Annotated in this window: 63 protein-coding genes (2 of these 63 running past the window's edge); 9 read left to right on the top strand and 54 right to left on the bottom strand. The window is 49.6% G+C overall.

Going from position 1 to position 56,276, the window contains the following annotated elements:
- Positions 1-786 carry the 3' portion of an AMP-binding protein gene (locus tag NSQ73_RS11560; RefSeq protein WP_340986532.1) on the top strand. Its footprint begins 780 nt before the window's first position, so 786 of the gene's 1,566 nt are visible here — the last part of the coding sequence; the start codon falls outside the window, past its left edge; the stop codon is at positions 784-786.
- Positions 787-842: 56 nt separating this feature from the next.
- Here the strand turns inward: NSQ73_RS11560 and NSQ73_RS11555 are convergent, their stop codons facing one another.
- The 7 genes from NSQ73_RS11555 to NSQ73_RS11525 form a co-directional block, all read right to left on the bottom strand.
- Entirely contained in the window at positions 843-3,419 is a 2,577-nt protein-coding gene (locus NSQ73_RS11555; RefSeq protein WP_340986531.1) for a glycosyl hydrolase, read from the bottom strand.
- 197 nt (positions 3,420-3,616) lie between these two features.
- Positions 3,617-4,468, bottom strand: coding sequence for a MurR/RpiR family transcriptional regulator (locus NSQ73_RS11550; RefSeq protein WP_340986530.1), 852 nt, complete (start codon positions 4,466-4,468; stop codon positions 3,617-3,619).
- A 61-nt stretch (positions 4,469-4,529) separates the two neighbouring features.
- Positions 4,530-5,582, bottom strand: a complete 1,053-nt coding sequence (locus NSQ73_RS11545; RefSeq protein WP_340986529.1) for a DUF871 domain-containing protein — start codon at positions 5,580-5,582, stop codon at positions 4,530-4,532.
- Positions 5,583-5,610: 28 nt separating this feature from the next.
- Positions 5,611-7,029, bottom strand: a complete 1,419-nt coding sequence (locus tag NSQ73_RS11540) for a PTS transporter subunit EIIC (protein ID WP_340986528.1) — start codon at positions 7,027-7,029, stop codon at positions 5,611-5,613.
- Between the two features lie 26 nt (positions 7,030-7,055).
- Positions 7,056-7,943 carry an N-acetylmuramic acid 6-phosphate etherase gene (gene murQ / locus NSQ73_RS11535; protein ID WP_340986527.1) on the bottom strand — a complete coding sequence of 296 codons (888 nt, stop codon included), beginning with the start codon at positions 7,941-7,943 and terminating at the stop codon, positions 7,056-7,058.
- A 376-nt stretch (positions 7,944-8,319) separates the two neighbouring features.
- Positions 8,320-9,477, bottom strand: a complete 1,158-nt coding sequence (locus tag NSQ73_RS11530) for a copper amine oxidase N-terminal domain-containing protein (RefSeq protein WP_340986525.1) — start codon at positions 9,475-9,477, stop codon at positions 8,320-8,322.
- A 127-nt stretch (positions 9,478-9,604) separates the two neighbouring features.
- Positions 9,605-10,816, bottom strand: a complete 1,212-nt coding sequence (locus tag NSQ73_RS11525) for a Gfo/Idh/MocA family protein (protein WP_340989254.1) — start codon at positions 10,814-10,816, stop codon at positions 9,605-9,607.
- 28 nt (positions 10,817-10,844) lie between these two features.
- On the opposite strand from NSQ73_RS11525, the gene NSQ73_RS11520 reads away from it, so the two are divergent.
- Entirely contained in the window at positions 10,845-11,231 is a 387-nt protein-coding gene (locus tag NSQ73_RS11520) for a winged helix-turn-helix transcriptional regulator (RefSeq protein ID WP_340986524.1), read from the top strand.
- An 87-nt stretch (positions 11,232-11,318) separates the two neighbouring features.
- Here the strand turns inward: NSQ73_RS11520 and NSQ73_RS11515 are convergent, their stop codons facing one another.
- Positions 11,319-11,678: a hypothetical protein gene (locus NSQ73_RS11515; protein WP_042138272.1), complete on the bottom strand. Its 360-nt coding sequence runs from the start codon at positions 11,676-11,678 to the stop codon at positions 11,319-11,321.
- A 217-nt stretch (positions 11,679-11,895) separates the two neighbouring features.
- Positions 11,896-12,534 (bottom strand): NADPH-dependent F420 reductase, encoded by a 639-nt coding sequence (locus NSQ73_RS11510; protein ID WP_340986522.1) that lies wholly within the window; start codon positions 12,532-12,534, stop codon positions 11,896-11,898.
- A 133-nt stretch (positions 12,535-12,667) separates the two neighbouring features.
- Between NSQ73_RS11510 and NSQ73_RS11505 the strand changes: the two genes are divergently transcribed.
- On the top strand, positions 12,668-12,991 hold the full coding sequence (locus NSQ73_RS11505) for a winged helix-turn-helix transcriptional regulator (RefSeq protein ID WP_340986520.1): 324 nt from the start codon (positions 12,668-12,670) through the stop codon (positions 12,989-12,991).
- Here NSQ73_RS11505 and NSQ73_RS11500 read toward each other — a convergent pair.
- The 3 genes from NSQ73_RS11500 to NSQ73_RS11490 are packed head-to-tail and all read right to left on the bottom strand — an operon-like array spanning position 12,984 to position 15,367.
- Entirely contained in the window at positions 12,984-13,901 is a 918-nt protein-coding gene (locus NSQ73_RS11500) for a hypothetical protein (protein ID WP_340986519.1), read from the bottom strand. The two genes, NSQ73_RS11505 and NSQ73_RS11500, sit on opposite strands and share 8 nt — an antisense overlap.
- A 41-nt stretch (positions 13,902-13,942) precedes the next feature.
- Positions 13,943-14,956 (bottom strand): phosphotransferase enzyme family protein, encoded by a 1,014-nt coding sequence (locus NSQ73_RS11495; protein WP_340986517.1) that lies wholly within the window; start codon positions 14,954-14,956, stop codon positions 13,943-13,945.
- Between the two features lie 24 nt (positions 14,957-14,980).
- Complete coding sequence (locus tag NSQ73_RS11490) at positions 14,981-15,367, bottom strand: hypothetical protein (RefSeq protein WP_340986515.1); 387 nt, start codon at positions 15,365-15,367, stop codon at positions 14,981-14,983.
- A gap of 114 nt (positions 15,368-15,481) precedes the next feature.
- On the opposite strand from NSQ73_RS11490, the gene NSQ73_RS11485 reads away from it, so the two are divergent.
- Positions 15,482-16,006 carry a GNAT family N-acetyltransferase gene (locus NSQ73_RS11485; protein WP_340986514.1) on the top strand — a complete coding sequence of 175 codons (525 nt, stop codon included), beginning with the start codon at positions 15,482-15,484 and terminating at the stop codon, positions 16,004-16,006.
- A gap of 64 nt (positions 16,007-16,070) precedes the next feature.
- Here the strand turns inward: NSQ73_RS11485 and NSQ73_RS11480 are convergent, their stop codons facing one another.
- From NSQ73_RS11480 to NSQ73_RS11445, 8 genes are all read right to left on the bottom strand, one after another.
- The gene (locus NSQ73_RS11480) at positions 16,071-16,439 is read right to left on the bottom strand and encodes a MerR family transcriptional regulator (protein ID WP_171716163.1); all 369 of its coding nucleotides are present in this window, start codon (positions 16,437-16,439) and stop codon (positions 16,071-16,073) included.
- A 422-nt stretch (positions 16,440-16,861) separates the two neighbouring features.
- Positions 16,862-17,647, bottom strand: a complete 786-nt coding sequence (locus NSQ73_RS11475; RefSeq protein ID WP_256703792.1) for a hypothetical protein — start codon at positions 17,645-17,647, stop codon at positions 16,862-16,864.
- Positions 17,648-17,958: 311 nt separating this feature from the next.
- Positions 17,959-18,582, bottom strand: coding sequence for an HAD family hydrolase (locus NSQ73_RS11470; protein ID WP_340986513.1), 624 nt, complete (start codon positions 18,580-18,582; stop codon positions 17,959-17,961).
- Positions 18,583-18,592: 10 nt separating this feature from the next.
- Positions 18,593-19,216, bottom strand: coding sequence for a class I SAM-dependent methyltransferase (locus NSQ73_RS11465; protein ID WP_340986511.1), 624 nt, complete (start codon positions 19,214-19,216; stop codon positions 18,593-18,595).
- 21 nt (positions 19,217-19,237) lie between these two features.
- Complete coding sequence (locus tag NSQ73_RS11460) at positions 19,238-19,870, bottom strand: pyridoxamine 5'-phosphate oxidase family protein (RefSeq protein WP_340986510.1); 633 nt, start codon at positions 19,868-19,870, stop codon at positions 19,238-19,240.
- A gap of 66 nt (positions 19,871-19,936) precedes the next feature.
- Positions 19,937-20,329: a VOC family protein gene (locus NSQ73_RS11455; protein ID WP_340986509.1), complete on the bottom strand. Its 393-nt coding sequence runs from the start codon at positions 20,327-20,329 to the stop codon at positions 19,937-19,939.
- A gap of 46 nt (positions 20,330-20,375) precedes the next feature.
- Positions 20,376-20,840, bottom strand: a complete 465-nt coding sequence (locus NSQ73_RS11450; protein WP_340986508.1) for a GNAT family N-acetyltransferase — start codon at positions 20,838-20,840, stop codon at positions 20,376-20,378.
- Entirely contained in the window at positions 20,831-21,295 is a 465-nt protein-coding gene (locus tag NSQ73_RS11445) for a hypothetical protein (protein ID WP_340986507.1), read from the bottom strand. Before NSQ73_RS11445 ends, NSQ73_RS11450 begins: the two co-directional genes overlap by 10 nt.
- A 204-nt stretch (positions 21,296-21,499) precedes the next feature.
- Here NSQ73_RS11445 and NSQ73_RS11440 point away from each other — a divergent pair, with 204 nt between their 5' ends.
- On the top strand, positions 21,500-21,871 hold the full coding sequence (locus tag NSQ73_RS11440; protein WP_336101833.1) for an iron chaperone: 372 nt from the start codon (positions 21,500-21,502) through the stop codon (positions 21,869-21,871).
- 78 nt (positions 21,872-21,949) lie between these two features.
- On the opposite strand, the gene NSQ73_RS11435 is transcribed toward NSQ73_RS11440, so the two are convergent.
- The 14 genes from NSQ73_RS11435 to NSQ73_RS11370 all read right to left on the bottom strand — a co-directional run bounded on the left by NSQ73_RS11435 (position 21,950) and on the right by NSQ73_RS11370 (position 34,288).
- Positions 21,950-22,447, bottom strand: a complete 498-nt coding sequence (locus NSQ73_RS11435; RefSeq protein ID WP_340986506.1) for a YcxB family protein — start codon at positions 22,445-22,447, stop codon at positions 21,950-21,952.
- Between the two features lie 98 nt (positions 22,448-22,545).
- Positions 22,546-23,667: a PTS transporter subunit EIIC gene (locus tag NSQ73_RS11430; RefSeq protein ID WP_340986505.1), complete on the bottom strand. Its 1,122-nt coding sequence runs from the start codon at positions 23,665-23,667 to the stop codon at positions 22,546-22,548.
- Between the two features lie 115 nt (positions 23,668-23,782).
- Positions 23,783-25,339, bottom strand: coding sequence for an ABC-F family ATP-binding cassette domain-containing protein (locus tag NSQ73_RS11425; RefSeq protein WP_042138297.1), 1,557 nt, complete (start codon positions 25,337-25,339; stop codon positions 23,783-23,785).
- 161 nt (positions 25,340-25,500) lie between these two features.
- Positions 25,501-26,412 (bottom strand): aminoglycoside phosphotransferase family protein, encoded by a 912-nt coding sequence (locus tag NSQ73_RS11420; RefSeq protein ID WP_340986504.1) that lies wholly within the window; start codon positions 26,410-26,412, stop codon positions 25,501-25,503.
- Between the two features lie 16 nt (positions 26,413-26,428).
- Positions 26,429-26,968, bottom strand: a complete 540-nt coding sequence (locus NSQ73_RS11415) for a GNAT family N-acetyltransferase (RefSeq protein ID WP_340986503.1) — start codon at positions 26,966-26,968, stop codon at positions 26,429-26,431.
- A 143-nt stretch (positions 26,969-27,111) separates the two neighbouring features.
- Positions 27,112-27,900 (bottom strand): energy-coupling factor transporter transmembrane component T family protein, encoded by a 789-nt coding sequence (locus NSQ73_RS11410; RefSeq protein ID WP_340986502.1) that lies wholly within the window; start codon positions 27,898-27,900, stop codon positions 27,112-27,114.
- Positions 27,890-28,750: an ATP-binding cassette domain-containing protein gene (locus tag NSQ73_RS11405; RefSeq protein ID WP_340986501.1), complete on the bottom strand. Its 861-nt coding sequence runs from the start codon at positions 28,748-28,750 to the stop codon at positions 27,890-27,892. Before NSQ73_RS11405 ends, NSQ73_RS11410 begins: the two co-directional genes overlap by 11 nt.
- Positions 28,735-29,535: an ATP-binding cassette domain-containing protein gene (locus NSQ73_RS11400; RefSeq protein WP_340986500.1), complete on the bottom strand. Its 801-nt coding sequence runs from the start codon at positions 29,533-29,535 to the stop codon at positions 28,735-28,737. Before NSQ73_RS11400 ends, NSQ73_RS11405 begins: the two co-directional genes overlap by 16 nt.
- Positions 29,522-30,358 (bottom strand): SDR family NAD(P)-dependent oxidoreductase, encoded by an 837-nt coding sequence (locus NSQ73_RS11395; protein ID WP_340986499.1) that lies wholly within the window; start codon positions 30,356-30,358, stop codon positions 29,522-29,524. Before NSQ73_RS11395 ends, NSQ73_RS11400 begins: the two co-directional genes overlap by 14 nt.
- Positions 30,355-30,708: a MaoC family dehydratase gene (locus NSQ73_RS11390; protein ID WP_340986498.1), complete on the bottom strand. Its 354-nt coding sequence runs from the start codon at positions 30,706-30,708 to the stop codon at positions 30,355-30,357. Before NSQ73_RS11390 ends, NSQ73_RS11395 begins: the two co-directional genes overlap by 4 nt.
- A gap of 1 nt (position 30,709) precedes the next feature.
- A complete protein-coding gene (locus NSQ73_RS11385; protein ID WP_340986496.1) occupies positions 30,710-31,084 on the bottom strand; it encodes an FAS1-like dehydratase domain-containing protein in 375 nt (124 codons plus the stop codon).
- A complete protein-coding gene (locus tag NSQ73_RS11380; RefSeq protein WP_340989253.1) occupies positions 31,081-32,232 on the bottom strand; it encodes a thiolase family protein in 1,152 nt (383 codons plus the stop codon). Before NSQ73_RS11380 ends, NSQ73_RS11385 begins: the two co-directional genes overlap by 4 nt.
- A gap of 5 nt (positions 32,233-32,237) precedes the next feature.
- Positions 32,238-33,728 (bottom strand): class I adenylate-forming enzyme family protein, encoded by a 1,491-nt coding sequence (locus NSQ73_RS11375; RefSeq protein ID WP_340986494.1) that lies wholly within the window; start codon positions 33,726-33,728, stop codon positions 32,238-32,240.
- A gap of 8 nt (positions 33,729-33,736) precedes the next feature.
- Positions 33,737-34,288: a biotin transporter BioY gene (locus tag NSQ73_RS11370; protein ID WP_340986493.1), complete on the bottom strand. Its 552-nt coding sequence runs from the start codon at positions 34,286-34,288 to the stop codon at positions 33,737-33,739.
- Positions 34,289-34,509: 221 nt separating this feature from the next.
- Here NSQ73_RS11370 and NSQ73_RS11365 point away from each other — a divergent pair, with 221 nt between their 5' ends.
- Positions 34,510-35,487 carry a biotin--[acetyl-CoA-carboxylase] ligase gene (locus NSQ73_RS11365; protein ID WP_340986492.1) on the top strand — a complete coding sequence of 326 codons (978 nt, stop codon included), beginning with the start codon at positions 34,510-34,512 and terminating at the stop codon, positions 35,485-35,487.
- 12 nt (positions 35,488-35,499) lie between these two features.
- Here NSQ73_RS11365 and NSQ73_RS11360 read toward each other — a convergent pair whose 3' ends face one another.
- The 9 genes from NSQ73_RS11360 to NSQ73_RS11320 all read right to left on the bottom strand — a co-directional run bounded on the left by NSQ73_RS11360 (position 35,500) and on the right by NSQ73_RS11320 (position 42,921).
- The gene (locus NSQ73_RS11360) at positions 35,500-36,024 is read right to left on the bottom strand and encodes a hypothetical protein (protein WP_340986491.1); all 525 of its coding nucleotides are present in this window, start codon (positions 36,022-36,024) and stop codon (positions 35,500-35,502) included.
- 29 nt (positions 36,025-36,053) lie between these two features.
- A complete protein-coding gene (locus tag NSQ73_RS11355; protein WP_340986490.1) occupies positions 36,054-36,551 on the bottom strand; it encodes a hypothetical protein in 498 nt (165 codons plus the stop codon).
- Between the two features lie 504 nt (positions 36,552-37,055).
- Positions 37,056-37,868 (bottom strand): ABC transporter permease, encoded by an 813-nt coding sequence (locus NSQ73_RS11350; RefSeq protein ID WP_340986488.1) that lies wholly within the window; start codon positions 37,866-37,868, stop codon positions 37,056-37,058.
- Positions 37,865-38,896 (bottom strand): ATP-binding cassette domain-containing protein, encoded by a 1,032-nt coding sequence (locus NSQ73_RS11345; protein WP_340986487.1) that lies wholly within the window; start codon positions 38,894-38,896, stop codon positions 37,865-37,867. The genes NSQ73_RS11350 and NSQ73_RS11345 overlap by 4 nt, the downstream gene beginning before the upstream one ends.
- A 181-nt stretch (positions 38,897-39,077) precedes the next feature.
- Positions 39,078-39,602 (bottom strand): hypothetical protein, encoded by a 525-nt coding sequence (locus tag NSQ73_RS11340; protein ID WP_340986486.1) that lies wholly within the window; start codon positions 39,600-39,602, stop codon positions 39,078-39,080.
- Between the two features lie 22 nt (positions 39,603-39,624).
- On the bottom strand, positions 39,625-40,152 hold the full coding sequence (locus tag NSQ73_RS11335; protein WP_076243240.1) for a hypothetical protein: 528 nt from the start codon (positions 40,150-40,152) through the stop codon (positions 39,625-39,627).
- A gap of 42 nt (positions 40,153-40,194) precedes the next feature.
- Entirely contained in the window at positions 40,195-41,067 is an 873-nt protein-coding gene (locus NSQ73_RS11330) for a hypothetical protein (RefSeq protein WP_340986485.1), read from the bottom strand.
- A 242-nt stretch (positions 41,068-41,309) separates the two neighbouring features.
- A complete protein-coding gene (locus tag NSQ73_RS11325; RefSeq protein ID WP_340986484.1) occupies positions 41,310-41,930 on the bottom strand; it encodes a DUF2185 domain-containing protein in 621 nt (206 codons plus the stop codon).
- Positions 41,931-42,039: 109 nt separating this feature from the next.
- A complete protein-coding gene (locus tag NSQ73_RS11320) occupies positions 42,040-42,921 on the bottom strand; it encodes an AraC family transcriptional regulator (protein WP_340986483.1) in 882 nt (293 codons plus the stop codon).
- A gap of 217 nt (positions 42,922-43,138) precedes the next feature.
- Here NSQ73_RS11320 and NSQ73_RS11315 point away from each other — a divergent pair, with 217 nt between their 5' ends.
- On the top strand, positions 43,139-43,672 hold the full coding sequence (locus NSQ73_RS11315; RefSeq protein ID WP_340986482.1) for a CDP-alcohol phosphatidyltransferase family protein: 534 nt from the start codon (positions 43,139-43,141) through the stop codon (positions 43,670-43,672).
- Between the two features lie 95 nt (positions 43,673-43,767).
- Here NSQ73_RS11315 and NSQ73_RS11310 read toward each other — a convergent pair whose 3' ends face one another.
- The 7 genes from NSQ73_RS11310 to NSQ73_RS11280 all read right to left on the bottom strand — a co-directional run bounded on the left by NSQ73_RS11310 (position 43,768) and on the right by NSQ73_RS11280 (position 48,565).
- Positions 43,768-44,292 carry a DNA topology modulation protein gene (locus NSQ73_RS11310; RefSeq protein ID WP_340986481.1) on the bottom strand — a complete coding sequence of 175 codons (525 nt, stop codon included), beginning with the start codon at positions 44,290-44,292 and terminating at the stop codon, positions 43,768-43,770.
- 38 nt (positions 44,293-44,330) lie between these two features.
- A complete protein-coding gene (locus NSQ73_RS11305) occupies positions 44,331-45,074 on the bottom strand; it encodes an N-acetylmuramoyl-L-alanine amidase family protein (RefSeq protein ID WP_340986480.1) in 744 nt (247 codons plus the stop codon).
- Positions 45,075-45,253: 179 nt separating this feature from the next.
- A complete protein-coding gene (locus tag NSQ73_RS11300; RefSeq protein WP_042138345.1) occupies positions 45,254-45,607 on the bottom strand; it encodes a DMT family transporter in 354 nt (117 codons plus the stop codon).
- 3 nt (positions 45,608-45,610) lie between these two features.
- Positions 45,611-45,934, bottom strand: a complete 324-nt coding sequence (locus NSQ73_RS11295; protein WP_042138348.1) for a DMT family transporter — start codon at positions 45,932-45,934, stop codon at positions 45,611-45,613.
- 12 nt (positions 45,935-45,946) lie between these two features.
- Positions 45,947-46,480: a TetR/AcrR family transcriptional regulator gene (locus tag NSQ73_RS11290; protein ID WP_340986479.1), complete on the bottom strand. Its 534-nt coding sequence runs from the start codon at positions 46,478-46,480 to the stop codon at positions 45,947-45,949.
- Between the two features lie 703 nt (positions 46,481-47,183).
- On the bottom strand, positions 47,184-48,314 hold the full coding sequence (locus tag NSQ73_RS11285; RefSeq protein ID WP_340986477.1) for an SGNH/GDSL hydrolase family protein: 1,131 nt from the start codon (positions 48,312-48,314) through the stop codon (positions 47,184-47,186).
- Positions 48,311-48,565: a hypothetical protein gene (locus tag NSQ73_RS11280; RefSeq protein ID WP_039293813.1), complete on the bottom strand. Its 255-nt coding sequence runs from the start codon at positions 48,563-48,565 to the stop codon at positions 48,311-48,313. Before NSQ73_RS11280 ends, NSQ73_RS11285 begins: the two co-directional genes overlap by 4 nt.
- A gap of 180 nt (positions 48,566-48,745) precedes the next feature.
- Here NSQ73_RS11280 and NSQ73_RS11275 point away from each other — a divergent pair, with 180 nt between their 5' ends.
- Positions 48,746-50,626: an LTA synthase family protein gene (locus NSQ73_RS11275; RefSeq protein WP_340986476.1), complete on the top strand. Its 1,881-nt coding sequence runs from the start codon at positions 48,746-48,748 to the stop codon at positions 50,624-50,626.
- Between the two features lie 64 nt (positions 50,627-50,690).
- On the opposite strand, the gene NSQ73_RS11270 is transcribed toward NSQ73_RS11275, so the two are convergent.
- Positions 50,691-51,566: an alpha/beta hydrolase gene (locus NSQ73_RS11270; RefSeq protein ID WP_340986475.1), complete on the bottom strand. Its 876-nt coding sequence runs from the start codon at positions 51,564-51,566 to the stop codon at positions 50,691-50,693.
- Positions 51,567-51,694: 128 nt separating this feature from the next.
- Between NSQ73_RS11270 and NSQ73_RS11265 the strand changes: the two genes are divergently transcribed.
- Positions 51,695-52,492 (top strand): lipase family protein, encoded by a 798-nt coding sequence (locus tag NSQ73_RS11265; protein WP_340986474.1) that lies wholly within the window; start codon positions 51,695-51,697, stop codon positions 52,490-52,492.
- A gap of 29 nt (positions 52,493-52,521) precedes the next feature.
- On the opposite strand, the gene NSQ73_RS11260 is transcribed toward NSQ73_RS11265, so the two are convergent.
- The 3 genes from NSQ73_RS11260 to NSQ73_RS11250 form a co-directional block, all read right to left on the bottom strand.
- Positions 52,522-54,291, bottom strand: coding sequence for a glycoside hydrolase family 2 protein (locus NSQ73_RS11260; protein WP_340986473.1), 1,770 nt, complete (start codon positions 54,289-54,291; stop codon positions 52,522-52,524).
- A 213-nt stretch (positions 54,292-54,504) separates the two neighbouring features.
- Positions 54,505-55,422 (bottom strand): ArsR/SmtB family transcription factor, encoded by a 918-nt coding sequence (locus tag NSQ73_RS11255; protein WP_331281674.1) that lies wholly within the window; start codon positions 55,420-55,422, stop codon positions 54,505-54,507.
- A 261-nt stretch (positions 55,423-55,683) separates the two neighbouring features.
- On the bottom strand, positions 55,684-56,276 hold the 3' portion of the coding sequence (locus NSQ73_RS11250) for an MOSC domain-containing protein (RefSeq protein ID WP_340986472.1). The gene runs 148 nt beyond the window's last position; the window shows 593 of its 741 coding nt (coding positions 149-741); its start codon lies off the right edge, out of view; it ends in the stop codon at positions 55,684-55,686.

Here is a 56,276-nt window from a genome sequence, read left to right as displayed (position 1 = left end):
CGGCTGCCTCAGCTCCCTTCTCTGCGTCTTGCCGTCCTGGGGGGAGAAGCGCTCCGCGCTGGCGATTACAGCCTATGTTCAGGGAAGCTTCCCGGCACGAAGTTGTACAGTCTCTACGGACAGACCGAATCCTCTTATTCAGCCGGGCAATTCATATCCAGCACCGGGGATGCTTCAGCTGTTGGGTTGCCGCCCGCCGGAACGAAGCTGCTTATTGCTCACGGAGAAGGGAGATTTACCGTTATCTCTCCACGGGGGAGCTTAGCGCAAGAAAGCTGCGACCTCCTGCGGACTTATGAGATTGCGGCGGGTGAACTGCTTATCGCGTCTGCCTTTGTAGCTGAAGGATACTTTAATGCCGCAGATTCATCGGAGGAAGCATTTATTACCTCCCCTACATTCGGTACCATCTATCGGACCGGTGATATGGCCGAGATGGACGATACCGGCAGGATCATGTTCAGAGGAAGAAGAGACGCGCAGATCAAAATCCGGGGATACCGCATTGAGCCGGGAGAGATCGAGTCGCATATTTTAACCATGGCAGGAGTGAAGGAATGCGCGGTGCTCCCCATAGTGCGGGACGGGCAGACCACATTGACAGGATTCATTCAGGCCGACCGCGCCCTGTCACTTGCCGCGGTTAATCTTTGGTTGTCCCAACAGCTGCCTGATTATATGCTGCTCTCCGAAGTTATAATGAAAGAACAATTCCCTCATACCTTAACCGGCAAGATTAACCGGAGAGGTCTTGCAGATAAATGCGGCCAGATGATTATTAACTAGAACATAAAGGGCTGGACCAGGGTATCCCCCAATCCAGCCCTTTTGCCTAACCTGTGTTAAGGCTCAATCCCCCACACCAGCTGGCCATTCATATATCCGGTGACCTGCTCATTGTTAACAAATTGACTGGCGGAGGCTTTGAACGAGTAATCGTTAGCCTGGTTGTAATTGGACCAGTCGGTTTTGGAGAAGCGGGTCTGGATTTCTGCGCTCTGGCCGGGATTCAGTGTTCCAGCCGAACTTGTGAAGCCAATTTCCAGCGCATAATCGGCACCGGTAACCGGGGTTGCCAGCTTGATGAATTTGCTGGTGACATTCGCGCTTCCGGCACTGGACCAGTCGATCCAGAAGCTCTGGTCTTTCTCGCCGTCAATTGTATAGTAATACCGGAGCTTCACATTACTGAGCTGAACCGCCGAATTGCCGGTATTGACGACTTTGAACTTGGCAGAAATCCCGTTGGTGGAGGCACTCGTGTTGCCGTTAAAAGCCTGAATTGCCAAGCCGCCCGTTGGTAGCGGAACACTGCTATCTGCTACATTTACCGTAAGCACAGCGTTATTTCCTCCGTTAAAATGGAAGGTGATTACATTCTGGCCGAGCGGCAGCGTAGAGAGATAGGATTTCTTCAAGACAATCGTTGCGCCTGATGCCGTATAATCCTGGCCCGATACAAGCGTGTTGCTTCCATTCGTCAGGTTTGCAAGCTGATGTCCGTTTAAGGTAAGGGCTACGGAAATATCCTGCGCTTGGGCCGTTGCTTTATCAAAGGCCGCGCTCACAGGTGCAATAGATGCACTTGGCGTTGTATCGACAATTGTAACTTTCAATACGGGATCTTGTCCCTGATTGAAATCAAAGACAATCGAATGCTCGCCAACGGAGAGCGTTGCCAGGAATGACTTTTTCAGCAGCAGCGTATTTCCGCTTACAGTATAATCCTGCGTCGCGGTCAAGGCATTGCCCCCTGCCCGGAGGGCAGTTAACGTATTGCCGTTAGCATTCACGGTTATGGCTTTGTCGCTCTGAGCCGCTGCATACTTGTTAAATTCGATACTTGCAGGTGTAATGGATGCACTTGGGTTTGGATTATTGACACTCAAATCGGGCAGCTCATCCAGCGTAATGACATAATTGCTCTGATATAGCGTGGTCAGTGTAGCCGGATAATTAAAGGCAGAACTCATGAGATGCTCGCCATACCACGGCAGGAAATAGAGCCAGCCCGACTTCTCCTCGGTCAGATTCTGTACGCTTGGGACAGTATCGTTCTCGGTCATGGCTACCATTTTGGTGCCGCCGGTTAGATCCACCAGCTGATAGAATATCGAGGTAATGGCATCCTCATTGGGCACACCCGACAAACCGTCATAGCGGTTGTAGACGGTATTGTATTTATCGTACCCGACAATATCCACCTGATCGTCACCGGGATACCAGGCGGGAGAAGTGCTGTACACATAGCTGTTATACGTCCAGATCAGGTTGTGCAGGTCATAGGTTTCTGTAAGCTCGGTATAGAGCTGATCCCACAGCTGTTTATATACCTCTGCGCCTGCCGATGCCCACCAGAACCACGCGCCTTGCCCGTTCAACCCGCCGTTACCTTCGGCCTCGTGATAGGGTCTGAAAATAACCGGCACGTTGTTATCCTGCAGAATCTGCAGCTGCTCCGCCAAATCGGCTATGGCCAGCTGTACGTATTGGTACTCTTTCGTCCCGGGAATGACTGCATTGGCTGTATTAAAATTAGTTTCCGTCGGCTTATAGGTGGCTTCCTTCCAATCCACAAATTCCCCCAGCTGATAGGCGGTGAAATCCCGGGGAACAGTGAGATGCCAGCTGTTAGTCGCAATCCCGCCCCGGTTGTTCACCCAGTCGATCATCCGCGCGGTTGTACCGTCCTCCCAGCCGTATAGCGGATTATAGTTCATCAGATCGAACCCGCGGATGGCCGGATACTTGCCGGTTAAATTGTGAATCCAGTCGAACTCCAGCTCGGAATTCCCGTCATTGCCTCCCCCGTAAATCTCCTGCTGGCCGGAGATCATATGGTTGCCGTAGACCTCTGTCAGATAATTCATCAGCAGCTGAGTTTCCGGTGTAGCTTGAGCATCACTGAGAACAGGCTGCACATTCAGGGGGTCCAGATCGGCAACATCCACAGTGAAGCTGTCAAAGTAAGCGAAGCCCCAGCCCGCCTTCAGCTGGATGGTGTTACTGCCCTGATTCAGCTTGTGATAGCCAAAATCGAAATCCGACCAAGTGGTCGTGTAAGGCAGCATATACGAACCCTTCGTAACACCGTTAACGTTCAACGATTGAAGCCGGCCGTCTGCGCTAAGCTCCTGCATATAACGGGTAGAGATCGTGTACATGCCTGTTTCCGGGACCGTCACATTGAAGGTAATGGTGCCTGAATTCTGCATCCAGACAAAACCGCTCCCGGTGTAGCCGGGCTTAGGTTGTCCGTAAATTTGGGTCGTCACTTGAAGATCGGAGGTGAGCTGAGCATTTTCGCTTTCAATTGTGAAAAGTGCGTTGTCTGCATGAACGGGCGGCGCTGTCATCACTCCAAGCAGCAGAGTAAATGCCAGGATCATTGTGCTTGCCTTCTTGAGCAAATTTTTCATTTCCACCTTTCCTCCCCATAATAAAATGGTAAATACTTGATCAATCTATTAAGTCTTGGATACGCTTTCATAGCAAAGATAACATACATTCCATATTTTGTAAATCGTTGAATATTGAAAATAATGTACCCTGCTGCAGGCGCACTAAAAAACTCCCGCTAATAGATTAGCAGGAGTTTCTATAGAGAGGTCCAACATTAATCATATAAGACTTCAATCATTTGCCTTGTCTTCGCCAGCTGCTCCACAGTTAAATCATGCTGGGCAGAGGCATATACGCTAAAGACAATATCGAGCACAAATAACTGGGCAAATCTCGAGCTTGTTGCTGCACTGCGAAGCTTTGCTTCCGGCGCACGTGATGTAAATAAAGAAACATCCGCGAGCTGGGCAAGCTTGTTATTTCCGGGACGGGTAAGGCTGATCGTTTTGATTCCCTGCTCCTTAGCCCGTTTCGTTAATTGAATGACCTCTCTCGTCTCACCGCTATACGAAATCCCCCAGAAGACGGCGTTTTCTGATTTCGTAGCCATGGCTGCTGCCAATAAATGACGGTCTGAAATCGCATATACATTTTTGCCGAGCCTAAGCCATTTCTGTGCTGCATCCTCTGCAATGATGAAAGAGGCGCCAATCCCATACACATAAATAACCTCTGCCTGTTGTAACAGGCGCACGGCCTGCTCAATAGATTGCGCATCCAGCTGGCTGGCCGTATTCTGAAAGGTCAATATGGTATTCGACAGCATTTTATCAATGATAGAATGCACGGTTTCATTCGATTCAACATCAAAGTAGCCCACATAATTCGTGTTCTCTACTTCAGCGGATAAACGGATCTTCAGAGCGGGGAAACCCTCGATACCCACTGACCGGCAAAAACGGACAACCGCTGCACTGCTTGCCTCCGCTTTAGCCGCTAACTCATGTATGGTCATATGCATCACTTCTTTTGCATTGGCAAGGATATACTCAGCTACTTTTTTTTCTGATTCCGGCAGTTCATTTAATACCAGTTCAATTTGGGAAATCATGCTTCCTGCTGCCAAGTTCTAAGCTCCTCTCCTAAGGCTATTCTCCTTATTGTATCAAAATAGAGGGGAGTAATCATTAAGTAGCAGCTGTGAAGCTAAAGCGCCTTCCGCCTTGTCTGACGTAATCTAGTAGAGGAAGGTCCTCTTCTATCACATGACCAATCACATTCACAGCTTCATGTGCCGGCAGGTCCGTTAATGTGATCTGTAGCTCATGTTCATAGCGGCCATACAAATAATTATCGACGGTAACCGTTCCTCTAGGCCGCTTGTTCGTATGCATAGGCGCAATACTTCGGGTCATTACAAAACGTTCCTGATCTGTCCGGGCAGTTTCTGAGCGAATCACATCACGGGCAGCATCCAGGCGGTTCCGGTGAACCGTATCCCAAAGGGCATAAGGCAGTTCTTGGGTTACCCGCAAAGGAATAATCCCATCTTCATACCGCTGAAATTGAATCTGAGACCCTTCGGAAAGGGTTAAATCGCCAACGAAAATTTTGTCCACCGCACAATCCTTCTCTAATTCCAGATAAGCTAGAAAAGAAGATTGATTCCTGTGCTTCTCTAAGGTAGGCAAGCTATGAAATAACGGTTTTCTCTTTAGCCCGTCTCCCGGAATAAAGGCCATAGTCGTAATGCCTTCCGCTTGCAGCCATCTGTTCTTCGCTATAAATGCTTCTTTATCCAGACCTGTCTCAGGGCGGGGATAATAATTATGCCAGGCCTGGGTATTCTCAAGACAAATATGATGCTCTTGTAAGTCAGCCAAGAATTCTGGTGTTAAGGTGCTGGCGTTTAAGGCGATTTTCATTTGTTGTGAGTAGGCAGCGATTTCATCGGCGCTAAAACCAAAATCCATCCGCAAACCTGTAACACCAGCATCCAATAGAAAGGGAAATGAAAATTTCTCCAATGCTTTTCCGGAAATATCCGCCATCAGGTTCATTCCTAACCGCCGGGCAGCGTTGGCGATCTCCAGCAATTTCTCCTTCAATTGTCCGATATCATCCTCCGGCATATGAAGGGATGTGAATATCTCCGTACAGCCTGCAGCCTTCATTTGTTCCATATACTTGACGTTGTCTTCTAACGTGCGGTCCGCTACAAAAATTGAAATTCCGAGCACTGGAATCACCTCATTATTTCAGTTCAAGTTAATCCTGTTCTGCCATAGCCTCTTTGGGTGTGCCGAAGAGATAAGTGGCGATAAATCCGCCAGCGTAAGCCGCAATTAGCCCTATGACGTATTTCAGCCATAATCCATTGGCGATCAAGGGAATTAACGCAACCCCGGAAGGACCAATGGCAATCGCTCCAACGTTGCCGAATAAGCCAATGACCGCACCGCCAATCCCTCCGCCAATACAAGCTGTAATAAACGGCCGGCCCAGCGGTAAGGTAACCCCGTAAATCAATGGCTCGCCGATTCCCAGAATACCAACCGGAAGTGCGCCTTTAATCATGTTTGTTAATGATTTATTCTTCTTGCAGCGAATCCATAATGCAATGGAAGCCCCAACTTGACCCGCACCAGCCATAGCCAGCATCGGAAGCAACAGCGTCATCCCTGAATCATTGATCATCTCAATATGAATCGGCGTCAATACCTGATGCAGTCCTAACATAACAAGCGGAAGGAACGCTGCTCCTAATACGAAGCCTGAGAATGCACCGCCAACCTCTAGCGTCCAGTTGATAGCTCCGATTAAATTGGTGGAAATAAATCCGGCGAATGGCATAATGAAAAATATCGTAATCAGACCCACGACTAGTAAAGCTATTGTAGGCGTAACAATAATATCAACGGCATCTGGAATCACTTTACGCAAATATTTCTCGACGATGGATAGAATCCATACGGCGATTAGAACGCCGATAACTCCACCCTGCCCTGCCGTTAAGGGTGCACCCGTAAATATATTAAAAATGGGCAGGTCAGCTGTAACCCCTGTTAAGAGCGTCACCCCGCCGATCACGCCACCAAGCGCAGGAGTAGCTCCAAATTCTTTAGCTGCATTAATACCGACGTAAATCACCAGGTAACTGAAAATTGCGTTTTTGATTACATTTAAGATCGTTACATACTGCTGCCAGGTTGCAGTGTCTAAGTTGCCCGCTGTAATATTGTTAGCTAGAATTGAGCCAATACCCGCAATTAATCCGGCTCCAACGAACGCAGGGATAAGCGGAATGAAAATATTCCCGATCTTCCGTAAAAAGTTTTTGAACGGCGTATCATTCTTCTTTTTAAGCTGCGCTTTCATTTGTGCGCCTTTGGCCTGTAATTGTTCAGCCGAAATAGTACTTTCGCCCGCTGTAGCACTCTCTTCAAGCACGATACCGAACTCTTCAGCCACCTTGGTCACGACCCCGGGTCCGAGAATGACTTGATACGTATCATCATCCACCACACCCAGAACCCCGTCGATTTGCTTCAGCTCTGCTTCGGCGATCCGGCTGCGGTCCACAACCGTTACACGAAGACGGGTCATACAATGGGTATACGAGGATACATTCGCTCGGCCACCGATAGCCCCTAGTATTTTGACCGCTAAATCATGATATTTGCTCATGTTTTTGCCCCTTTCTTCTTATCGCTTTATTGAATCGCCTGACGTACGAAGCCTTGTGATTCTTCGAGCCGTTGCACAGCTTCTTCTTTAGACAGTCCCGCCAGAATCATAACAATGGCAATCTTCGGCTTCTGATCGGCCTGCTGCAGATAATCCTCTGCCGTTTCAGCGTCACAGTCTGTCGCATCCATAACAATCCGTTTGGCACGTTCAACAAGCTTTTCATTCGTTAGCTGTACATCCACCATTAGATTTCCATACACTTTGCCCGTACCGATCATCGAAGCTGTAGACAGCATATTGCAGATTAATTTCTGCGAACTACCGGCCTTTAAACGTGTTGACCCGGTCAAAACTTCCGGCCCGTTTACGACTTCTATCGCAATCCTGGCTATTTTACCAATCGCTGAATCCTTGTTGCAGCTTACGGCTACAGTTGGTGTACCAATAGAATTGGCATATTCTAATCCGCCGATAACATATGGTGTGCGTCCGCTGGCGGCAATTCCGACGACTACATCTTGGGCTGTCAGCTTAATGTCCTGTAAATCCTGCACCCCTAATTGTTCGTTGTCCTCTGCACCTTCGACTGCCTTGATAAACGCCCTCTCTCCCCCGGCAATTAGCCCGATGACCTCCTCTGGTGTTGTTCCAAAGGTTGGCGGACATTCAACAGCATCCAGTAAGCCGATACGTCCGCTTGTTCCAGCCCCCATATAAATTAAGCGTCCGCCTTGTTTGATCGCCATGGTAATCACTTCTACTGCTTTGGCAATTTGCGGAATCTCTTGTTTAACCGCTTGTGCGACCTTGTGATCTTCTTCATTCATCACTTCCAGAAGTTCAAGAGGAGTTAATTCATCCAGGTTCATTGTTTTCTTATTGCGGGTCTCTGTTGTCAAATGCTCTAACATGATTTCCTCATCATCCTTTTCTGTTTATGAAATCGCTCTCTAAGTGAAGAATAGCATTACTGAAATATTATTTCAACATTAATTTTGTTTAATTGAAATTTAATGTCAATAAGAGGTTGGGTACGCAAAAAAGAGCCTGCCCCAAAAGCTACTATTGGCATCTGGGACACCTTCAATTCTTAAGTAAGATCAACGTGTGCACTTGAGTGGGCGCTCCGCGAACGGACTGTTTAAGCGGAAAGCGAATCTTCAATCTTTTAAAAGCACAAAAAAAAAGAAACCGCTCCTGTGTAAAATGGAGGCACTACCCAACCATTTCAAATCAAAGGAGAAGTTTCTTACTTTTATACAATCAACAAACCATGGACCAACCCAATTACAAACCACCCAACCGGTACGTATAAGTCTTGCTGTCGTTCTTGCTGCTCGTAAATTCAAATCGCAATTCTGATTTATCATCACCACTGCCAGTGAATTTGATTCCATCATATTTGAATCCCGGCATATCCATAGGGTTAATTCCGAACTCTTTGTAGAGAAGGATCGCCCGGTTAGCTCCGGTATCAATCAGCGTCAGCAGGCCTTCTTGTGAAGAGCGGGCAACCAGATAATTCTCGCCTATGGCTTCAATGGCGTAGGTTTGCTCCGGGGTACCTGCCAGCTTCGAAACGTTCCAGGTTTGCAGGACGGAAGCATCCGGAGCAATCAAACGGACCGTGTGGCCATCGTTCATAACTGCGTTACCGCCATATGTCTTCAATTCCTCTGGAGAGAACTGCCAATAATGCGCTGTAGACTGGCGCAGGATGGCCCCTTTTTTGACAAAAAGGTTGAATACCGTCAGGTTCACCGAAGGTTCACCGCTCGAATTCTGAATCGTCACTAAATCCGCATCTTCTGAAATCTTCACCGATGTCAGCTGTGTGCCCGCAATATAATAGGGTTCAAGCTTGGCTGTGGATACGCCTATTGAGTGAATAACTCCGGCTGCATCCCGTTTATATAAAGTGCCGTTTACTCCGTTTAAGAAATATGCATCCTTGTTTATCTGACCGTCGCCGACAAATTCAGGATAGCTAATGAGCGCTTCACGGCTGTCCGCATTCCATTTCAGTGATCCGCCAATGGCATCATTCACGAACCGCAGCGGGATGTAGAGCTGCTTATTCACCTGCTGGAAGGCCGCGGAATACGTGATTTGTTTCCCGTTCACCGTTGCAATGCGGCTCCCGATCTTCATGCTGCCCTTCGTGAACAGATTCCCGATGGTAATCATTTTGGAATGTTCATCGTAACTGACCGTTGCCCCCCTGACATAGAGCATGTCCAGCGAGAGCATTACCGTTCCATTCATTAGGGTGGCTCCTCCTGCTGAAGAGGTGATCTGCGAGTTGTTCAAATAGATACGAATAGCCGGTAATTTCGCGGTCTGTGCTGTACTAGTAGCTGCTGCTTCCATAGCGGGGGGATGAACAACACCTGTTACAAGAACACTAAGACCAATGATCTGCAGAATTTTTTTAAAAGTAATCATAAAGAGCCCGCCCCTTCCTTTCTCAGAAAATACCATATCTCAAATCATAGCATATAGCGGATAGAATACAAAAATTAAATGGTAAACTGAGAATAGTCAGGAAGGCGGGACGGGCAGTAAGTATTAGTTATCTCACTTCTTGACGGACACCCGAGGCGCTTGCCTTACGGATCGCATCCATCAGACGATGCACGCGGATCGCCTGGGTGAAATCGGGCAATTCCACCTCTTCCCCGTCAAGCCGCTGCGCCAGTCGGGCATAGAGATGAGCCACATTGTACCCGGGACCGGGAGGCAGATGCCGTACCAGTGAAGTATACATTTCTGGTGTTTCCAGTATCTCTGTCTCACCGGAAGTTCGGACGAGCTGAAGCTTCAGCCGGTCCATCTGAAACATTAGCTGATCCTGCGGAGTGATGACCAATTCACCACCGGTTCCGATGATCCTCAGCGTAAATCCAGGGGCACCGCCATTAACAAACTGGGCCGAAATTAGTGCATTCTGTGCCAGCTTCCCGTTAACGAGCACGTGATCCGGTGCATTTGCGGTCACTGATGCACCAGTCTCCAGTACGTGAACTTCAAGATACTGCGTGTCCAGCTTACCGGATACCTCAACAAACGGTGCGACCATATATTCAATCGCATCAAGTACATGCGCTGCCCCGATCGTCAGTTGGTCTGCCCCGTTAGCTTCATCCAGCAGATAGACATGTGCCTGGTCCACTGTTCCGTTCGAGGTAGGAAATACAGGCAGGGTAACTAATGTATTCACAGCCAATATTCGGCCAACAGCACCTTCTGTGATCAAGTCCCTGGTGTAGCGGACAGTTGGATTGGCCCGGGCCTGTAGGCCCGTCACATGCTTCACTCCCCGTTCTTCCGCAAGTTCCAGCAGCGCTTCCGCCTCCGCAGTAGTCCGGGCCAGCGGCCACTCACTGTATACATGCTTACCGGCATCCAAGGCTTCGCGGAGCAGCAAATCATGTTCGGGCACTTTCACAGCTACCACTACAACATCAATTCCAGGCTGCCCTGCCATCTCTAATGTTCTTGTATAATAAGAGCCAATGCCGTGGAGCTCAGCTGCCGCCTGTGCGCTTTCTGCACGCGTGCCGGTCACTGCCTTCACCTCATAATTCTCAAGCGCTGCAAGTGCGGGAATGTGAGCCAATCCACCCCATCCGCCTGCTCCGACGATTCCTGCTCCCCATGCTGTTTTTTTTCTCCATAGCCATATATTATTACCTCCACATTTTAGCGTTGTACTGACACGATTGAATATAACCGTTATAATCAAAACAAAAAAGTACGCACTTTTTCGTAATATAGTTACCATTTGGGTACGTTGAAGGAGATCGATAATCATGACATATGAGCCTAACGAGGGGAATGCTAACGCTAAACCCGGCAATACAAAGTACCACAATCCGACCGAAGCCACACTGGAGCGGATCGGCGGCAAGTGGAAGACAGCCATTCTCTGCCTGCTGGCCGAGCAAGGAAGCATGCGTAACGGAGAGATGCTTCGCACGCTGTCACCCGTCACCCAAAAAATGCTTACCCAGCAGCTCAAAGAGCTTGAAGCAGACGGGCTTATTCTCCGGACCGTGTTCTCGGAAGTGCCTCCTAAAGTGGTATATGAGCTGACGGACAGCGGACGGTCTCTCGGGATGGTCCTTGATCCGCTTTGTGAATGGGGCAAACGGTTTGTTAATACAATAAAGCGGGACACCCGCACGGGGATTAAATAAATCTAAAAAGCCTCTGTCATTCAAAATGACAGAAGCTCCTTCACCCGGCAGACCTCACAGCCTCCAGTACAAATAACTTTATGTATCTTAAGCCTTAAACAAAATAACAATTTCGGTAATCAGGATCAGCCCGGCAGCAGACACGCCCAGTGAATTAATGATTGTCAGTGCGTCCGGGTAGTTCTCTTTCCGGAACTGTGAACAGAGCGAAACCGTCCATAATACGCTGAAAAAAAGCCCGGCTGACCCGCAGCCATGCTCATTCAGCACTTGTCTTCTGCGTTGAAAGAACCGGCCCAGTCCGGCAAAAGTGAACACCATATAAATAATAAGCTCAGCCGATGAAATGGCAATGACCTCGCCTGCAGAAAAAAGATGCATTAATGCGTACTGAATGCTAAAACCCATAATTACAAGCATGTTAAAGGAAACCTTGTGTAAACTCAAGTCTTCTTCCTCCCTTTGCGTAATAATGTATACAGCATTTAGATAACGCTTACATTATAATTGTAATCGTTTTCCTTTTCTGTGATTAATGACGCTTCCGGCCTATTGGATACTATGCATTGTGGGTCTTATCAGCCAAACATTGCACACACAAAAACCGGGCTGCTACGGTAACAGCCCGGTCTCTCTACAGATCCATAAATAGATCATGATTATTTTACCGCTTTAATAGGGAGAATGCGGCACCAGAAGCATCCAACCGGGATTCGCTAATGACACAGGCAAGCATGATGGACTCCTGCAGCCGGCTATGCCATATATCGCCCAGATCAATTACTTGTGACCAGCCAAGTTCGTGAAGTAGCTTAACGGTCTGTGCTTTGGCTCCTGTATCATTCCCCGAAACGAACATGACAGGAACTCCCTCCGTGAATTGGGGATGAACCATCCTCGCAGCGTTCACCGTATTGAGTGTTTTTACCACGCGGCTTGCGGGCAGCCAGCTTTGAACAGATTCTCCAGCAGACGTATCGTTATGAATAAGCTTTGGACCTCTATCAAAGTGAACAGCGTTACTTATATCAATTACCGTTTTATTGTTCAGGTGCTCCGGGTCAAGAGTATCCAGCACATCCTTCATCCCCGCCCAGGGAAGAGCCAGAATAACAAGCTCCCCGTATTGTGCAGCTTGATTGAACGTGCCGACATGGCCCTTAGCTCCTGTTTCCTCCATCCATTCAAGATGTCTGGAATGCTCCGGTTCACGGCTGCTGATGAAGCACACATGTCCTGCCTGAATCAGCCCGCGTCCCAAAGCCTCCCCCGTATGGCCTGCTCCAAGAATTCCAATCCTCATTCTGCTTCCTCCTCTACTTATGGAAGATTATAAAGACTGCTCAGGCTGCAGGCCATACGGCACTTTTAAGTTCCCTCTGCCCTATCACCGGGAATGGATGTATACTATAGACAAGATTCCGGGGGTGAATATAATGCCTGTTCAACTTAATGATTGCCCTGTAGAAGCCGTATTCTCCATGTTGAGCGGCAAATGGAAGATACCGATTTACCGCTATCTTTACCATCATGCAGAACCTTTGCGCTACAGCCAGCTATTGCATCACCTGCCCTCTGTCTCTAAAAAAATGCTGACCGAGCAGCTCCGGGAGCTTGAAGGCGATGGAATCATTACAAGAAAAGTATATCCGCAGTTTCCGGCTAAGGTCGAGTACTCGCTAACCACACGCGGCCGATCCATGATCACCTTTCTTGATCTGATGAGTGAATGGAGTCTACAACACTCACACCTCAAATAGCTCCCAGAAAATCAATCACTGCCTGCGTCTTCTTATCGCCGTTCTTCTCCAGAAGCAACAGGAAATCACCAAGCTGTGTCAGCAGCCTGCTGCCATCGGTCTGCTCAGGACCGGCTTCGGAAAGGGTATTATCATAAGCGATAACCGCTTCTTCATTGATGACCTGTGTCTTCTGGTCGAACAACGGGGTATTGGGGGTTCCATAGAACACATACCTTTTGGATACTTCAAAAGCTTTTTTCATCGCCGCATTACGGTTAGAGTTCTTGTAGGTCTGTACAAAGGCTTCATATTGCACTGCCCGTTCCACGACTTGGTACCAGTCAATCTGTAAAGTTCCGTTGATCACAGACGGCTGCTCCGACTCTGCTGCCATCAGATCAATGTAAGCCTGCAGATCTTTGCTGATGTACGGCTTGAATACTTTGAAGCTCTTGTAATGGATAACCGGTACAAACTGGCCGCCGTCCGTCCCCAGCTTATAGTCCATGGCCGTCAAGTCCTGCAGTACCACGCGGGAATCGAACTTCTTCACCTTGGAGCGCGCCAGCACCATGGTCATGCCGGAGGTGAATATGCTTTTGATATCCTTTTGAATGGCAGGTGTATTCATGCGTTTGGTGGCTGTGGGCAGATAAGCTTTCAAAGCATTTTCCAGATGCAAAACAGCCAGATTGGCCTCTGCCTGCGTCATTTGACTAATACGGTTAACTAAGGTCGCCTGGGCCAGACTGAGCGTGGAAGGCTTCTTCACTCTTTGCTCAAATAAGCTGAAGGCTTCCGTAGGCTTCACCGCCGCTGCCTCTGTATATTGAGGGAAGGTACCAAAGACGGTAATCCCGGCACCCGTCAATAGCATTGCTGAGCCGAGCGCGGCTGCTACACTTTTCGTAAACCTGGTCTGTCTCATAAGCACACACCTTTCAGAGATCCTCGGATATAGCTCTCATTTTACCACACATTAACAATAGGTTCGTTATGCTCAAGCCGCTCTCTGCTCTCTCTGACCCAATCCTTGAACCAATCATTATCTGATGAACTGAAGGATTCGTCACCGTCGAAATTCCGGTATGCCCCGATGTAAACAATCAGCTCTCTGAGCTTCAGGAATACAGGGATTTGCTTCAGCCAATACTGCTCCAAGGTGTTCTCCCGGCTGTACCCCTTCATGAAATGATCCATAAACCGAAGTGCCTGTTCCTCACGTTCGTCCCGGCCCTCTTCCCCACCGTATACATAGACCAGATAATACAGCTGAATGGCGATATCTTCTACAAACCAGCTGTATTGTGCCTCATCGAAATCGAATAACGTTATTTCACCTTGCTCGCTCACATGGAAATTCCCGAACCCCATATCCCCATGGATAAGTCCGTAAGCCTCTCTGTTCTTGGGAAATTCTTGGAGAGTATCGATGATGCTGTAATAAGTCTCTCTTACGCGATGGTGCGAGGGGGGAAGGATATCTATATTTTGCAGATAATAATTGAGATTCCAGTCATGCCGCCGCACAGTGGCATCCGGATGGTCATACCGCTTGGCAAGCGCATGCATCTTCCCTGTAATCCGGCCCAGCTCCTCATAGGTTGCGTTATCGTTCAGGCATTCGGGATAGCCGATCCTGTTGCCATGGGCTTTGTCAAAGCTGGCGGCAATAAAACACATCTCCGGCGTTACTATAACTTCAGTCCAGTTGCCATTAGCAGAAAGAATCGGACCCGATGCTAAAATTCCGTTGCGGGTCAAATACATAATCCATTCCAGCTCTGCCCTAACCTGCTCTGCAGTACGATGGATTCCTGGAGTAATTCTTAGAATATACATTCCACCGCTCCGCTGGTATTCGTACACGAAGTTCTGAAACCCTCCTATGTAAGTTAACTCATCAGGGTTGATTCCATAACGGCTTGCGGCAATACGCATAATATCTTTTTGATCAAAAATGTCCTTTATAGCATTTTCCATTTGAGTAGGCCTCCGGTGACTTAGTTAGACTGCAATAGCGACTATAAAACTAGTAATAAGTATCATCACACTGACCGGCGCCCAAATTCTCCTCTCCCGGACACTCCGTGTAATGATATTCAAGATGGATGAAAGTACTGAAAAACCAACTACAAACCAAATGCCCACAGCTGCAAATTCAAGCCAACCCGGAAGTATAATCCCCGCCTTGCTCAGCACAATCAGCGCCAGGAAAGCCAAGACTGCAATCTGAACCAGACAAGCCGCACGCATTGGCGCCGGAAGCTTCCCGGGGAACTTTCCACCCATCGCGAACTCTCCCCATGGCATACCAATAGCCAATGCAGCCTGAAAAAGAATTACAATAGAAATCAACACGGAAAATACTATTGCAGAGCTGAATAATAGCATGATCTCTTTCCTCGCTTCCACTAAGTAGCGTCTTGTGAATTATCATAGACAATATAGAGGCAAAAAACCATAATAATTGTATATTAATGGTTTTTTATGAACAGGAGAGCAATTATGAAATTATCAGAAGCGTTTAAGACGGAGCGGCTGCACTTCCGCTTGCTGAATGTAGAGGACATTGATGTAGTGTATAGACAATTCTCAGACCCGGAAATGTGCAAACATTTCAGCGAACCGCCCTGTAGCTATGAAGAAGCCATAGAAATCATTGAACATTACGCCAACCCAGAGGGAAAAGGCCATCACCGTTACGGCATGTTCGATATTGAAACGGATGCATTCATCGGGACCTGCGGCTATCATTACTGGGATCGTGAGCTGAAGCAAGTCGAGATCGGCTATGATATCTGGAAAGAGTATTGGAGGCAGGGGTATATGTCCGAAGCCTTACCTGTACTCATCAATATCTGCTTCGAGCATCTTAACGTAGATTGTATTTATATCCTGACCCATCCACACAATGCTGCATCAATAGCCAGTGTGCACAAGTTTGGATTTGAGGTGTGTGAACCCTGCAGAAGCGTTGATGAGGAATCCCAGGTGTGTATGAGGCTGATGCGGGGGAAGTGGAGTGATTAATGAGGAGCGGATATCTTCTAAATCTCTCCCGGCAATCCGCAAGCTATGAGCATGAGTTGCACTATTATTCCACCCGCCCCAGCACCGCCTCCACCTCAGCCAGATTCACCAGAACCCCTTCCCGCTGCCTGCCCAGCTCCGCAATACTGCTGTCAATGGCATGCACACGTTCCTGCAGCATGTCACGGGCGAAGCGGAGCACCTCTGCTGTCCCGCAGCCGGATTGCGCCTTATGTCCGAACAGACATTGAATCTCCTTCACCGCAAAGCCCCACTGCTTCAGCTGTGCGATGGCCTGGAAATCCCGGACTTCCTTCTCTCCAAAAGAATAACGCTTCCCCTTCAGCTCCGGTGCCAGCAAAGACAGCTCCATGTAGTAGCGCACGGTATCTGCCGTTGTCCCCATCTCTCTGACAAACGCTCCAATCTGCATTTTCCTCCGCCCCCTTGCCATGGGGTTAACCCCATGTGATTAACTCGTATTATATCCCACTGCAAGGAGGAACAAGAATGATCTATCTCCTAATTGTATTGTACGCACTACTCATGGGTGCCGCCGCTATCATCAACCGCCGGAACCTTCAACTATCACTGACAGCGGCTAACCTTCTTGGTTCATTAGCGCTGCTCTGTACACCGTTTCTTTCGCTTTTTCTACCGTTTGGGCTAATCGTGTTACTTTGCTGCGCACTTCGCAACGGATACGTGCTTCAGGGGCATATCCATCTGCTTCATGTGCTTGTCCGCTGTGTACTCTCGCTATGTTTATATTTCAGTTATACCCTCCTATAAAAAAGCAAGCGCCAGTACCTGCGGATACTCCCGCTTCCCGGCGCTTGCTATGTTACACTCCTCTTACTCTTCACGCTCTTTTCGCTTCCGTATTTGCTGTGACCAGAAATCCGGCTGTGCGTAGCCGATGTATGAATAATCCAATTCATCACCTTGCCGAGTGGATAACTGAATGAGCAATGCCTTCTTGAGATCAGAGGGATGCAGATCACCTGTTTTGATAGTTGCGACTTGAACGCCACCATGTTTGGGGGTACCTGTGACAACTACCTGATTGCCTTTGGTATACACAGCTGTAATCTCCGTTTGAAAAGCAATGATATACAGATCCAGATCCGTTTTGTTCTGGAACAGCGGGAATTGAATGCCTACATTTTGCTGGAAATCGTATTGGCTGGATAGACCAATGTCGTAGGTTGTAAATAACCGGTGGAGTGCGTATTGTATCCGCGTAGGCATGTAACTCCATCTTCCTCCACTATAGGTGCTATGCCAGTGTTTTTCATACACAGGTCTCTGATAGAGAGGGTCATTCTTTATAATAAAGAAAGGAATCCTCGTGCCTTCATGTATTACTCTGGAAATGGATATTGTATCTGTAGGCTGGTGAGCCGCAGCCGCTGCTTCCTCTGGCGAGTTCATAATGGTAACGGGTTCGCGCGGCTCCAGCTGCTTCAGGCGAAATTTCAGCTGTTCCATTTGTTTAGCGGTCTCTTCGGGATTACCGACCCCAGACGTTGGTAAATTTTGAGCATTAATAGTTATGGGGGATGTAGCAAGCGCGAGTAACAGGGATAAGATTATTGCTGAGCCTTTGCTTAATAATGGCATATGGACCACCTCATCCATAGCTTGTTCATCATCCCATGGATTTATGTAGGCTGAACGTAAGATCACCTATTGAAATCCTGCACATAATACAACATTATCCTGATTTAATCGGCCCAAAATCAAAATTGTTGTACAAAAGGCAGGATTTCTCTTCTTCCAAGCAGCTTAGCAGAATTATTGTTGTATTTCATACAACAATCTTCCCTAGTACCCGGGTATCTAAGCATCAAAGTTGCAAAACGTACAACAATTTTGTTTATAGCGCTTAATTTGTCTATAGTGCTTAATAAAATGTATCCTACTGCTGATGTGTTTTCGCCCAGCCTATACTATTCATCAAACAACCCCAATAACCCATCCAGACGATCAATCACATAATCATAGCTGCTCACTTCGCCAAATCCGTAACTCGCGTACACAAAAGGTATCCCGGCAAAACACGCCGCCCTCCTATCTCCCTCCGTATCGCCCACATAGACAGGACTGCTTAAGTGATTCCGCTCCATCACCAGCTTAATGTTCTCACCCTTGGATAGCCCCGTTCTGCCCGGATTCTCGTAGTCTATGAAATACTTCTGCAGCTGATGGTATTCATAAAAAGCCTCAATATACCCCGCCTGGCAGTTGCTCACGATGAACAGCTTATATTTTGCCGATAACGCCCTGAGTACTTCTTCCAGCCCTTCATACAGCCTTCCGCCTTGCTTCGCCAGACTAAGACACTCTACTTCACAGCATTCTCTGAGAATTCTCTGCTGGGTGTCCTCATCGATATTCGGGAACAGCTTCCGGCCAGCCTCATCTACCTGAAGACCCATGATTCCCTGTAAATCTTCCTTGGTTACTCCGTTCACAACGCCTTGGTAATTGCTGAGCACACTATTCCATCCCACCACTACTACATCCGAAGAATCCCATAACGTGCCATCCAGATCAAAAATAATGCTATCCATTCCACTTCTCCTAACGTTCAGTTCGTAGTTGCTGCTGCGGCCGGGCCCAAATCAAATGAATCATATTCAGCGAGTAGCTCTCTACCCTGCTAATCTGCATCCCGGACGCCCGGACCAGTCCAATAATATCCCGGGTGTGATGGCATCCATAGACACGGTACAGCAGCGGATTCAGTGCCCGTTGCAGCGTTGACACCACGAAGTTAGAACTGATCCCATGCTCCAACAACAGGATGGTTCCGTCCGGCTTACACCAGCGGTTAATCTTCTTCAGCATCTCCAGGGGATTCTGATAGCTGCAACAGGATAACGTAGAAACAATAGTATCAAAGGATTGCCCGGGGAAGCTCATTTCTTCCATATCTGCACATACAAAATTGGCGTTCACGTGGTAATGCTGTCCTGCCTGCTGCGCTTTCTCAAGCATTGCGCTGCTGAAATCCGCAGCAGTAATCCTGACCTCCCTGGGATAGTAAGGGAAGTTAGCCCCCGCCCCCACTGCCAGCTCAAGCACATCTCCTTGTGCCTGGCCTATAAGATTCCGGCGCCAGCGCTGCTGCTTGGGATCTTCTCTTTTGCGGGCATAGTCTGTGGCCTGTTTATCAAAAATACGGATCAGCTTCTGCTTATCCATCTGCGCCGGTCACTCCATTCATTAATAGAGTCGTTTCTCGTAGCTCTCCTGTATGCCTTGCCGGACTACTTCCACAGTAAACTCGGCAGAATTCACATGATCCGCGATAATCGCCGGAGCAGACGGAAGCGAGGCTTCTGCGGGCCAGGAGCCGCTGTCCCATAGCTGCGATCTTTTAAAAGCCTTGGCACAATGCATATAGCATTCCTCCACCTTCACACCAATTCCCAAGGTTGGCCGTTTATCCCGGACCTTCATCCTATCCAGAATAGCCTCATCTCTGATCACGTAAGCTTGCCCGTTAATCCGCAGGGTCTCTTCAAGCCCCGGGATGATAAAAATCAGTCCTACATTGGGATTAGCGAGGATATTTAGCAAGGAATCAAATCTGCGGTTGCCCGGCCGCTCCGGAATCACCAAATGACCGTCATCCAGCACCACTACCGATCCGGGTGCATCTCCGCGTGGAGAGACATCGCAAGAACCGTGTTCATCTGCGGTGGACAGGAATAACAGCGGCGACATGGCTATGAAATTGCGGCAATTATGATCCAGATGATGGATCGATTTACGCTTCACCACCTCACTGGGATAGCCCAGGAGTTCTCTAAGCTCAGCTTCTGAAGTCAGAATTTCCGTAAAAGGAGTATTCATCTAGCGTCCTCGATTCTGGTTTGGCTTCTATAAATATATTCTATAATCATATATCTGAAACGTTCTTCAGCGCCAGATCTCCATCCGCTCATTGAGGGTAGAAGTATGCAGTTCTAGCTGGATTCCATCCGGATCCAAGAAATTAACGGACCAGCCTACTCCACGCTGTATCGGGCCTCTTACAATGGTTACATTACTTTGCTTCAGGATGCCCACTGCATCATTGAAATCGTTCTCTGCGATATAAAAAGCCACATGATCCATCCCGGCAAATCCGTCTGCGTGGTCCTCAGTACCCGCACGTTCAACAAGGCAGACCCAGGCACTTCCCCACTCCAGATAAGCATCCGTTCTGCCTCGGTGTCTTAAGGTCATACCGAGAATGCCATGATAGAAATCAAGGGACGTCTGCAAGTCGCGAACATTGAGTGTCATATGGCTAAATCCGGTTACTTTCATTGCGGTGCCTCCTTTATGGTTTAAATAGTTACCTCTTCAGATGATTTTAGCACTTGTATACCATGCTCATAAACTCATAAGAACTTCCGTTTGTATCCTGCATAAAGGTATGTCCTGCAGTGAAACCGGCTTTTAAATACACTTTTATAGCCCTGGCATTAAAGGTTGCTACAGCCAGGGTTATCCGTTCAGGATGGAAATTCACAGCAACATAATGCAGCACCGACTTCAGGAAAGCTTGCCCTGCGCCACACCCGGTTAGATCGGGTCTCATGCCTAAACCTATATCACAAATGTTACCCTCAACCGGCTGAACAGTAAAATACCCTATAAACTCATCGTCTTGCGATACAGCGTATGTATGATCCCCACGTCCGGCCGGGTCCAGGAATTCTATTAAATCTTCCTCGTCTGCATCCATATCATAAAAAGAATATTCACCTGCATAATGAAAGTGGTATGCAATATCTTCAGCTTGAAGCTGTGTTAATGGTCTAATAATTACAGCCATCGCGTAAACCGTTTGTGCAACACTTCAATCTGATGCTGATCTGCCCATTCCTTCAGGTCCTTTATCCCTTGATCCTCTTTGGCTGAGAAACAGAAGCAGTACTTGTACGGCACCAGCAAATTAGCCTTGGGCTTAACCGCGATTACGGGCTTAAAGTATCCTTTGATAAAAATCTTCTTAACCTTGCCCGCTTCTATCTCAATATTCTTGATCTGAAGGGCTTCAGGCTTAATCTCAATGTCGAACACTCTGCTAAATGTCAGCAAACGATAAATGAATATCCCAATGATGGTTACTGCTACCCCAATGACGAGGAAAGCCATGATTAGTTCTAATCGGGTAGATTTATTGGCTTGCAGCATGAACCATATCCAGCATAACATCAGAATACTCGTACCTATCGTAGCCCGAATTTCAGCAGGACGTTTGCCTTTATATCCAATCATCGTTTCCATTCATATCCCCCGCTTTGGCGATAATAAACAACCACTTGGATTCTTATTATAATACAGGTAAAAGATGGATTGCAGCACTCTGTCGTAACATTCTTTGACGGAATAGGCGAATCCCTTAATTTGTGTATTCATTTTTTTGACTAACCGGGTATGAAACTATAAGATAGATGGCATGAGAGTGATTACAGATCAGGAGGGACAGCCGTGGAAGAGTTTGCAGAGTATTTAGCTAAAATTGATAATCCGGTACACCGCGCTGCGACGGAAGAGGTACTGGCTTGGGTGATCCAGGAATTTCCCCAATTAACGCCGAAAATCGCCTGGAATCAGCCGATGTTCACCGATCACGGAACCTATATTATCGGCTTCAGTGTATCCAAAGCGCATATGGCGGTTGCCCCCGAGAAGGCGGGAATGGATCATTTTGCCGATGCCATTAAGCAGGCTGGCCTAGATCATACCAAGCTGCTGGTGCGTATGAAATGGACGAGCCCGGTTGATTACACCATACTCCGACAAATGATCGAGTACAACATTGCGGATAAGGCTGACTGTACAACTTTTTGGCGGGCATAGAAGCCAGGGATGAAACACCGGGATCAGCCAAGAAAAAAGGACGTGCAGGATAGCACGTCCATCGTATGACATATCATTTTACAGGATAACCCCAGTGACAATCTTGCGGTGATCCGATACATAGGCTCTGAATTTATTCTCTTGTGCTGCATCCTCGAACGACTGCTTAGCAATGAACCAGTATTCCTGCTGACCATGGAACAATAAGTAATAGCCTTTATTCTCCCACACCCGGGTGAAGGAGCCCCATTTCATGATGGACTGATCTACTTCCGGGCTGAAGTTGATCCCTTCTGCATCGAACAGATATTGGAATTCCTTGTTGTACCTTGTATCTGCCGACAGGATCTTTGGCAGCAGCAAGGTACGCATAACCATCGACATAGCGATCGTAAGCACGAGCGTTATCGATATCCCGAGGAGTATGATGGATTCGTTCTTAACATATAGAATCATACAAACGGCTACAAACACCGCTTGAACCCCAATGGAGAGTATAGATTTCCACGAATGGAAATATAGTGCCCGCGCAACCTTTTGAATATGTTTCCCGTAATGAAAGCTGATTTTCTCCATCTTGTCACCCTTTATCTGTTCACTTAATAACCTCTAGTAGTATAGCATTCATTACATGAAACCCATAGCGGATTAAATAGCTTGCCGCCTTCTGCAATCTACTTGGAGCTAGGCTCCACCGCCGGCACCGGTCCCAGCTTCACGAACAGAGTAGCAATCAGCGCGATCAGAAATCCGGTCGTACAGGCGATCAGGAAGCCGACGAATCCGTCCCCCAGATAAGCGGGTAAAGTCGCCAAGCCCGGAAAAGCGAAAGAAATCGCCGAGGAGCCGGATAAACCGACCATTCCGCCTCCGATCGCTCCCGCACAGCAGACAATGACCATCGGCTTGCGCAAGGGCAGGTTCACACCGAACATCGCGGGCTCGGTCACTCCGAACAAGGCTGAAATGGACGCGGACAAGCATAAGGTTTTGAACTTCTTGTCCTTGGCTTTGATGAACACGGCGAGCGCCGCTCCTGCCTGCGCGAAGGCGGCCGGTCCCATCAGCGCGAGGATGGTATCCGAGCCATGTACGCTGATATTGTTGATTGCCAGCGGTACCAGACTCCAGTGCAATCCGAAGATAACCATCGGCTGAATAATCGCGCCAAGCACCATTCCCGCCCCTACCGAACTGAGGTTGTATACAGAGCGGTATCCTTCAGCAAGTATGTCTCCGGCAAGTGAGCCAATTGGACCGAACACCAGCAGTGTCACGGCGGACACCGTCACAATCGAGATCAACGGTGTAAAAAACTCCCGGATCACCTCAGGCAATATTTTAACGCAGAAGCGTTCTACATACACTAAGAGGCCTACCGCAAGGATGATCGGGATGGCGCTCGCAGGATAGTTAACGGGAGTAATACTCATCCCGAGAAAATGTATGATTTCCTGGTTGTCAAACAGTGTGGTCAGGCTCGGGTACAACAGCACCCCGGCAATCACAACGGCAGTAAAGGGGTTAGCCCCAAATTTGCGGGCGGCTGTAAAGGCAAGCAGCAGCGGGAGATAGTAGAACAGACTGTCCGCCATCGCATTGAGCACCGTATATGTCCCTTCCGTCTTGCTGATGATTTCCAGTGCAGCCGCGCCGGCGAGTAAACCCTTCATAATACCTGCCGCACTCAGAATATTAACGATTGGAAGAAAGATTCCGGAAATGCCGTCAATGATGATATTGACTATACTTCTCCTGACTTGCTTCAAAGGTATTTCCTCATGCTTCTCTCCCATATGTTCCTCCTGCACCTATACTTAAATCTTGACATAAATGACCCGTAAGAAGGGGCACTTTGTTCAAAGCTGTCCTCTTACGGGTCACCGTCAGACCGGCGTTATTGCCGGCTTTTTAGAATACTTTTGTCGTCCACGATTCGCAGTTCCAGATATCCGTCACGATATCGCGGTAAAATTCAGGTTCATGGGAAATCAGCAGGATGCTGCCTTTATAAGCTTTGAGCGCACGCTGCAGCTCTTCCTTGGCATCTACATCGAGATGGTTGGTCGGCTCATCCAGTACAAGCAGGTTGCTATCACGGTTGATCAGCTTGCACAAACGTACTTTAGCTTTCTCGCCGCCGCTTAAGACCGCAATCTTGCTCTCGATATGCTTGGTCGTCAGGCCGCATTTGGCCAGTGCCGCCCGGATTTCAAATTGGGAGTAGGACGGGAACTCGTTCCAGATCTCTTCAATACAGGTGTTGTAATTCGATTCCTTCATTTCCTGTTCGAAATAACCGATCTCCAGCAGATCCCCGAGTCTCACCGAGCCTGAAATGGCTTGAATCTGGCCGAGAATGCTGCGCAGCAGCGTCGTTTTACCGATCCCGTTCGCACCGACAAGGGCAATCTTCTGTCCCCGCTCCATGCTCAGATCAAGAGGTCTGGACAATGGGGAATCGTAGCCGATCACCAGATCCTTCGCTTCAAAAATCACCTTACCGGAGGTCCGGCCCTGCTTGAAGTTAAATTGCGGCTTCGGCTTCTCCTTTGCAATCTCGATGACATCCATCTTATCCAGCTTCTTCTGCCGGGACATTGCCATATTCCGGGTAGCTACGCTGGCCTTATTGCGCGCAACGAAGTCCTTCAGATCGGCGATTTCCTGCTGCTGGCGTTTGAAGGCCGATTCCAACTGCGATTTCTTCGCTTCGTACACCTGCTGGAAATACTCATAATCGCCCACATAACGTGACAGCGACTGATTCTCCATATGATAGATCAGGTTAATTACGCTGTTCAGGAACGGAATGTCATGCGAAATAAGAATGAAGGCATTCTCGTAATCCAGCAAATAACGCTTCAGCCAGTTGATATGCTGTTCATCCAGATAGTTCGTAGGCTCATCGAGCAGCAGGATGTCCGGCTTCTCCAGCAGCAGCTTAGCCAGCAGTACCTTGGTCCGTTGACCGCCGCTGAGATCGTTAACGTCTTTATCCAGACCGATGTCGGTAAGACCCAGCCCGCGGGCCGTTTCATCGATTTTGGCATCGATCATATAGAAATCCTGGCTGGTCAGCATGTCCTGAATCGTTCCGACATCCTCCAGCAGCTGCTCCAGCTCCTCCGGGGTAACCTCACCCATCTTGCCGTACATATCGTTCATCTCTTGTTCCATATCGAACAGATATTGGAAGGCTCCGCGCAGAACATCACGGATGGATTGTCCCTGCTGAAGTACAGCATGCTGATCCAGATAACCGGCGCGCATGCGTTTCGCCCATTCCACCTTGCCTTCGTCCGGCTGCAGCTTGCCGGTAATGATATTCATGAAGGTCGATTTACCTTCACCATTGGCACCAATCAGACCGATATGCTCGCCCTTCAGCAGGCGGAAGGATACATCGGTGAATATGGCCCGGTCTCCGAACCCGTGACTCAGCTTTTCTACATTTAATATGCTCATGAAATTAACACCTTTTCCTTTATTCTATATTCTCGTCATATTATAAAGGCTAAAGCGCCACAACTCCAGACGGTTTGCAAAAAAAGGCGAAAAAACACTAACTTGAGGTTAGTGTCTGCTCACACTTTGACTTCCCTTGGAACATAAGTATAGTTCTTGGCTCAATCCAGGCATTTGGCGAAAAGCTCTGTTAACTGGATACCTCTGTGCCAATCTGTCCCTCCGCCTTCAATCGTCCAGCATGCCTCAAGCACGCCTCGTACCACGCCCCACATCGCGATTCGGCGGGGGTCCAGGCCAAGGCGTTCGGCCATAATGGCAATCCGGCCCCGTAGTACCTGCTCGCAATCACCACCCCGATCCATATAGTTAAGCAGATACTGGACAGTATCAAAATGAACGTCACCGATGATGCCCTTAGGATCAATAACAACCCATTGCTCTTCTCCTTGGCGGAGGATGTTGTCATGATGCAGATCACCGTGCAGCAGAAAATTCTCTTCCGTGGTGTTAATGAGATACACCAGACATTCTTCGGCATTCTCCACCCAACTCTCAGGCAGTGGCACTGCAGCGTTCCCATCGTCGAATCGCTCACGGTATCGCTCTATAGCCGCGAAGTGCTGCTTCAAAGACGGGTACCGGCTGCCGGCTGGTGCAGGAAGCTGAAGGCGCTGAAATACCTCACAAAAGATATTCGTCGCCTTCGCATCATCCTCAATGGCCGACAACGGTGTGCCGGGGTCGGCTCCTTCCAGCAGGGCCACACCCCAGTCCTCATCTGCATCCAGTACATGAATCGCCCCCCTGCCCTCATAGGCTCGAAGCACACTAACTTCCTTAGAAAGCTCCTCCTTCATGAAGGATAATTTTAGGACTGCCGGCTTCCCGTTACTGAGCTTTGCCCGGAGTACAAAGTTATAGGATAAATTGGAAAAGGGAGCTTCCGGACTAAAGCCGAAGCGGTCTGCACAGTCGGTAATCAGATCAGACAGCGCCTCCGCCCATGCTACGCCCTGCTTACCATAGAGTTCGTGCATTCTTTTGGTAAAAGGTTCAGGTATTACAATCATGCCGCAACGGCTCCTTTCAGTCATGTAGCCAGTCTGCTCTCCATTCCGCTTGGGTCAACTCATAATCGATAAAACTCTGCCATTCTCCAAGCTGATCTGTCCACGCATCCGTTCGCACCGCAATTTTCCGGAAGCCGAGTTTCTCATATACATGCTGTGCTCTGGTGTTCTTAAGATTGGTATCGAGGATGATTGTGTGATATCCCGGAACATCAAATAAATAACGGATAAACATCGTTAGAAACCGGGTACCCGCCCCTTTATTCTGCTCTTTGAAATCGCAGATTTTGATACCGATCTCTGCCACACGGTCTGCAGCTGCGCTGTAACTCATCTCCCCCGCCGGAACGCCGCTGATCTCCAGGATCAAACGGCCTTGCCGTTCCGGGTCCGCCCCGCTCTGCAATTTGCTTCGTACCTCTTGTTCAGTAGTGCCTATCCCGTTAGGAAACCCGGCATGCGCCATAATCTCCCCGTCGTTCCACCAGCCGCATAACAGCTTTGCATCGCCTATAGTCGCATCCCTGATGACCAGGTTCCCTTTGTGCAGATACATTTCTTCCCCCTCTGTTCCTTCGGTCTGAATAATCGCAAGCTCATTATATCATGCAACCATTTCCAGATTAAGGGAGGGTTTCGTTATACATAAACTATACGGAATTGAAGTTAATTAAGCTCTAAACAAGCTCTCTGGTCATGCTACAGGTACAGAAGCAGCAGCACGTAAGCAAGCGTGACTCCCCCGGCGGTATAATCCATCCGCGATAATCTTAGCTCTCTATAAGAAGTGCGGCCCCTTCCAGTCCCATAGGCTCTTGCATCGATTGTCATTGCCAGCTGCTCCGCCCGTTGAACCGTTGTTATTAGCAGGGGAACCACCAATGACAAATATGCAAACACCCGCTTATGGCCTTTGATCGCTATAATGTCATACCCTCTGGCTCTTTGCGCCAGCATAATGCGGTCCAGCTCTTGAATAATTGTCGGGATGAAGCGGACTGCAATCACGAGCATCAATGCAGTAGCCTCAACCGGAACGCCCCGGCGGGATAGCGGCTTGCACAGTTGCTCCAGGCCTTTTGCCAGATCCAGCGGCTTGGTCGTCAAGGTCAGCAGCGAAGCAAGCGACACGAGCAAGAGAATACGCCAGACAACGAAGAGGCCCTTCTCTATTCCTGCTTCTGTCACTTTAACGGCCGAACCCGGCCAGAGTGGCGTTCCCGGGGTAAAGAAGAGATGGTATACAAAAGTAAAGGACAGGATAAGCACAACCGGCTTTAATCCTCTAAGTAAATTCCGCAGCGGAACTCTGGACAACAGCAGCTGGCTTCCCACAAAGACAGACGCTATAGCATATCCGCCATAATTATTGAGTAAAAGAGAGCAAATTGTAAAGGTTAGCATGCTTAACAGCTTGGTACGGGGGTCTAGCCGGTGGAGTACTGAATCTGAAGGGATATACTGGCCCAGCAGGATGTTATCCTTCATGATGAAGACCTCTTGACTGCCAGACGTTCCTCACCAGCTGCATAATATCTTCTTCCCTGCAACTCGCCGGTGTAAGAGTCCGTCCGGAAATCCCCTCAATGAATCTTAAGAGCTGTATGGGCTCCGGCAGAGGCAACCCGGCTTGCTCCATCAATGCTGCATGCTTCAGAAACAGTTCATCCGCCTCCAAATGGGCCAATAAACGTCCCTTCTGGAAGACCATCACCTCGTCCGAATAGTCGGCAACCTCCTCAAGCTGATGAGAGATGAGCAGTACTGTCCGGTTCTTCTCCCTCTGCCATGCCTTGAGCTGTCTCAGCAGCGCTGTCCTGTGCACGGAATCAAGTCCGGCGGTGGGCTCATCCAGAATAAGGAGCTCCGGCTCCGTAATCAGCACGGAAGCGACAGCGACAAGCCGCTTAAGCCCCCCGCTAAGCTGGAACGGCTTCTCCTGGAGAAGATCCGCCGGGAGTCCCAGCTGCTCCATAACCGTCTTGACTGCTGCTTCCACTTTCCCTGGTGATTCCCCCTTCACAGTAAGAGCAAAGGCCAGCTCCCTATAAACCGTCGTTGCGAAAAGCTGCTGCTCCGGATATTGAAATACATAACCGATCTGTGGGACGGCCTTCGTATTCCCTTTACTGTCCCTGGGCAGAGGTTGGCGGTCATGCGTATATTCGCCTCTGTAGAAAGGAACCAGCCCCTTTATTACTTTGGCAAAGGTGGATTTCCCTGCTCCGGTATGGCCAGTCACCGAAATCCATTTCCCCTCCTGAAGCGTGCAGCTTACGGATTGAAGAATCTCTACCCCGTTCAACTTTACACTTACGTCATTTAACTCGAAGGCCATAAGGCAGACACTGTCTCCTTCCAGTCCGCACGCAGGGGGGCATTTAATCCGAGCGCTTGATGCAGTCTTACCGCAAAAGGGGGAGAGATCTGATGCTCTGTAATGGATACGCTGCTAAACAAGGCGGAGGGTGATCCGTCAAAAGCAATTTCTCCTCTGCTCAGAAGCAGAACACGGTCAGAGGAAAGAATCTCATCCATATGATGCGTGATCTGAATGATGGTTTTACCCTGCCGGTGAAGGAAGTTCATTAGCTCGAGGATGTCTCTTCTTCCCTGCGGATCGAGCATGGAGGTCGCTTCATCAAAGATGATTATCGAAGGTTCCATTGCCACAACAGCAGCAACCGCAACCCGCTGTTTCTGGCCGCCTGACAGTTGATGCGGCATGGCTTCCGCATATTCTTCCATGTGAACTGCTTGCAGAGCCATATTCGCCCGCCCGGCCATATCAGCTCTCGGCACGCGCAGATTCTCCAGTCCGAATATCACTTCATCCAGAACGGAGGTTGTGATGAACTGATTGTCGGGATTTTGAAATACCAGTCCGGCCTGCTCCCGAATCTTCCCAAGGTCATCAGGAGTCCGTGTATTCAAACGGTCCAGCATTACTTGTCCTTCTCTTGGCTGCAGGAGCCCGTTCATTAACTTGGCGAGCGTGGACTTTCCGCTTCCGTTCCCTCCAATGATGGAGAGGAATTCACCTTGGCGGATTTCAAAGCTTAGCTGGCAAAGAACCGGATTCCTGCTCCGGTAATAATAATCGACCTGATCAAATACAAGCATCTGCCCCGCGCTCCCTCCGCTGTTTCCTTAATTCAAAAAAAATTTCCGGCGCAGAAGTGACTGTAGCAAGCGGCCGTGGCTTCTCCCAAGGTGTAATCTGCTGTCCGTTAATGCCGAACACTTGCCCCGTCAGCTCCGGGTCCTTGTGATCCAGAAGCGCACGCACGAACCGGGCCACATCGTCCGCTTCACCCAAGCTCCATGCCTCAGGAAGCGGCTCATTACGCCGGGCATATTTTTCTGTCAAATGTTGAACAACCGGCAGGGTCATATCGGTTAAGGCAGCAGGAGCAATGCCGTTAACCCTGATCCGCTTGGTCTTCAGTTCATCGGCAAGCGTCCACAGCATCCCGAGAAGTCCGGCCTTGGCCGCACTGTAATTGACCTGCCCCGCCGAACCGGTGAGTCCCGCGGTTGAGGTCATCAGCAGAATATCGCCTCCTTGCCGGCTCAGATGGGCAATTGCACGCCGGATGCAGTAGAAAGCCCCATTTAAATGAACATCCAGAACGGACTGCCATTCCCGGTCTGTCATGAATCCGCATTTGCGGTCATGAATGATGCCTGCGTTATGAATTAAAATATCCAGGGAACCCATCTTGCCGGCCACTTCGTCCATCATCACCGTAACGGCAGCGGGATCGGCAACATTGGCACAGAATCCCTCCGCGAAGCCGCCTGTCCCCCGGATGTCCTCGACTACTTGCTTAACACTCTCGCCATTTAAACCATTAACGGCGACCTGATATCCGCAGCGTCCCAGTTCAATAGCCATGCTTCGTCCAATCCCTCTGGTTGCCCCTGTAATCAATACCGTCTTCATATATCCATGATCCCCTTTACAACGCCAAAAGAGCCTTTAGCGATGATTTCCCCGTGATCTGTCACTACCGTTACCTGGATCTGATCATGCTTCAAATCGTTATACCGGAAGCATACGGCTGAGCCTTGAACACACGGCTTCTCAAACCGCATAGTAATGGACTGAATCCAATGGGAGAGGTGTTCTTTCATATATAAAGACTGCGCCAGCCCCATGATGTACATTCCATGGGCAATGGGAGCTTCGTAACCCGCTTCTCTTGCATCTGCGGCATTCAAATGAATCGCTGCCTCATCCTTGGTGACAGCAGCATATTGCCGGATATCCGCCTCAGAAATCCTGATTCTCATATCATTCACCTCTCCCGATCAAGACGGTTTCTGCTACAGCGATGGGGCTGCCCCGGTGACAGCAGAATAGAGAATGGGTATAGAAAGTCAGCACGCCGCTCCGGCCGTTTTTGTGCTCTATAGCAAGTAAGGTTAGTTCGCACTCCAAATTCATACCCGCCATCAGCGGAGCATGATAAGTAAACTGCTGCGTTCCGTGAATCATTGCCGCTTTCAGGGGAAGCCAGGGGACATCTGCTGTCTTCCAGAATGTGACCGGCATAGTCGAAGGAGCAACGGCTGCTCCTCCTATTCTCTGTAGGGGCGAAGCTATGCTGTGTGCATACTGCACGATATTTCCCGTCGTGAGCTGAACCTGAAAGCGGATCTTGTTCATATAACCGCCTCCACCAGAACGGCCAGCCCCATCCCGCCGCCAATGCCAAGTGTAGCCATACCCCGTTTGTAGGGGGTTTGCAGCATCTCCGAATATAGACGCGTCATAAGGATCGCACCGGATGCTCCGTAAGGATGACCCAGAGCTAACGCGCCTCCGCCGGGATTAACCTTATCCGCTGGAAGCTGAAGCTCCTGCAGTGATGCCAATACCTGAGCGGCAAAGGCTTCATTAAATTCAACGATATCTACATCTCCGATGGTCAGACCCTGGCGGCATAACAGTTTCCGGACCGCCGGAACCGGTCCGATCCCCGGATAACGGGGGTCCACTCCGGCAGCCTGAGAGTCAACAAAACGGAGGATGGGCGTCAGGTTAAGCTGTTCACACTTGTCACGCGACATGATGAGCACCAGAGCGGCACCGTCATTAATAGGACAGGCATTCCCGGCAGTCACAGTGCCATTCTCCGCAAATACAGGCGGAAGGCTGCGCAGCTTCCCCAGGCTTGTATCCGGTCTCGGACATTCATCCTCTGCAATCCGTAATCCGTTGATTTGCAGCGGTACAAGCTCCGGTACATATCTGCCTGTACTTTGAGCCCGGACGGCTTTCAGATGGCTCTCCAGCGCATACAGATCCTGCGCTTCACGGGTAATCCCGTATTTGGCCGCCACATTCTCTGCAGCAAGCCCCATGTCAGGATCTCCGTAAGCAAAGGGTGTGAACGGTGCACGTGTATATAGGGTTGGCGTTCCCGTCAGCGTGCCGGGTCTGAACATTCGCCAAGGCGCCCGGCTTACACTTTCGGCTCCGCCTGCCAGGAATATCTCTCCTGCACCGCTCTGAATGAGGCGGGCCGCCATGATGATGGCTTCAAGCCCTGAACCGCATTGACGGTCGACTGTAACTCCCGGAACCGTAACAGGCAATCCTGCTTCAAGCACAGACTTACGGGCAATATTCCCGCCAGATCCCACGACATTGCCGATGATAACATCATCAATCCATTCCGGCGGCAGCTGTGCTTCAGTAACGAGGAGGCGAATCAGCGGGGCAAGCAGCTGCTCCGGTTCGAGCGAGCTTAGCTGTCCACCGATTTTGCCGACAGGTGTACGCCTGGCCATAACCAGCACGGCCTCTTTGATTTCTCTCATCTCAACCCTTCTCTCACATTGTCCATCATCCGCTGGCGTGCGATTTTTCCGCTGCTGGTATAGATGAACTGTTCTACAGGAACGAGCTGCCTGGGCACCTTATAGCCTTCAAGATATGGACGGCAGTAATCCCTGATCTGCTCCAGACTGAGCTGCTGTTCTCCGCTCCACTCAATCAATGCCGTTACCTGCTCTCCCCACCGCTCATCCGGCTTGCCGAATACCATAACCTCGCGGACCGCCGGAATACGTCGCAGCACTGTCTCCACTTCTTCGGGAAACACCTTGAGTCCCCCGCTCTTGATCATGTTGCTGGCACGGCCAGCCAAGTGCATATGCCCGTTCTGATCAAGGAGCATGTAGTCGCCCGTGCGCAGCCAGCCCCCGCGAAACACGCCTGCCGTCTCTTCCGGCAGCAGGTGATACCCGGTGAACATCATTTCACTCCGGATATACAGCTCACCAACCGCACCCGGAGGCAGCTCACGAAACTGTGCATCGCGGATGGAAATATGCACGCCGTCGAACGGTTTACCTAAGGAATCTGCCTCCTCCTCCCCGGTTATTTCAAGATAGCTGATGTAGCTGGCCTCCGAGGAGCCGTAATACTCATAGAGCTTCGTCTCCTTGAACAGCTCACGACATCTTTGTTTCAACGTCACTGGCCACTGGCCCCCAGAGCTGATTATGGCCTGTATCGATACCGGGGCCGTAGTTGCAGCGGCCTGCCGGACCAATGCGTCAATCATCGCAGGCACAACGAACAGGACCATATTAGGTTCATGGGAGCAGAGATTCAATACGTTCACAGCATCGAATGCCGGGAGCAGATGAAAAGTCGCCATACTATACAAGGATTGCATCATGGCAAACAGCGACAGGGAATGCACGAACGGCCCGGGTGCAAGTACGTGCTTCATACTATTCAGCCTAAATGCCTTCTCCGTCGCCTCAAAGCTTGTTAACCAGGACTGGTGAGTCCGCATGTACCCTTTGGGGAGACCAGTTGTGCCTGATGTATATCCGATGAACAGCAATTCCGGATTCTCCTCTGTAGCGGCATCCGGCGCGAAGGCAGACTGCCAAGAGCTATAGCTGCCGGTGCTCTGCTCCCCGCCGAAGTATAGCTGCGGGATTTCTCTATAACGTTCTGTGAAATCAGCCGCAAAACGCGCTTCACCAACAATCAGTCCGGGCTCGCACTGCCGGATAACCTTATCCAGTTGTTCGGGAGGCCATTTGGGATCCAGCAGCACGGGAACGCATCCCGCATAGATGGCGCCGAGAACAAACTCGGCGAATTCCATACGGTTACCGGATACAACAGCAATATTCCGCTTTATGTGTTCCCCATGCCGCAATCCGTTTGCAACCTGTTGTACCAGCCCCATGAGCTGGGCGTAGGAGCGTTCTTCCCGGCCGTCCGAGATCGCAATGCGGGAAGGGGCGGCCTGTCCACGTTCTAAAATATGCTGTACCAGGTTCATGGGTATGATCACACCCCCGCTTGATCTTCAATGGGGCTGATTTCTTTCAGCTGCATCGTTATGACGGCCGCAATAACCGCTTTGATCATGTCTCCGGGAAGAAAGGCTAAAGCCCCAATCAGTCCGGTCCAGACCGGTGTATCTGTAATTAAGGCCATGACAGGTGCGCCAATCAGATTCACCAGCAATACGCCAAAGATCAGGTTGACGGCTATCAGTTTCCAGATGCTGACCCTGCGCCAGATTTTCTCGGAACACCAGCCGATGAAGCCTGCCGCAACCAGCCAGCTGAATATGTATCCGGCAGACGGTCCAACGAGCAACGCCAGTCCGCCGCGCCCGCCGGTCAGTACCGGCAATCCGAGGGCTATGAGAATGATAAAAACAACCAGACTGAGGATCCCCATCCGTCTGCCCAGAAAACAGCCGGCCAGCATGACTCCAAGCGTCTGGGCAGTGACCGGAACAGGAATGAAGCCAAGGGGCAGGGGCGGAATCATGCCGAGCACCGCGATGAGTGCAGCGAATAATGCGGCATATACAAGTTCTTTTGTCTTCAAGATATTGACCTCCATTGGATAAAATAAAGGTTGTGCTCTGGTTAAAGAATACAGCCAGTACGCTGAATTATAATGGAGACCCTCTCTATTGTAAACCAATTAATTTAATATGGTTCACAATACAGCGAAAATAACACCTTCATTTTCCTATTGTTATCTAAGCATGTTAATATAATCGGAGAGGATTGATCGGAACGCAATATTTCTGGAGGGTTATTTTCATGACAGTTAAAGAACAAATTCTATCCTTGCTGGGCAGCAACAAAGGCGGTTATATATCCGGCGAGGAGATCGCAGGGCAGTTATCCGTAACACGCAGCGCAGTCTGGAAAGCCATCAAGTCGCTGCAGACAGACGGTTACTCCATACAGGCTGTAACCAATAAAGGGTATTCCTTATCCCCACTAACGGATATTTTATCTGCCGGTGCCATTTCGAAACACCTGAAACCACAGGGTCAACAGCTGCGCCTTGAGGTTTACAAGACTATACCTTCAACGAACGAAGCAGTAAAAATCCTGGCCGCAAATGGAGAGGCTGAAGGGAAAGTGATCCTCTCGGAAGAGCAGACTGCCGGCCGCGGAAGAAATGGCCGGCCCTTCTTTTCCCCGCGGGGAACGGGCATCTACATGAGCATCCTGCTGCGCCCCAAGCTATCTGCGGCAGAATCCATTCTTCTGACGACCTCCGCAGCCGCCGCCGTTGCCCTGGCCATCGAGAGCGTATCCGGTAAAGACACACAGATTAAGTGGGTCAATGACGTATTCATGGATGGCAAAAAGGTGTGCGGAATTCTCACCGAGGCTTCCTTATCATTGGAGAATGGCTTGCTGGATTATGCCGTTCTCGGCATTGGCATCAATGTAACCCTACCGGCGGCCGGCTTTCCTGACGGGCTTGGCGGGATTGCAACGTCTGTATTTTCCGAAAGCAATCATTATGATGATCTCCGCTGCCGGCTCGCGGCAGAAGTGCTGAATCATTTCATGGAATACTATGCGCATTTAACGGACAGACCGTTTCTATCCGAATATAGACAACGAATCCTTTCCCTTGGCAAACCTGTAACGGTGATGAAGGATAACAAACAACGCGAGGCGACAGCTATTGACATTGATAACGACTGCCGTCTGAAGGTCAGATATGCGAATGGTGACGAGGAGTATCTTTCAAGCGGAGAAGTCAGCATTACCATCTAGCCGCTGGCTGTATCAAATCCATACCGCAAAAGCGTAAAAGTGTAGATAGAACAAAGACAGATTCAGCAGCAGTCCAAGTATAGACAATTTGTTTCTAGAGAAAATCCCCAGCACACTGATGCAAATGGCGAACAGCAGGAAGAAGTATACCAGATAGATTAGAAAGTCTGCGTTAAGCGCCAAGACTTCCGAACCTGAATTATTTAGCCAGATTTCGTCGTACAGGCTCTTGTTCTTGCTGATTGTATATATCAAGAGACCACTGATACAAACCGAAGACAACAACACAGGGATAGCAGTTAAGCCTCTGATGCTCTTCTTGTGTCTTCCCGAAGTCACTGACCATACACCATATACAACGAACACTACGGCAAGACAGACCAAGTACAGCTGATAGAAATATAACCCTTCTTCCCGGTCCCCGGTTCCGCCGCCATCCGGACCTGAAGCGTATAAGAGCAGATTAGTAATGACCAGAATGAAGTTCAGGATTGCATATTTGATTGTGCTGCTTCCTATTCCCGCAAATTTGTTCATGATTACGCCCTTTCTTGCGATCGTAACTTTTACTGCATACCTACAATTCTCGGATTCCCTAAAATAAACCAATAATTCACTTCGTCGTACCCTATAATATTAGCTGTTACATTTAGACCTTTATGTATGTTCCGGTTCTTATAGTTTGCAGCACATTCTTCATAATCAGCCATAGCCAAAGCATCATATACAGCAATACTGACAATTACTCCTTGAGGGTAGAGGACCTCTATAGGGCCAGTAATTTTGGTACCCAATGGAAGTTTGCTTTTCAATTCAACCCAACGCTCCGTTTGATCTCTATTTATCCTACTCCATACTTCTTCAAATTCTTCTTGAGTAATTCTTAATAATGTCCCGTCATCTAATGGTAATTCTGTCTCAGATAAGAAAAAATCATATTTCTTTTGATTAGATATCTTACTCTCTTTACCTTCATCCAACAAAATCTGTCTGAACGCCCAGCCTTCCTCATCCACTTCAAAATACCATCTTTCCTTACCGCTATGATCAAGCAGATATATCATTTGAGTTCTTTCCCCTTAAATAGTATTTGTATTAAAAATGTACGTGCCCTGTGCAGCAGACCAGATGCTTGCGCAGATTAATCTTTAGGAGCAGCGTGGAGTGAATAGCGGAAATAGTTGTATTTAGTGCAATTAAAAGGCGGCGAAAAACCGCATGTCTAGGAATAACTGTATTCTGTACAATTAAAAATAGGGAAATTGTTCTTTTACAGCAAAGAAGCCATTTATAAGTGTACAAAGTGCAATTAAAACTGTTCCTGCGCTGAAATGTAGCATTATAGTTGTACAAATTACAGTTATAATATGAGCGGTAGTCTCATAGCAGACCACCCGTAACTTGCAATTCGGGCAAGACGTGCTGCGAATCCGGAAGTTCTCCAGTTCAAGCTAAATAGCTAAATATAGAATAAACTTCAACATTTGATCCATCATTTCCTGCCAAAAGAAAAAAAGACGCCAACCCGATGTATCTCTACATCCGTTAACGTCTTTAAGTAAAGCGGATTACGTACGGCGCATATACGCACGCACCGTGATTGGAGCGAAGATGGCGACAATGACTGCCGCTCCGACGAGGGAGTAGACCAGATCGCTGCCTACCGTTCCGTTGTTGACCAGATTGCGGACGGCGGTGACCAGATGTGAGATCGGATTGATATTTACAAACCACTGCAGCCATTTCGGCATTGTATCAACCGGCACGAACGCATTCGAGAGGAAGGTTAGCGGGAACAGCACGATCATGGAAATCCCCTGTACACTGGAAGCCGTCCGGGCGATAACCCCGAAGAAGGCGAAGATCCAGCTGATTGCCCATGAGCATCCGATAACAAGGAGCGCTGCGAGCGCAACATTCCCGATGCCGCCTTCAGGCCGCAAGCCCATGATGTAACCCATAACGAAGGTGAGTACAGTAGCAATGGTATACCGGATGGTATCTGCGAGCAGTGCTCCCGCCAGGGGAGCAATCCGCGCAATCGGCAGGGACTTGAAGCGGTCAAACACGCCCTTCTCCATATCCTCCCGCAGCTGGACTCCCGTGACGACAGACGTCGTAATTACGGTCTGCACTAAGATACCGGGGATAATCACCGGCAAATAGCTTGCTACATCACCGGCAATTGCCCCGCCAAAGATATAGGTGAACATCAGCGTGAAAATGATCGGCTGGAACGTGACGTCAAACAATTGCTCCGGTGTCCGCCGGATCTTGAGCAGCCCTCTATAGGCCATCGTTAATGAATTGCGCACCGCCTGGCCGAAGCTGGTATGATTCTTCAGACGGCGTTCTGTACCCGGCTTGATTACAGTACTCATGCCAATACCCCCTCTTTATTCTTGGCTGATCCGGATGCATATCCGGCCTCTTCCTTCACGCCATCACCGGTTAAGGTCAGGAACACTTCATCCAGTGTCGGTTTCTGTACGCTCATCTCAAGCAGCGAAATCCCCGCCTCCCGCAGTGCGACCAGCAGGTCGGTCACCCGGTCAACATCACCCATCGGTGCCATGATCTTTGCGGATTCTGCCGATACATTGGACCGCACCTGAAGCACCCGCTCGACGATCAGACGGGCATTCCCCATATCCTGCGGGTTCAAGACCTTCAGATGCAGCGAGGAGTTGCCGACGGAAGCCTTCAATTCATCTACGGTGCCCTCTGCAACCACCTTTCCGGTGTCGATCACGGCAATCCGGTCAGCCAGCTGATCCGCCTCTTCCAGATACTGCGTGGTTAACAATACGGTTGACCCGGTCGATACAAGCCGCCGGATGGTGTCCCACATTTGATTGCGCGTCCGCGGATCAAGTCCAGTTGTTGGTTCATCCAGGAAAATGAGCGGCGGCTGCGCAATCAGACTGGCAGCCAGATCCAGCCGCCGGCGCATCCCGCCGGAGAAATTCTTCAGCGGACGCTTGGCCGCTTCCGTCAGGCCGAACTCTTCCAGCAGCTCTTCAGCCTTATTTCTCGATTCGGCGCGTCCCAGTCCGAGCAGTCTGGAGAAGATAATCAGATTCTCTGTTGCACTGAGTGACTCATCCACTGATGCATATTGACCCGTTACTCCGATTAACTGACGCACGATCTGCGGTTCTTTAACCACATCATGTCCGAAGATACGCGCCGAACCTGCGTCAGGCCGCAGTAAGGTGGCCAGCATGCGGATTACCGTCGTTTTCCCTGCCCCGTTCGGACCCAGCACCCCATAGATCATGCCCGTGCCCACTTTGAGGTCCACACCATCGACCGCGCGGTTGCTGCCGTACGTTTTGACAAGCCCCTGCGCTTCGATGGCATAGCTGCCAGTCTCCTGCGCTCTTCCTGATTGTTGTACTTGTTTCATCCCTTATTCCTCCTAGACAACTGAATGTATTAGGATGGTACCCGACTTTTTTAAACTGAATATAAACTTGCCTCTCATCCGCCAGGTTGCTTTTCCCACGTCTTATTAAAACAAAAATCCGATCCCTTGGGATCGGACTGAAGAAGTACGCTTGCAGACGTACACCTTAAATACAATATCATTAATCATAACCGCCCTCGGCTTCCGGCAATTCTTTGTACTCATCCTTACCGGCTACGATGTCCGCGATGAAGGTCCGCAGCTCCAGCAGCTGCCCGGCATCTTCTGTAAGCTCACAAGTCTCACCGGACCAGCTCAAATCACGGGTAACTCCGTCTACAGTAATCTGCCAGCTGTCTTCCTGGTAAGGGGTGACGGCACAACTCTGCCTGGCGGGCACAAGCTCCATCGTCCCCATAATGTTGATTTCCTTCATCTGGTCATAGATGCTGCGCATCTCATCCCCGGTCAGAGTAACATTCGCCGTCGCTGTCCCATTCATGATCAGATCCTTTACCACTGTATCCTGATACGTATTGATCTCATTCTTGGTGGCTTCTCCATAGCCGTACCGGACCAGAAAGTCGAAATCTCCGGGCATTTCTTGCGGCATAACGTTCTGCCCAGCAGCGTGCTCTGCCTCCTTATCCGTACTACAGCCATTTAGGAGCAGTACTGCGAGCAGCAATAAGCATAATTTATTCACTGTATCCGCCTCCAGCATGTTCTTAGGTATTATTACACAATATACAGCCGTGGCAAGACAAGTAAATATCATGAATACCGCATTTCGGGTACCCGATAGGGATCGTAGGATTATTATCATCTTCTTCAATTTTTGACCATTCTAAATAACTTTCCATCTTAATGCTGTCTTTATCAAAAGCAAAAATCATCCGCTGAAACTTTAATAAGCATTCTATGATCCAATCTTCCCGGGGTTCATACTTCAGCCGCTCCCAACCATGACGTTCCATTGCTCCTGAAATCGTGTGTAAGATAAAATTCCTTTCCCGTTCAAACGATTCTATAGTCCACGGCATATCATCGATATCAAAACCGACAGTTCCTATGCCTACCACTGACTGGTCCTGCTGAGCTAACCAGATCACCATTTCTTTCTCGCGGTTGTTTTCTGCAAACATAGACCCGCTGAGCGCCAGCACCTCAATAAAAAAGGAGGTCAAACTATTCGACATTTTTAACGACTCAATGCTTTCGCCAAAGTGCTCTGGCATAGATATCCGGTTGCCCATATGTATGTCCCCTTTCCGCTTCCGTAAACTTCCGGTACAGAATTATATCGGACTCAAAGCATCCCAGAGCTGCGTAGCGAATTCGTTATCGATTTGGAAATACATTCTGGCAAATCCGTAATCAATGTAGCCGCCTTTGATCATTATCAAAGTAACCTCAGTGCCATCTTTTAAATGAATTGTAATTCGTCTGTACCGTTCATCATTGTCATAGTCGCCCAATTGTCCATCCATGCCCTCATGTACAGATAATCTGGCATCATACAGCTGATCAACCAGGGTGTTGATCAATTCCAAATCAGGAACCGGGTGTAACTGATCTATACCTGTTCTCCATTCTGAGTAGCTTTGATATTGGGCACTAACCACATTTCCGGCCATTTTAAAGGGTTTGAAAAAATCTCTGCCCTCACTTAACGGCAACCCGCCCGTACACTCATAAAATGCAGTTTGAACATATGAATGCTCTTCAGAATATGTCATTATTCGGAAATTCTTATTATAGCCTTTCACAGCATAGACATCTGCCTTGTCAACTGTTGAAGCTAGATTGGTGTCCTTCTTCCCCTGCTGCTTCCAACCGTTAAGATTGCCTTTAGCCGTTCCGAGCTTCTTCCCTCTCAAATTTATTGCTTGTTCGGGCGGGATTTCCGTATACGTTTGAGTGTACACTTTGCCGTTATAATATATCATTCCTAACATCGTTGCATTGAGAATCCCCTCCGTCTGTGACGGCAAGTTAAAGACTGGCGATATTATTCCTCCCTTTGGGGCTACGGGTTCCTCATCTTTAACAAGGCGCAGAAAGAGTGCACCGCCAATTAGGATCACCAGCACTGCTGCTGCGATCCCGGCTTTTAACCAGCCGTGTCTGGAGCGGAAAAAGGATACTATCATGGTTTGGAATCTCAACAAAATATTGCACTCCCTCAATTTACATTATTTTACTTTACATATAATACTAATATTTATAATAATGTTACAATTAATAATTATCAATAAGATTCAACACACCAGCTCATCTAAACAGCAACAAAGGCGCGGTAGAGAACTGTTGTCCCCTCCGCGCCTTTGCCCATGCTTATGCACTGCCTATACCTGATTCCAGCATCTGCCGGCCACAGATTTCTATGAACCGCCAGCCCCGCATATTATGCTTACCGCCAATTCTTCACTTCTACCCATGCTGCATCCGGGCCGCTCCGTTCAAATGCCGTACCTACAGCTCCTCTAAAAGGCTCCAGTAAGCCCGGGTCGCGGTCAATCAGATCGTACACATTCATGATCGCGGTATTCTTGGGATCACTCAGGTATGCTCCATCCTCATCCCCGGTGAATAGCCTCCATCCGCTGTCCTGCTCCCGTGTGGCTGCTTCACGGTACATCCAGCGAACCCCGCTGCCGGGCAGCATGCATTTCTTGGTCACCAGCGCCGCCTTCTCGCCTACCTCGACCCACGCCGGGTCTCCTTCTCGCAGAATTGTCCGGGCAATATGTCTGGGCTCGAATTCCACGGTAGCTCCAGGTTGCAGCGTCTGTATCACTCCGGGCACATTCGTCAGCAGCCCCGTATAACGTCCGGTAACCGGATCTTGCCCGGTAATCTCCACCCACATCCGTTCAGCGCGGGGTTCTCCTTCTTTCGGGTTCGTCAGGATGAAATGCAGCCTAACCATTCTTCCTGGGTTCTGGGTCATCCGTTCTTGCCGGGAGGGAATAAAGAAAGAATTAGGATGCTGCCGGTTCACTTCTTCCACATCTTCCAAAGTCCATTCCATAACGTGTGCCTCCTAGTCTGTAGTGCTAGACTACCATTACCCCATTGCGGGAGACACGATTCATTTGGTCAGGAAAATCCACCCATCTTAAGCTCAGGCACAGGTACAATTAAAGGAGTTTCGATTCCTGTACAGGTATCCATATTTCACTTCTGTACGCTGGCGAAGTTGTATCCTTGCTCTCATTCCAGAGGATCTCCGGCCCTTCGACCTGCTCGTAATTGGAAGAGGGGAACCATTCGGAATAAATCCGTCCCCAGATATTCTGGAGTGTATCCGGAAACGGCCCCACCGCTTCAAATACAGCCCATGTAGACGCAGGGACTTCAAGCTTGGCATAGGAGGGAGGACAGTCCAGTGTGGTAGCTACACCAATATAATGATCGAGCTCCCCCCGTTCCTCCATCCTCCCTTCGGAGAAATTCACCGATGCGCTGATCATCCCGGCAGGAACGATGTTGGACAGCTGCTTCAGTTCAGTAATGATCTCCATATTGAGACTCTGCCACATCGCTGCGATTTCCGGATTCACTCCGTTGAACTGGATAGGCACCCTTTTATTCAGTCCGACGATGCTAAAAGCCGCTTTCTCTTCCATACGGTAATTCATTTCACTGCCTCCTCTGATCGTTAATTGAAAAGTCATCCGGGGAAAGGCCTTCAGCGGTGTCCCTGCACTTCTTGCTTCCGACGGCGTCACGCCGTGAACCAGCTGGAAGGCCTTGGTGAAGGCATCCGGTGAACTATAACCAAATTCCAGGGCAAGATCAATAATCCGCTGCTGGCTGCCCTGCAGCTTGAATGCGGCCAATGTGAGACGTCTGCGGCGGATATATTCCGACAGCGGAATACCTGCCAGAAAGGAGAACATCCGCGTGAAATGATACTCCGAGCATAACGCCCGCCTCGCTGCCTCCTTGACATCCACCTCACCCTCCAGCTGCTCTTCAATATAGGAGAGGGCCGCGTTCATATTTTCGAGCAGGTTCATCGTTTATCACCCTTTCCTCACCATCAGATTAACAGCTATCCCAAGACCGGGTCCGTCAGTTCCTGCACCAGATTGACGGGTACTGCCCCTGGCACAGCAATAATTCTGCCATAATATAGTTGATATATATGAAGACAATCCGCTCTATTTTAATGATAATGAAGCATAGATACTATATAAAAAGCAATTTCCCCCGGCGGGAAGACGGAGGCTTGAAATGAAGCTTATACCCAACTGCATAACGCTCAGCCGGACCTTGCTGGCACTCCTGCTGTTATGGCTTGAGCCGCTGGGCGCGGGCTTCACCGCTGTCTATATCCTGTGCGGAATCACAGATATGCTGGACGGGCCGATTGCCAGAAAAACCGGAACAATCAGCAGTCTCGGCGCCAAGCTCGATTCCATAGCCGACATGACGCTGGTAGGCGCTGCATTATATACATTGTATCCGTTCCTTGGACTTACACCCGGGGTTCTCCTCTGGATCATGCTGATCGCCTTAATCCGGGGTGCCTCCATGCTGACCGCACTGCGCAGATTCCGGACCTACGGCAGCATTCATACCTATGGCAACAAGCTCGCCGGACTCCTGTTATTTATCACACCTCTGCTGCTTCCGTATATTCATCAAGGTGTCTGGACTGCTGTTGTATGCACCGTAGCTACTATATCCGCTGTGGAGGAATTCATCATCCTTCTGAGCTCAAGCCAGCTGCAGCTGGACCGGAAGGGGCTGTATCGGCGGCGCTAATCTTCTGTTCATACACCCCAAAGAACCCATAACACACACAACGGGTTCTCCGGTAACACTGCCTATTCTTCTATAGTCCCGCACACCACGAATACTTAGCCAAAAGGTCCGGCATCCGCAAAGCTCCTGATTAACGCCTTGACCTGTCGTCTGGAGGTAACGGTGATGACTTGCTGATGAGCGCCGGCCTGCCGGAGTCTTGCAATGGTGTTGTCGCGGCTCCGTGTCTTGTAGCTCCAGACCCAATTCACGAACGCCCAGTCGAGCTTCTCCGGACAGCCTTCGTTCATATCGGGTCTGGTTTGGTTATGGTACATTAGACGCCGCTTCACAATCCGGTACATACATAAGAGCCTCGGCAGATCCAGAAAAATGATGACATCCGCCCGCTTGATCCTGATATCCATCGTCCTTGAGTAGTTGCCATCCATAATCCACTGCTCTTGATCCGTATATTGCCGGACCAGCCCGTCCCATTCCTCATCCGGCTTGGGAATCCAGCCCGGGCTCCAGAAATGGGAATCCAGATGCACAACCGGAAGATGGAGCAGACCGCCGAGCTGCCGTGCCAAGGTGGATTTGCCCGAGCCTCCCGATCCGAGAATTAGAATCCGGTTCATAAGTTCTCCCTGTCCAATATGACGTAACTACTTTCCCTTCAATCCAGCTGCAAGTATTCCTTGATTCCATCCGCTATGGATGAGGCAACTGCTTCCTGAAACTCATTGGTCCACATCTTCGCCTCATCGCCCGGGTTGGTCAAATACCCCAGTTCCAGCAGCACGGACGGCATCTCCGTCTCCCGCAGCACAAAGAAGTTCGCAACCTTAACTCCGCGGTCTTTAAGCCCGGTAGCTTGAATGACATGCTTATGTATAGTCTCGGCAAAAGCCAGTGATTCGTCATGATAATAAAAGGACTGCGTGCCCGATGCCGACGAATCCTCATAGGTATTACCATGGATGGAGATAAATAAATCTGCGAGGAGGTTATTCGCGAACTCCGGCCGGTACAGCTCATGCGTGGAAATGAAAGCATCCCCGGTCCGAGTAAGCTCAATCTGAAGCTGCGGATCATCCGCCAGCTTCTGTGCTATTGCCTGTGATACGCTGAGGTTGAACTCCTTCTCAAACCGTCCGCTCACAGAAGTCGCACCCGGGTCTTCACCGCCGTGCCCCGGATCGATTACGACCTTGTACACAGGTCCGGAATACACCGGATCACTGCTTTCAGGCCCGCTTGTACGATCTGATTCATGAATTGCCCGATTACCCGCCGCCGGAGCTGCAGCCAGACTTGAATCTGCGCTATTTCCGCCTGAACCGTTACTGACGCCATCACTGCATGCCGCAAGCAGTAGCAGACTGAGCCATGCGGCAGCTATAATGTACATCTTCTTCATTCCGGTCTCTCCTTATCGCTACTTCATTTCGTATCCCCTTACATTTCAGCATACTGGAGGCTGGATAGGCAAGACCTAATTCTGTAACGATACACGGACGCCTATAGATTCTTATCTTTGCAAAAAAGACTGATTGAGGCATTTGTCATGGCTCCAATCAGTCTTTTGTTATTTCTATGCTATTTGGCGGGTGTATGCTCCGCTGCCTGCCCGGCATGACTAGAGGAATTCAGCAAGACAAGCCCCCCGATAATGATAAGCAGACTAATACCGGTAAGCAGGTTGAAGGGATCATTCCAGATCAGGATGCCGATGAGTGCAGTCAGCGCCGTCCCTGCCCCGGACCAGATGGCATAAGCCAGGCTTAACGGTATGGTTCTGAGACTAATGGACAAGCTGTAAAAAGCCACACCCATTCCAATCACTACCCCGATAGACGGCAGCACACTGCTGAATCCGTCGGAGAGCTTGAGCATCGTCGTGCCAAAAATTTCCGAGATGATGGCAATACTTAGTGCAAGATAACTTTTCACAGTTCAACCCTCCGTTGAAAGCTTCAGGAGCACCACACCGCCAATGATGAGGAGCAGTCCTGCTACTTTTTTGACATTCAGACTTTCTTTATAGACCAGTACGCCAACCAATGCGGTTAACGCCGTTCCCACACCTGACCAGATGGCATAAGCCGTCCCGAGGGGGATCTCTTTCAGCGCGAGTGACAGATTGAAGAATGCCAGTCCCATGCCGGCGACCACCGCAATGGATGGAAGCAGTCTTTTGAAACCGTTCGATGCCTTAAGCATGGAGCTGCCGAAGACCTCACTCACAATAGCTAACGACAATAATACATAAGAATTCACTTGGGTTGCCTCCTAATTAATCATCTCCAGCAATTTGCGGACGACCTTGTCCCGCATTTCACTGCTGAGATCGCCGATTCCAAATACCTCCGATAACCACAGGCCGTCTACAGCCAGCCGGACCATCGAGGAGATCACCGGATCAAGTCCATCGTGCTCAATGTTCTGCTGCCAGACAGAGTACTGTTTCCGAAGGTCCTCCAGCAGATCCCCGTTGGTAAAAAGCGCTGCGTTAAGCGCTACGTTCATGCCCTGCGCTTCCTTATCTGCTTCGACGGTGGACTGCAAATAGGCCCGGCTCCATTTCCCTTGATCCCGTGTATCCCGGGCCGCCCTATTCTGAACATCGGTTATGAATTCATTCGTTATCCCTGACACCATGCTATGAATTAAGGCGTCCTTATTCGGAAAATGATGCAGCAGACCGCCTTTGCTCACCCCTGCTTCGGCGGCCACCGCCTCAAGTGTCAGCTTCTCAATTCCTTGATGCTTCACGACGTTTGAAGCGGCTGCCAGAATCAAATTGCGTTTGGAATTGCTGTTCATGTGAATCACCTCTGTATTTACTATACCGTCTGGACGGTTTGTTTGTCAAATGAAGGACAGGAACAAAGTCGCCCGGCAGAAGAATCAAACTGGAGTTTATGCATTATGCAGCTTATCCGGCATTTAGCAACTTTGGAGATTGTAGGCCACAACATTATTCCCCTCAGACTTATTCTGGGGCAGCTCCCTCTGTACAGTTCCCCGGGGAAATCAAGCGCAATACTGCTCCTCATCCCCGCTTCCCGCCCACTTTCGGCGGATTCAGGGGTACTTCTGCCCCTCATTCAGCTCATTTACCCTATCGTTGGCACATTGTATTCGGTTTTTCGCATACATTCGATCTGTCTCTCTCGTTCTCTAAAGTCCTTAATCAAGACATACGAATCAACAGATTGCATCCAGGGCCGGCGGCTCAGATACGCTTCTAAAAACTAGCGTGCCCAAGTTCAGTTTTTGGGTATACCAGTCGCCGAATAACAACCTGACTTTCGCGTCTAAACATGGGATCATTTGACCTAACACAAAATCAAATTCATCCTTCAGACGGAGAAGGCTCTGCTCCAAATTCCAATGAAACTTATCCCCGACAAACGAATATCATAATTTCGGGTACGCCCTACACAACAAAAAACGCCCATCCGCTGATGAGCGTCACGCAACCATTATTCCCGCACTATTAATAAGAACTTGATTATCGGCCTGCTTATAATCCTGATAACAATCCCTTAATATACCCGCTTAACTCTCGCGCCGTCTGCTGGTGGGCCAGTAACCCCGGATGGGTTCTTGCTCCCGCCGTTTCGTCCGTCATATCCGGCAATTGAAACACTGACACTTTCTTGTCGCCAGTGGACTGGATATAAGCATCCACAGCACGATAAATCGCCGGCATCAGCGGAATGCCCAGCATGCCATACGCCCAGAGAATATGGGCAGTGTTGTTATACCGTCTCAGCTTGCCCAGGAATTTCACCACTGCCGTCTCAAACGCCGCCAGATCCTCATCGTGGTAACTTCCATCTTCCTTCAGCCGCTGCTTATATCTCTGCCCGGTACCTTCATCCACCCATTCCGGGGAATGAAAAGCACCGTTATCATTAGTGCCAAGATTAACGACCACGACATCCGGCTGCCAGGATTCGAAGTCGTTCACCTTATGCGCTCCGAGCGCTTCATTACGCTCTCCGGTGAGCAGGCCGCAGACTTGCTCGTAGATATCTGGAAGATTCCCCTTCGGATTGTTATCCCAGCTGGTGAGCACGCCCCAGCCGCTCTGCGAAATCACCCGGTAGTCTGCATTTACGGCTTCTGCGGTCAGGGCCGTGTAATTATGTACACCGCTGAACCAGGCCGGTATCCAGTCCAGCTCCTCCCGGGCTCCGATAACGCCTTCACCTGAAGTGATGCTGTCGCCGATGAACTCAAGCCGGTAGCGCTTCGCTTCAACCGGCAGGAACGCTCCGTCTGTGCGGACCGCATGGAACTGCAAATAGCAGCCCGGGTCGCCGCTCATGGCCTGGACCTCTTTTACAATCCGGATATTCTTCACGGTGTCAGGGTTCATACCGCGGAATACACAGATCCAGTGCCTTCCGGCAATCAGCATCTGTCTGCTGACCGGAACGGAGTTAATCAAGATACTGATCCAGGATTCGTATTGGTCATAACCGGATTCCACCTCAATCCACAGCCCGGAAGCCTGGACATTCAGCTCGATGGCACTGCCCGTCCAGAATAACGTAACCGGGTTCAGGCTGCCGGTCGTTCTGCCATGAATCATCAAATGCTCGATCTCAGCCAGCCGCTGTACCTGTAAATGGGTAATCCCGCTCATTCTGATCCCTCCCGCCCTGTGGCAATCGTGAAGCTGCGGACCTTCATCCATTTGCCGCCGACCCACTCGTCGATGGTTCCCTTCTTCGTCCGGACACAGAATTTATGCGCCGTCCCGCGGTCAAAGCCCGTTGCTTCATACAGCAGATCATCGCCTTGCTGCCCTTTGAAGTACACCTGCTTCAGTCCGAGTCTGTTCAATAATTCCAGCTTCACACTTTCGGTATATTGCCTTGAGAATTCTTTTGACATCTATGTTCCTCCTGCGCTAATTAAGTTCTTTACTGTTTTTCGGATCGCTTATATGAGGATAACGTAAAAGCTGCGGATTTACATCTTTATTTTAAATCCCGCTGCCTCAAATCTAGTTGATTTTGAACTCTCCTATGTAATAAAATGAAAAGATTAAATAGAAAAGGATGCGCATACGCAATGCCGTTTAAGGAATCACGCTCGCTCAGTAAAAGATCGATTCTATTCTTCTCCCTAATTATGCTAGTTAAAAGCTATTTCGCCTGGTATTACCTGTTCGAAGACGGGCCGACCTGGACCACATGGCTGAAAGAGATTCCTTTTGTGCTGCTGCTGTTCTGCCTCATCGAATGGTTCGCCACAAAGCGGAAAATTGCCATTTATATGCTCGTCAATCTGCTTATTACCGTATTATTCTTCTCTCTGATTGTCTATCATAATCATTTTGGCATCATTGCTACTTCTCAGGTCTTCGGCCAGGTCAAGCAGGTGGGAGCCGTCAAGAAAAGTATATTCGCCGTCGTTCACCCTCAATATATGCTTATATTCGTAGACATTATTATTATCAGCCTGGTTATGCTCAGACGCAAGAAGGCACTGGCTTGGAAGCACTCGATGTCCCGCCCCAGTAACCGCAAGGCGGTCGCTGCCCTGTTCTGTGTCTCACTCGTCATGTGTATGATGAATATTTTTCCGAATAAGGCCAGTATGAACGAGAATGTCAAAGCCGAACAAATGGGGATCCTCAATTATGAAGCTTATGCCCTGCTGGGTGAACCGGAGGAAGAGCAGATTGATCAAGCGGAGATCTCACAGGCAGGCATTGATAAGACCAAAGGCATTCAGACCCTAGCCAATCCGGTCATGTACGGGGCCGCCAAGGGTAAGAATCTGATCATCCTGCAAATGGAGTCCTTCCAGAACTTCCTGATCAATCTGTCGGTTGACGGTACAGAAATTACACCTAACCTGAATAAGCTTGCCGCCGAGAGTTATTATTTCCCCCGGTTCTTTCAACAGGTGGGTCAAGGTAACACATCGGATGCCGAGTTTATCGTAAATACTTCCTTCTATGTTCCGCCGGATGGTCCGGCTACAGAAATGTATGCACCGAAAGATCTGCCCAGCTTGCCGAAGCTGCTGCAGGCCCAAGGTTACGATACCGCAACCTTCCATACGAATGAAGTCGATTTCTGGAACCGTGGAGAACTCTACAATGCGCTTGGCTTTAACCGTTATTATGACAAAGCCTACTTCGGTGAAGAGGATACTGTCTTCTATGGTTCATCGGATGAAGTCCTGTACAACAAAACATCGGCAGAGCTGGCCCGGATGGATCAGAGTGAACAGCCCTTCTATTCACATGTGATCTCGATGTCATCGCATAACCCGTTTACCATTCCAGAGAGCAAATACAAGATGACCTTGCCGGAACGTTATGAAGGTACACTCGTTGGAAACTATATCCGGGCCGAGAACTATGCGGATTATGCACTGGGGCAATTTATGGATGAACTCAAAAGCAGCGGGGTATGGGATAACAGTGTGGTTGTGCTTTATGGCGATCACCGGGGACTTCCTATTTTCTCGCTCAAGGATGATGATAAGGTCTTAATGGAGGAAATTCTGGGGCATGAATATAATGAACGCGATCTGATTAATATCCCGCTCATCATTTCAGCTACCGGCATTACGTCTCCAAGTGTGAAGGAGCAGTTAGGCGGACAGGTTGACATTCTCCCTACTGTAGCGAATCTGCTCGGCGTGCCGCTGGACTATCATATTCATTTCGGACAGGATTTATTGAATCAGACCCATTATAACCTGCTGCCGCAGCGCTATTATCTGCCTACGGGCTCCTTCGTTAATAACGAAGAGCTCTTCTTATCCGGCAGCGGGTTCGAAGACGGACAGCATTATACGTTATCCGGTGACGGGACGGAGCTCCTGCAATCGACAGAGGATGAGTTCACCCGCGCACTTGAGCTTCTGCGGATGTCGGACAGTTATGTTACACAGCTGCCGGACCGTGAAGTTAAGGATGAGAGTAGCTCTGATTAAAAGCTAGCACGAATAGAGCCCGGCCCCGGAGAAGCGTCTCCAGGACCGGGCTCTTTATCTGTGATCACAGCTGCTTGTTCAGGAAATCCTTCACAGCCTGGCCTGCCGGAAGCGGCAGCTGCATCCAGACATAAGCATGGAGAGAGTCAGTAATCCGCGTAATCTCATAGCTGTCCAGCAGCCCTGCGAAAGCGTCCAGACTGCGGCGGATGGACTCGTTTGCCCACTCTTCTTCGCTGGGGAGGAATAGTACCGGACACTCTATTTTCTGATAATACTGCTCAAATGACAGATCCCAGAACTTCACGATATATTCAGTCCTCACACGGTTCAGATAACAGTAGGTGTACTTGCCGTCCGGAAGCTGCTGCAGACTATGTTCATAAAAGGCCAAGAAATATTCATTCCACAGCCCCTCCGCTGTCAGCTCCGCCCGTTGTTCGGCAACATACTCCTCTATGCTGTTGAAGATCCGTTCTTCCCGCTCACCCAATTCTGCACGCAGCTGTTCTTTTCTCTGCACAATTTCTTCTGCTGTACCTTGGAATATTCCGTATTCGCCGAATTCATTATTAAGTGCGCCTTCGCAGACCAGGGATAACACTCTCTCCGGATGCGCCGCCGCCAGACTCAGGCCAACCTCTGCTCCCATTGAGCTGCCGACGATATGGCACTTGTCTACCTGCAAATGCTGCAGCAGCAAATACATATCCTCTGCCATCTGATCGATATGATAGCCGGTTTCCGGTTTGTCCGATTGTCCATGCCCCCGGATATCGGGAGCAATGATGCTGTAGTCCTGTGCAAACTGCGGGAGAATCCCCTCCCACATGTTGAGGTTCCCGCCGCTGAAATGAAGAAACAGAATAGCAGGCTTGCCGTTTAATGAATGCCTCACGTTTATCGCTAACTGCCCTAATGAAATACGTTCCTCGATCAAAATTCAAACCTCCATGTTATGTATGTTAATCTTATGTATTGGCCAGAACTTCTGGTGCAACCGCTCATCCATAGGCACCAATCCCGCCTGCTGATCATACACAGATAGAAAGAAGGGCGGGATGCGGGATGGGTAACATGCGGAATGAACAGGACTGGGCCATCTTTCTGGCTGCCGTCTGCGGACAGACCTATGCACAATTTGAACATGCGGACGGTTCGTTCGTGGTTCCGGCGGACTTCTCGGTCGTGCATAATTTCCGGGCGAAATCCATGGGCGGTATCTCCGAGCCCTTTGGCTTCATTCTGGAATCACCGCAGGAGATCATTATTGCCTGGCGCGGAAGCAGCTCAACCACCAATTGGCTCTCCAACATGAATGCTGCGCAAAAGAAGTTTAAATATATCAAGGAAGACTGCCTGACGCACAGAGGCTTCACAGATATTTATTCGTCGGCAAGAGAGGAAATCCTCTCCATACTCGGCACCTTGTCACCGGAGAAAACGGTATACGTTACAGGCCACAGCCTTGGCGGGGCACTAGCAACCTTATGTGCTATAGATATTGCTGCTAATTCAGCCTACAGGTCTCCCCGCCTGTATACGTACGGCTCTCCGCGTGCGGGTGATCCTGCATTTGCCAAAGCTTTCAGCAGCTATGTCCGCAGCAGCTTCCGTTATGCCAATCTTTTTGACGTCGCCACCTACGTTCCGCCTACCATCTACAAGCTGCCCCGGCATGAGAAAAAATACTATTACACCCATGTGCAGACGCTGTACTCATTATCTTTCCAGAACGGGACGGTTGAGCTCAATCATGTGCTTAGAAGCTACTTCGCAGTACTGTCGAAGCAACGGCCGGAATACACAGCGTTATTATGTGCAGGGAACCCCGGTTTCTGTCCGGTGCTTGAATTGATTACCTGATCACCGCTTTTTGGGTACCAATGTTACGATTATTCCGTCAGCTGCAAATTGGCCTTCCGGATCACTTCCAGCGGAATCTTCGGTGTCCGGTCCGCAGTGAGCAGCCCGTTCACTTCCTGCTGGACATCCGTAATCTGCGTATAGCAGTAGCCGCAAATATAAGGGGTGTCCTTGATAGCCTGCGTAATCCTGCTGAACCGTTCAATGAAGGCATCGGTGCTGCTTACCTGCTCTCCATACCCCCAGCCGTCACCGGAATCAAAGGCAATGCCGCCGAACTCACTGACGATCACCGGCTGGCCGCGGTATTCATAGCCCTGAGCCATGGCATATTTCCAGTTGTTGAATGAGGCTGCCCTGCCAAGTACGCTGCCGGAGTCTGCATAACGTTCAAGCAAGACATCTCCGCTCTCTTCATAATCATGCAGGGTGATGATATCGCTGATGGTGTGCTCCCAGCCGTCATTCACAATGACCGGACGGTTCGGGTCGATGGATTTGGTCAGATGATAGATCCCCTCGGTGAATTTCTGCTGCAGCTTGCTCGTGTAGACCTGCGGAATCCCCCAGGATTCGTTAAAAGGCACCCAGGTGATAATCGAAGGATGATTATACTGCTGCCGGACAATCTCCGTCCATTCGTTCGTGAAGTTCTCAACAGCCTCATCGTTGAACTCAAAGGTTGCCGCCATCTCCGACCAGACCAGCAGGCCCTTTACATCGCACCAGTACAGGAACCTGGCATCCTCAATCTTCATATGCTTGCGCACGCCGTTGTAGCCCATCGCCAGAATTGCGTCGATATCGGCAATCAGTGCTTCTTCGGACGGCGGGGTCAGATGGCTCTCCGGCCAGTAGCCCTGATCCAGAATGAGGCGCTGATACACAGGTGTATTGTTAAGCAGCACCTTGCCTTGTTCGACTGAAATTTTGCGCAAGCCGAAATAGGAATATACCCGGTCAATGACCAGACTATCTTTATAGAGAATAAATTCCACTTCGTACAATGTCGGCGCAGCAGGTGACCATGACTGCAGCTTCCACGGGCCGTTTGCTTCGTGAGTCAGTTCCACATCAAGCTGCAGCCAGGCCCGGTCTACATGGAGCGAGACCTGCTTAAACGTCTTCTGCCCCGTGCTGATCTTGGTCTCCAGGCGGAGATTGTCGTCCGCTGCCTGTGTCTGATATTCGAAACGGACAGAGCGGTTATCGAGATCCGGAGTGATTTTGACAGCTTTGAGATAAGAGGGCGACACATACTCTACCCACACACTTTGCCAGATTCCCGTTGTCTGTACATAGAAGCACTCGAAATTCTCATCCACCCAGCGCTGCTTGCCCCGCGGCTGAGTACAGCTCTGGCTGTCTTCCGCTTTGACCACCAGCCGGTTGGCCGCTCCCGCATCCGTGTTAACATAATCCGTAATATCCAGTGAAAAGGCCGCATAACCGCCTTGATGTCCTCCGGCATAGCTGCCGTTAACCCACACCTTCGCGGTATAATCCACCGCCTGGAAATTCAGCATCACCCGCTTACCATTCAAGTCCGCAGGTAGCTGCAGTTCCCGCTCATACCATACATAAGGATGGAAGGTCGTCTCGCCGATCCCGCTGGCCTCCGTCTCGTAAGTGAACGGAACCTGTATCTTCAGATCCCCGTGGAGCTGCTCATTCCACCGCTCCCGTTCACCAACATTGCCATCGTCAAACCGGAAGCTCCATTCCCCGTTTAAGCTCTGCCATTCCTTACGGACGAACTGCGGACGCGGATAATCCTTAATATAATGCTCGGTTGCCATAGTATTGCACACGCTCCTTAAGAACATTATTTTTGTTTTATTACAATAAAGATGTATTAATTATTGCAGAATCTGCTGAAATGTCAATCACCGATTGTACAGCATGAAGAACCTGCGCTTAAGGCCTCAGGTTCTTCGCATAAATATCGTATGTTCATCGTAAATGCTACATCTGTCCATCGCTTGTCCTCGAAATTCCGTGCCTCCGATTCCCTATACAGTATAAAAGATCTTCATCACCAGATCCTGCTCATAATCGCCGAACTTCCGCCCGAACAGATTCATTCCGCCCTTGAAGACCGCATTCTCCTTCACACCCAGCCGCAGATCCACATGGTTCTGCTCTGTAAGCTTCAGCTGGCTCAGATTGACGGCGGATATCTCTTTGTGGTCGATCGTGCTGCGGGTATTGTCTACGCTCCAGGTCTTGAGCGAGCCGAACTGGGTCCCCGTATCGATCCACCAGGAAGGATTCAGCTTCCCGCGTCTGCCGCCGAAGTCGCCGGGCGAGGTCCAGGTGCCAACCTCCACGTTGTTGATCCACAAGGTAATATCCGAAGGCCAGTCGTTCTCATAATTCGGCGCCTCGGAGCAGATCTCCATCGAGAACTGGATCAGGCGGACCGCTGCCCCCTGCGGGATTTCCAGCGGATAGCGGTATTCAAGATACCCCTTTCGCAGCCAGAGCAGCTGGGCATGAACACGGTCCGGATGGAAAAAGCCCGCCGGTGAGTCCTCCACAATAATCGGCCCAGCCTCACTGACCATGCCGCAGGTGGGCGCCACTTCACAGGCCGTGAAATTGCCGATCGGCATTGCAATCTCGTAGCAATAGTCCCCTTGCTCCGCCTTCGCGCGGCGTTCCGGCACATTAATGATGATCTTGATATCATCATAGATGCGGCTGCAGACCTTCATGGAGCCGCGCGAAGCCGGCAGCAGCTCGGTCTCAATCAGCCCCGCCTGCTCCAGTACCTTCACATTTGAGGCGGATGTGGATACCGGTATCTCCAGCGCCTCCGCCAATTCTACTACATTCATTCTCCGGCTGTTGAGCAGCTCCAGCATTCTTAGTCTAAGCTCCGTAGACAGCGCATGCGTCACTTTCACCAGTTCCTCAGGATGTTCCATGGATAATTCCAGAATATCGATCACCGCTTTGCTGTCTATTTAAGATCTATTCCTATTCCTGCACAAAATACAACATTTCCCTCATTAAATCAGCCCAAATTGAAAATTGTTGTATAAAAGGCAGCATTCCCCCGCCCTCACGCGGCTTAACAGAAGAATTCTTGTATTTCGTACAACAATCCTCCCGAATGCCCGGGTATTCATGAGTCAGTGTTGTATTATCTACAACATTCATGCCTAGTCAGCGTCAACTTAAGAAACTCACTCTGCTGCGAACCCTTCCGGCAGCAGAACCACCTGATCCCCCAGCCGGACCTCCCCGGTCCGGATCACAGAAGCATATACGCCAAAGTTCAGATTGAACTCCTTATTCACTTGTTTGAGCAGCGAGCTGTCCCGCTCCAGGGTATCCGGGTTCATCGTAATCATAACGCAGCGGTCACAATAGCTGTCCACCTGCAGCTCTGCACCGCCTATCGATAAACGCCGGCCGAGCCATTCCTCTTCCCCAAGGGAATCCTCACTCATTTCCACGACAAAGTTCCCCCGGAAGCGGCGCTGATCAACAGGCTTGCCCCATAAAGCCTCCAGCTTCTTCAGGCTCTTATCGGTCACAAGCAGGATACTGGCCCCGTCCACAGATAACAGCTGCGGGTGTTTCGCTTCCGGGTGAGGCGCTTTGAACTCGGACATCGTAATTTGCGTGGAGGTCAGGCTCTGGATTTCATTGAGCAGCTCCGCATCCCAGCCGAAGACTCTGCCGTCTGCCGCCGTCACCCGGATATTCCCTTCGATATATTCCGCCTGATAACTAAGCATATTGGGGATCTTTCTGGCGGTAACATACTGCCACC

It is taken from the genome of Paenibacillus sp. FSL R10-2736, from assembly GCF_038000245.1.
GTDB classification, from domain to species: domain Bacteria; phylum Bacillota; class Bacilli; order Paenibacillales; family Paenibacillaceae; genus Paenibacillus_AQ; species Paenibacillus_AQ phytohabitans.
The sequence above is the reverse complement of the archived record's forward strand: the minus strand, read 5'-3'. Positions and strand labels throughout refer to the sequence as shown.

What these genes read in the sequence shown, in the direction of transcription:
- NSQ73_RS11555 (WP_340986531.1), bottom strand. Translation starts at nt 3,419, where the DNA reads ATGAAAAATTTGCTCAAGAAGGCAAGCACAATGATCCTGGCATTTACT.
- NSQ73_RS11540 (WP_340986528.1), bottom strand. Translation starts at nt 7,029, where the DNA reads ATGAGCAAATATCATGATTTAGCGGTCAAAATACTAGGGGCTATCGGT.
- murQ (WP_340986527.1), bottom strand. Translation starts at nt 7,943, where the DNA reads ATGTTAGAGCATTTGACAACAGAGACCCGCAATAAGAAAACAATGAAC.
- NSQ73_RS11530 (WP_340986525.1), bottom strand. Translation starts at nt 9,477, where the DNA reads ATGATTACTTTTAAAAAAATTCTGCAGATCATTGGTCTTAGTGTTCTT.
- NSQ73_RS11525 (WP_340989254.1), bottom strand. Translation starts at nt 10,816, where the DNA reads ATGGTAACTATATTACGAAAAAGTGCGTACTTTTTTGTTTTGATTATA.
- NSQ73_RS11520 (WP_340986524.1), top strand. Translation starts at nt 10,845, where the DNA reads ATGACATATGAGCCTAACGAGGGGAATGCTAACGCTAAACCCGGCAAT.
- NSQ73_RS11510 (WP_340986522.1), bottom strand. Translation starts at nt 12,534, where the DNA reads ATGAGGATTGGAATTCTTGGAGCAGGCCATACGGGGGAGGCTTTGGGA.
- NSQ73_RS11505 (WP_340986520.1), top strand. Translation starts at nt 12,668, where the DNA reads ATGCCTGTTCAACTTAATGATTGCCCTGTAGAAGCCGTATTCTCCATG.
- NSQ73_RS11500 (WP_340986519.1), bottom strand. Translation starts at nt 13,901, where the DNA reads ATGAGACAGACCAGGTTTACGAAAAGTGTAGCAGCCGCGCTCGGCTCA.
- NSQ73_RS11495 (WP_340986517.1), bottom strand. Translation starts at nt 14,956, where the DNA reads ATGGAAAATGCTATAAAGGACATTTTTGATCAAAAAGATATTATGCGT.
- NSQ73_RS11490 (WP_340986515.1), bottom strand. Translation starts at nt 15,367, where the DNA reads ATGCTATTATTCAGCTCTGCAATAGTATTTTCCGTGTTGATTTCTATT.
- NSQ73_RS11485 (WP_340986514.1), top strand. Translation starts at nt 15,482, where the DNA reads ATGAAATTATCAGAAGCGTTTAAGACGGAGCGGCTGCACTTCCGCTTG.
- NSQ73_RS11480 (WP_171716163.1), bottom strand. Translation starts at nt 16,439, where the DNA reads ATGCAGATTGGAGCGTTTGTCAGAGAGATGGGGACAACGGCAGATACC.
- NSQ73_RS11475 (WP_256703792.1), bottom strand. Translation starts at nt 17,647, where the DNA reads ATGGATGAGGTGGTCCATATGCCATTATTAAGCAAAGGCTCAGCAATA.
- NSQ73_RS11470 (WP_340986513.1), bottom strand. Translation starts at nt 18,582, where the DNA reads ATGGATAGCATTATTTTTGATCTGGATGGCACGTTATGGGATTCTTCG.
- NSQ73_RS11465 (WP_340986511.1), bottom strand. Translation starts at nt 19,216, where the DNA reads ATGGATAAGCAGAAGCTGATCCGTATTTTTGATAAACAGGCCACAGAC.
- NSQ73_RS11460 (WP_340986510.1), bottom strand. Translation starts at nt 19,870, where the DNA reads ATGAATACTCCTTTTACGGAAATTCTGACTTCAGAAGCTGAGCTTAGA.
- NSQ73_RS11455 (WP_340986509.1), bottom strand. Translation starts at nt 20,329, where the DNA reads ATGAAAGTAACCGGATTTAGCCATATGACACTCAATGTTCGCGACTTG.
- NSQ73_RS11450 (WP_340986508.1), bottom strand. Translation starts at nt 20,840, where the DNA reads ATGGCTGTAATTATTAGACCATTAACACAGCTTCAAGCTGAAGATATT.
- NSQ73_RS11445 (WP_340986507.1), bottom strand. Translation starts at nt 21,295, where the DNA reads ATGGAAACGATGATTGGATATAAAGGCAAACGTCCTGCTGAAATTCGG.
- NSQ73_RS11435 (WP_340986506.1), bottom strand. Translation starts at nt 22,447, where the DNA reads ATGGAGAAAATCAGCTTTCATTACGGGAAACATATTCAAAAGGTTGCG.
- NSQ73_RS11430 (WP_340986505.1), bottom strand. Translation starts at nt 23,667, where the DNA reads ATGGGAGAGAAGCATGAGGAAATACCTTTGAAGCAAGTCAGGAGAAGT.
- NSQ73_RS11425 (WP_042138297.1), bottom strand. Translation starts at nt 25,339, where the DNA reads ATGAGCATATTAAATGTAGAAAAGCTGAGTCACGGGTTCGGAGACCGG.
- NSQ73_RS11420 (WP_340986504.1), bottom strand. Translation starts at nt 26,412, where the DNA reads ATGATTGTAATACCTGAACCTTTTACCAAAAGAATGCACGAACTCTAT.
- NSQ73_RS11415 (WP_340986503.1), bottom strand. Translation starts at nt 26,968, where the DNA reads ATGTATCTGCACAAAGGGAACCTGGTCATCAGGGATGCGACTATAGGC.
- NSQ73_RS11410 (WP_340986502.1), bottom strand. Translation starts at nt 27,900, where the DNA reads ATGAAGGATAACATCCTGCTGGGCCAGTATATCCCTTCAGATTCAGTA.
- NSQ73_RS11405 (WP_340986501.1), bottom strand. Translation starts at nt 28,750, where the DNA reads ATGGCCTTCGAGTTAAATGACGTAAGTGTAAAGTTGAACGGGGTAGAG.
- NSQ73_RS11400 (WP_340986500.1), bottom strand. Translation starts at nt 29,535, where the DNA reads ATGCTTGTATTTGATCAGGTCGATTATTATTACCGGAGCAGGAATCCG.
- NSQ73_RS11395 (WP_340986499.1), bottom strand. Translation starts at nt 30,358, where the DNA reads ATGAAGACGGTATTGATTACAGGGGCAACCAGAGGGATTGGACGAAGC.
- NSQ73_RS11390 (WP_340986498.1), bottom strand. Translation starts at nt 30,708, where the DNA reads ATGAGAATCAGGATTTCTGAGGCGGATATCCGGCAATATGCTGCTGTC.
- NSQ73_RS11385 (WP_340986496.1), bottom strand. Translation starts at nt 31,084, where the DNA reads ATGAACAAGATCCGCTTTCAGGTTCAGCTCACGACGGGAAATATCGTG.
- NSQ73_RS11375 (WP_340986494.1), bottom strand. Translation starts at nt 33,728, where the DNA reads ATGAACCTGGTACAGCATATTTTAGAACGTGGACAGGCCGCCCCTTCC.
- NSQ73_RS11365 (WP_340986492.1), top strand. Translation starts at nt 34,510, where the DNA reads ATGACAGTTAAAGAACAAATTCTATCCTTGCTGGGCAGCAACAAAGGC.
- NSQ73_RS11360 (WP_340986491.1), bottom strand. Translation starts at nt 36,024, where the DNA reads ATGAACAAATTTGCGGGAATAGGAAGCAGCACAATCAAATATGCAATC.
- NSQ73_RS11355 (WP_340986490.1), bottom strand. Translation starts at nt 36,551, where the DNA reads ATGATATATCTGCTTGATCATAGCGGTAAGGAAAGATGGTATTTTGAA.
- NSQ73_RS11350 (WP_340986488.1), bottom strand. Translation starts at nt 37,868, where the DNA reads ATGAGTACTGTAATCAAGCCGGGTACAGAACGCCGTCTGAAGAATCAT.
- NSQ73_RS11345 (WP_340986487.1), bottom strand. Translation starts at nt 38,896, where the DNA reads ATGAAACAAGTACAACAATCAGGAAGAGCGCAGGAGACTGGCAGCTAT.
- NSQ73_RS11335 (WP_076243240.1), bottom strand. Translation starts at nt 40,152, where the DNA reads ATGGGCAACCGGATATCTATGCCAGAGCACTTTGGCGAAAGCATTGAG.
- NSQ73_RS11325 (WP_340986484.1), bottom strand. Translation starts at nt 41,930, where the DNA reads ATGGAATGGACTTTGGAAGATGTGGAAGAAGTGAACCGGCAGCATCCT.
- NSQ73_RS11320 (WP_340986483.1), bottom strand. Translation starts at nt 42,921, where the DNA reads ATGAACCTGCTCGAAAATATGAACGCGGCCCTCTCCTATATTGAAGAG.
- NSQ73_RS11315 (WP_340986482.1), top strand. Translation starts at nt 43,139, where the DNA reads ATGAAGCTTATACCCAACTGCATAACGCTCAGCCGGACCTTGCTGGCA.
- NSQ73_RS11310 (WP_340986481.1), bottom strand. Translation starts at nt 44,292, where the DNA reads ATGAACCGGATTCTAATTCTCGGATCGGGAGGCTCGGGCAAATCCACC.
- NSQ73_RS11305 (WP_340986480.1), bottom strand. Translation starts at nt 45,074, where the DNA reads ATGAAGAAGATGTACATTATAGCTGCCGCATGGCTCAGTCTGCTACTG.
- NSQ73_RS11290 (WP_340986479.1), bottom strand. Translation starts at nt 46,480, where the DNA reads ATGAACAGCAATTCCAAACGCAATTTGATTCTGGCAGCCGCTTCAAAC.
- NSQ73_RS11285 (WP_340986477.1), bottom strand. Translation starts at nt 48,314, where the DNA reads ATGAGCGGGATTACCCATTTACAGGTACAGCGGCTGGCTGAGATCGAG.
- NSQ73_RS11280 (WP_039293813.1), bottom strand. Translation starts at nt 48,565, where the DNA reads ATGTCAAAAGAATTCTCAAGGCAATATACCGAAAGTGTGAAGCTGGAA.
- NSQ73_RS11275 (WP_340986476.1), top strand. Translation starts at nt 48,746, where the DNA reads ATGCCGTTTAAGGAATCACGCTCGCTCAGTAAAAGATCGATTCTATTC.
- NSQ73_RS11265 (WP_340986474.1), top strand. Translation starts at nt 51,695, where the DNA reads ATGGGTAACATGCGGAATGAACAGGACTGGGCCATCTTTCTGGCTGCC.
- NSQ73_RS11260 (WP_340986473.1), bottom strand. Translation starts at nt 54,291, where the DNA reads ATGGCAACCGAGCATTATATTAAGGATTATCCGCGTCCGCAGTTCGTC.
- NSQ73_RS11255 (WP_331281674.1), bottom strand. Translation starts at nt 55,422, where the DNA reads ATGGAACATCCTGAGGAACTGGTGAAAGTGACGCATGCGCTGTCTACG.